This is a genomic window from Buttiauxella sp. WJP83, assembly GCF_027594725.1.
Classification (GTDB): domain Bacteria; phylum Pseudomonadota; class Gammaproteobacteria; order Enterobacterales; family Enterobacteriaceae; genus Buttiauxella; species Buttiauxella selenatireducens.
The window spans coordinates 4,433,426-4,491,096 of record NZ_CP110080.1; the positions used below are offsets into that span (position 1 = coordinate 4,433,426).

The following is a 57,671-nucleotide window of genomic DNA, read 5'->3' on the forward strand; positions in this document are numbered from 1 at the left end:
ACCAGGGCCTAGGTTATTCAGTGTTGCCGCAACCGAAGCAAAAGCGGAGAAATCATCCACCCCAGTGGCGATAATCGCCAGCATGCTGAGGATAAACACCAGCGCATAGGCCGAGAAGAATCCCCACACAGCTTCAAGGATACGTTCAGGCAGTGCACGGTTCCCAAGTTTAATGCTATACACCGCATTAGGGTGCACCAGCCGTTTCAACTCACGATTACCTTGTTTGAACAACAGCAGGATGCGAATAACTTTCAGACCGCCCCCCGTTGAACCCGCACAGCCGCCTATAAAAGCAGAGCACAGCAATAGCACCGGTAAGAATAGAGGCCAACGCGCGATACTGTCTGTCGTAAACCCGGCGGTCGTCGCCATCGAGACAACCTGGAAGAATGCCTGGTTCACCGTTAGCAATGCCGATTGGTAAGTATTATGGAACCACAGTACAAGAGTACAGATAACCACCAGGGTAAGTTGCACACCAATAAACATGCGGAATTCAGGGTCGCGCCAGTAGACCTTTATATTACGCCCACTTAATAAAGAGAAGTGCAGGCCATAGTTACAACCTGAGATCAGCAGGAAGATGGCAATAATAGTATTAATTGTTGGGCTGTCGAAATAACCAACGCTTGCGTCATGTGTGGAAAAACCACCAATCGCAATAGTCGCAAAACTATGGCCTATCGCGTCAAATGCTGGCATGCCGGCAAACCAAAGCGCCAACGCACACGCCACGGTTAACAAGACATAAATGATCCACAGGGTTTTTGCCGTATCAGCAATACGCGGGCGCATTTTGTTATCTTTAAGCGGCCCTGGCATTTCAGCGCGATATAACTGCATCCCGCCGACACCGAGGATTGGCAGAATGGCGACGGCGAGCACAATGATCCCCATACCGCCAAACCACTGCAACATCTGCCGGTAAAACAGAATGGCATGTGGGAGCGAATCAAGCCCGACAAGGGTCGTTGCACCGGTAGTGGTCAAGCCCGAGAACGATTCGAAGAATGCGTCGGTAATGGTAAGATTCGGCTGTTCAGCGAAGATAAATGGCAACGCCCCCACACTCCCCAGCACCGTCCAAAACAGTACGACAATCAGGAAGCCTTCTCGCGGTTTGAGCTCACTTTTTTGCCGCCGGTTTGGCCACCACAGAAAAGAACCAATGGTCAATGCGACGAAGAAAGTCTGGGTGAAAGCTCGGCCTGCACCATCGCGATAAATTAAAGCTACCAACCCTGGAATAATCATGGTCACGGAAAATAGAATGACTAACAGACCAACGATTCGGGTTATGGCGCGAAAATGCATTTCAGCCGCTTCCTTAACTATCAAAAAATAACGAGAGGGAATTATTGTTCAGCCGGCAATAGATGCAATGCACCGCGGCTAAAATCAGCAAGTCTGACTGAAAACTCAGCCAGTTTCGCGTGTGGTAACGCGATACGTAATGATACAGATGCTTGAAAATCACTTTGCACGAGAACTCCGTTGCACAGTTTGAGCAACGCTTCGATTCCCGCAAGCTGCGCATAGTCACACTGCAAAGTATATTCGGTTAGCGGGACTTTGAGCACTGTAGGCAACTGATTTAATGCCATCTGCACTCCGCCACCGTAGGCTTTTACCAAACCGCCCGTTCCGAGTTTTATACCACCAGAGTAGCGCACTACCACGGCGGTAATTTCCCCGATGCCGCTCCCCATAAGCTGGGCGAGCATTGGCTTTCCAGCGGTTCCTGCCGGCTCACCATCGTCAGAGAAACCTAACTGCTGCGAATCATTGGGAGCACCAGCCACCCAGGCCCAGCAATGATGCCGGGCCGCCGGGTGTTCAGAACGTACTTTTTCAAGAAACTCTTTTGCCGCTATTACGCCGGTCGTATGAGCAACCAGCGTAATAAAGCGGCTTTTCTTGATTTCCTCGCTGACCACGACGGACTCAGCAGGAATCAGCCAACTGTCCATTACGCCAGTTTCAGATCGCGCGTCATATTTTCAACGTTGTTTTCGTGAATCACCACGTTGTCTTCGATGCGAACGCCACCAAATGGTTTCATGGCTTCAATGCGCTGCCAGTCAAAGTGCTTGCTGTACTGCCCTTCGCGCCACGGAGCGAGCAAAGACTCAATAAAGTAAATGCCAGGTTCGATAGTCAGTACCATACGAGGTTCCAGCACGCGAGTGCAACGCAGGTAAGGATATTGCGACGGTGCGGCCAGATGCGTACCGGTGTCATCCTGCATAAAACCAGCGACATCATGCACCTGTAAACCTAACGGGTGACCCAAACCGTGCGGCATAAATGGTCCTGTAATACCGGTTTCAACCATCGCTTCTTCGCTAATCCCTGTTACCAGCTTATGGCGGTTCAACAACTTCGCGATGCGGTGATGGAACTGCAGATGATAATCGGTATAACGCACGCCTGCTTTTAACGTATCAATCAGCGCAAGTTGTTCAGCATTAACGTCTTTCACCAATTGAGCAAAATCGTTGTCGCTTTTAGCCGACCAAGTACGCGTGAGATCAGCGGCGTAACCGTTGTATTCCGCACCCGCATCCAAAAGGAAACTGCGAACGTCGGAAGGTACACGGTTATCAAGTTTGGTGTAATGCAACACTGCCGCGTGTTCGTTGAGTGCCACAATATTGCTATAGGGAACATCAGTATCGCGATGACCCGTTGCGGTCAGATAAGCCTGATTGATATCAAACTCACTCATCCCGGACAAAAATGCTTCGTGTGCTGCCTGGTGACCCACGACCGCCGTTTTCTGCGCTTCACGCATGCAGGCCAGTTCATAATCAGTTTTATAAGAACGATGGTAATGTAGGTAATCAATGACCCCTTTCGGGTTGACGTTCGTGGCTTGAATCTCAAGCTGTAATGCACGCTCAGGCACCGGCCCAATATAGCCGATGTTGCTACGTGCAGTAGGAAGTTGGCTGCCTATGCCATCCGCTTTTGGCAAAGCAATCACATCAATTTCGTCAGTCCAGAAGGATTCAGGCAACGGTTCAACGTTATGCCAGTAATCAACAGGCAAGTAGAACCATAGTTTCGGTTTGTTAACACCATCCACCAGCAACCAGCAATTTGGCACTTGTGTCACAGGAACCCACGCCTTGAACTGTGGGTTCACTTTGAACGGATATGAATGATCATCCAGGAAGACGTTGAAAAGCTCGCCCGAGTGAATCAACAGCGCGTCCAGGTTAAAGCGCGCCAGAACATTGCGGGTGCGTTCCTGCAACGTTGCCACATGATCTTTATAAAGTGAGGCCAGTGAATCCATGATTTACCCTTCTGTTTTTTTAGAAACTGAACGCCACGCATCTTAGCACACCGTAAAGTTCGCGAACTTATTTCCAGTGGCTGTGATCATCTTTGCAAATATTTAAAGAGTCATTTGCATTTCATTAACATCAATTCCAAACTCCTTTCCATCTGGTACGACCAGATCCCATTGCTGGATTCAGGAGACTGACATGCTCTACCAAGGTGAAACCTTACATCTCGACTGGCTGGAAGATGGCATCGCAGAATTGGTATTTGATGCGCCCGGCTCAGTGAATAAACTCGACACCGCAACGGTAGCCAGTCTTGGCTACGCACTCGATGTATTGGAAAAACAGCCATCGCTGAAAGGCCTGATGCTGACCTCCAATAAAGCCGCGTTTATCGTCGGTGCGGATATTACCGAATTCCTGTCGTTGTTCCTGGTTCCTGCGGAACAGCTGACCCACTGGCTACAGTTCGCCAACAGCGTTTTCAATCGCCTGGAAGATCTGCCCGTCCCAACGATTTCTGCAGTGAATGGTTATGCCCTTGGCGGCGGCTGTGAATGTGTGCTGGCAACGGATTATCGCCTGGCAACCCCAGATACCCGCATCGGTCTGCCTGAAACAAAACTTGGCATCATGCCTGGTTTCGGTGGTTCAGTGCGCTTGCCGCGTATGCTGGGTGCCGATAGCGCGCTGGAAATCATCACTGCCGGTAAAGATGTCAGCGCCGCTGAAGCGCAAAAACTCGGTTTAGTGGACGGCATCGTTAAAACTGAAAAACTGCGCGACGGCGCATTGGCGGTACTGCGTCAGGCTATTAATGGCGATCTGGACTGGAAAGCGAAACGTGCACCAAAACTGCAACCTCTGAAGTTGAGTAAAATCGAAGCCACAATGAGCTTCACGATTGCGAAAAGCATGGTGATGCAGATTGCAGGCAAGCACTACCCTGCGCCGATGACGGCGGTAAAAACCATTGAAGCCGCGGCAAGACTAGGCCGTGACGAAGCATTACAACTGGAGACTCAAAGTTTCGTGCCGTTGGCACGTTCTAATGAGGCCCGTGCGCTGGTCGGGATTTTCCTTAACGACCAATACATAAAAGGTCAGGCGAAGAAGCTGACCAAAAATACCGAAACTCCGAAACAGGCTGCCGTTCTTGGCGCCGGGATCATGGGTGGCGGCATTGCTTACCAGTCAGCCTGGAAAGGCGTACCGGTATTAATGAAGGATATTAATGAGAAGTCACTTGAGCTGGGCATGAATGAAGCCAGCAAGCTTCTCAACAAACAGCTGGAACGTGGAAAGATCGACGGGCTGAAACTGGCGGGCGTCATTGCCACCATTCACCCAACACTGGATTACGCCGGTTTTGAGCGTGTCGACGTGGTGGTTGAAGCGGTTGTTGAAAACCCGAAAGTGAAAAAAGCCGTTCTGGCAGAAGTGGAAGATAAAGTACGCCCGGATACCGTTCTGGCGTCAAACACCTCAACCATTCCTATCGGTGAATTAGCAAACAGCCTGAAGCGCCCGGAAAACTTCTGCGGTATGCACTTCTTTAACCCAGTGCATCGTATGCCTTTGGTGGAAGTGATTCGCGGTGAGAAAACGTCTGAGCAAACTATCGCGAAAGTCGTGGCGTGGGCCAGCAAAATGGGCAAAACACCGATCGTGGTGAACGACTGCCCTGGCTTCTTCGTGAACCGTGTTCTGTTCCCTTATTTTGCGGGCTTCAGTCAGTTGATGCGTGACGGTGCTGATTTCCGTCAAATCGACAAAGTCATGGAAAAACAGTTCGGCTGGCCAATGGGCCCGGCGTATCTGCTCGACGTTGTCGGCATTGATACCGCGCATCACGCTCAGGCCGTTATGGCCGCGGGTTTCCCACAGCGTATGCAGAAAGATTATCGCGATGCCGTCGATGCGATGTTTGACGCGGGCCGCTACGGCCAGAAAACCCAACAAGGTTTCTATCGTTACAAACAAGACAGCAAAGGCAAGCCGCGTAAAGAACAAGACGATGCGACCGACAGCCTGCTGGCTGATGTCAGCAAGCCACGCCACAACTTTAGCGACGAAGAAATCATCGCCCGCATGATGATTCCAATGGTCAACGAAGTGGTGCGTTGCCTGGAAGAAGGCATTATTGCAAGCCCAGCGGAAGCGGATATGGCGCTGGTTTACGGTTTAGGTTTCCCTCCGTTCCACGGTGGCGCCTTCCGCTGGTTAGATACCATCGGCAGCGCAAAATATCTCGATATGGCTCAGCAGTATGAACATCTTGGCCCGCTCTACCAGGTGCCGGACGGTCTGCGAGCGAAAACTTCCCGTAACGAGCCGTACTATCCACCGGTCGAGCCTGCGCGCCCAGCCAGTGACCTGAAAAGTGCCTAAGGAGTGATTATGGAAAAGGTTGTAATTGTTGATGCCATCCGCACCCCGATGGGCCGTTCAAAAGGTGGGGCATTTCGTAATCTGCGTGCAGAAGATCTTTCCGCCCATTTGATGCGTGGAATTCTGTCGCGTAACCCAGCGTTAGAAGCTGCCGCACTGGATGATATTTATTGGGGTTGTGTACAACAGACTCTGGAGCAGGGTTTTAATATTGCGCGTAACGCCTCGCTGCTGGCAGAAATCCCGCATTCAGTCCCAGCGGTTACAGTGAACCGCCTGTGTGGTTCTTCTATGCAAGCCTTGCATGACGCAGCGCGTATGATTCAGACCGGTGATGCGCATGCTTGCCTGGTCGGCGGCGTAGAACACATGGGCCATGTGCCAATGAGCCACGGCGTTGATTTCCATCCAGGTTTGAGCCGCAACGTCGCCAAAGCAGCAGGCATGATGGGCTTAACCGCCGAAATGCTGGCGCGTATGCACGGTATCAACCGTGAAATGCAGGATCAGTTTGCGGCTCGTTCGCATCAGCGTGCGTGGGCAGCTACAGAAGCGGGCTATTTCAAATCTGAAATTCTGCCAACCAGCGGCCATGACGCAGATGGCGTACTCAAGCGTTTTGATTACGATGAAGTGATTCGCCCGGAAACCACTGTTGAAGGCCTGGCAGCGCTGAAACCTGCGTTTGATCCGGTCAACGGCACCGTCACGGCGGGCAGTTCTTCTGCTCTGTCAGATGGGGCGTCGGCGATGTTGCTGATGAGCGAATCACGCGCCAAAGAGCTTGGTCTGAAGATCCGCGCTTATGTTCGGTCAATGGCGGTGGTGGGTTGCGACCCATCAATTATGGGTTATGGCCCCGTTCCGGCATCGCAAATGGCGTTGAAAAAAGCGGGCCTGACTGCCGCTGATATCGACCTGTTTGAGATGAACGAAGCCTTCGCCGCGCAGATCCTGCCGTGTATTAAAGATCTGGGTTTGATGGATAAGATCGACGAGAAGATTAACCTGAACGGCGGCGCGATTGCGCTGGGTCACCCGCTCGGTTGTTCCGGCACCCGCATTAGCACCACACTGTTAAATCTGATGGAACGTCGCGATGCGCAATTTGGCCTCGCCACTATGTGCATCGGTTTAGGACAAGGTATTGCCACTGTTATTGAACGTACTTAATAACGTTTTTCAAAGTCATTGATGCTGTAGCGCGGCGGCAAATGAGCGAGTCCCGATGAGCTTACTGAAGTAAGTGATTCGGGTGAGCGAAAGCAGCCAACAAAGCTACGGCATCAAGGACGAAGAAAAAGAGTTTAGTTGCTGTAGTTCCCGCCTGTCAGGGGCGGGTTTTTTCTTTCTATCATTCAAAGTTCTGCTCAAAAACAAAAGCCACCGACGATGCGGTGGCCTGTCTGTTCAGTTTGCTCTTAAATAAACGCGAAAGCATCGCCAAACATACGCTCAGCACTGGCACCACGTTCATTACAGAACAGGTCACGCGCAATCTTCGCCATTTCAAAACGCCCGGCAATATAAATATCGTGTCCGGCCAGCGTTCCATAATCCTGCATAACCGCCGTTAATACGGTACCGGTACGGCCGCGCCAGCCTTCTTCCGGTTGCTCAACGACCGCTTCAACTCGCAGGTTTGGATGAACAACCGACAGCGCTTCCAGCTCAGACAAATCATAAAGATGCTTATCTTCGCGACCGCCCCAGTAAATGGCGATTTCGCGTTGTGGATTACGTGCAAGAGCAGTCAGCAAAATCGAACGTACGTAAGAGAAGCCAGTCCCGCCCGCAATCAAAATTAACGGACGATCTTCGTCTTCACGCAACCAGGCATCGCCGTGCGGTATATCTACGACGATTTCTTTCTCTTTCAGAATACGGTCCATCACCGCCATGGCGTACAGATTGATCTCTGATGCGCCAATGTGCAGTTCAATATACTCATGGTCGCTCGGCGTGGATGCCATGGAGAACGGGCGTTTATCGCGCTCATCCATCACCACCATCAAATACTGCCCGGCCTGAAAGGAGAATTTCGCTTCCGGCAGTAATCGAACGCGATAGACCGTGTCAGTTATCGCTTCTACCGAGGTCACTTTACAGCTTAAGGTTGTCATGCTTCCCCTCTGTCGGGTCAATAATGCAAAGCAGAAAAATCCGCCACTCAGGCGTTTTTACTGTCGTCGAAAATAGCCAGCTCGTCCCAGATTGCATCAATACGCGCACATACTTCTGCATCTTTCTTAATAGGACGACCCCACTCACGTTGGGTTTCCCCTGGCCATTTATTGGTGGCATCCAGTCCCATTTTTGAACCAAGGCCGGAAACCGGCGAGGCAAAATCCAGGTAATCGATTGGTGTATTTTCTACCAAAACGGTATCTCGCGCAGGATCCATTCGTGTCGTGATGGCCCAAATGACATCGTTCCAGTCGCGCGCGTTGACATCGTCATCGCAGACGATGACGAACTTGGTGTACATAAACTGCCGCAGGAAAGACCATACGCCCATCATCACGCGCTTAGCGTGACCTGCGTATTGCTTCTTAATGGTGACAACCGCAAGGCGATAGGAACATCCTTCCGGTGGCAGATAAAAATCAACAATTTCCGGGAATTGCTTCTGCAAAATCGGCACAAACACTTCATTGAGTGCCACACCGAGAACCGCCGGTTCATCCGGTGGCCGCCCTGTATACGTTGAATGGTAAATCGCATTCTGGCGCTGGGTAATATGCGTAACGGTAAATACCGGGAAGTCATCTACTTCATTGTAGTAGCCCGTGTGGTCACCATATGGCCCTTCTGGTGCCATTTCACCCGGCTCGATATATCCTTCCAGCACAATTTCCGCGCTGGCAGGAACTTCAAGATCGTTAGAAATACACTTCACCACTTCGGTTTTAGTGCCACGCAATAAACCGGCAAAAGCATATTCTGACAGGGTGTCTGGCACTGGAGTGACCGCGCCAAGAATGGTTGCAGGGTCGGCACCTAATGCAACCGAAACAGGGAAACGCTCACCAGGATGTTCAGCACACCACTCCTGGAAATCTAGCGCGCCGCCGCGATGAGATAACCAGCGCATGATAAGTTTGTTTTTGCCGATAACCTGTTGGCGATAAATGCCCAGATTCTGGCGATCTTTATGCGGCCCACGCGTTACCGTCAAACCCCAGGTTATCAGTGGCGCTGCATCTTCAGGCCAGCATTGCATGACAGGAATACGCGACAAATCAACTTCACCACCTTCCCAAATGATTTCCTGACAAGGGGCGTTACGCAGCCGTTTGGTCGGCATATTCAGGACTTGTTTAAACTGCGGGAGTTTATCGAATAAATCGCGAAAACCCTTCGGCGGCTCAGGTTCTTTCAGGAAGGCCAGTAACTTGCCGACTTCACGCAATGCAGAAACATCTTCCTGCCCCATTCCCATCGCGACGCGTTTCGGAGTGCCAAACAGGTTACACAGCACTGGCATATCGTACCCTTTCGGGTTCTCAAATAGCAGAGCCGGGCCATTCGCACGCAAAGTACGATCGGCAATTTCCGTCATTTCCAGGTACGGATCGACCGGCATTGCGATACGCTTTAGCTCGCCGCGTTGTTCAAGTAATTCCAGAAAGTCGCGTAGGTCGTGGTATTTCATGCAATTAATCGTAGTCAGGATTTTGCGGTCATTATACGGGCTTCATGCACAGCATGCTGTATTTTTGTTAATAACGCGTAAATGCTTGCCCGTTGACCAATTGATATGGGTTATCTATCCCTGATAACGGCCTTTTGCTATCCTTCGAAGGTTGATTAGGAAAAAGAGAACTTATGGAATCCTGGTATCTGTTGTACTGCAAGCGGGGCCAATTACTGCGGGCGCAAGAGCATCTTGAGCGTCAGGACGTGAATTGCCTCACCCCGATGATCAAAATTGAAAAGATCGTGCGAGGCAAACGCACTGCGGTCGATGAACCACTGTTCCCAAATTATATGTTTGTTCGGTTTGACCCTGAGACCATTCACACCACGACAATTCATTCAACCCGCGGTGTCAGCCATTTCGTGCGTTTCGGCAGTCTTCCTGCCACCGTACCAGGTGATGTCATTGAGCAGCTCGTCAACCACCAGCCAGAAAATATCACCGATCCCGATACACCGTACGCAGGCGATCGCGTGGTAATCACTGAAGGGGCATTCGAAGGTTTGGAAGCTATTTTTAGCGAGCCGGACGGTGAAGCCCGCTCCATGCTGCTGCTGAATCTGTTGAATAAACAAGTGATGCAGAGTGTGAAAAACACTGATTTTAAAAAGACGTAACGCTAATCAGGGCGGATAAGTCTCCGCCCTGGAAGGAAAACCTAGCGCTGCATTTGCTCGTCATGCAACCATTGTGCGACACGCTTCGAGAAGTACGTTAACACGCCATCCGCTCCGGCACGTTTAAAGCACAGCAATGACTCCATGATGGCCGGTTTTTCTGCCAACCAACCGTTCTGAATTGCCGCCATGTGCATCGCATACTCGCCAGAAACCTGGTAGGCAAAGGTCGGCACGCCGAAGGTATCTTTTACACGACGAACTACATCCAGATATGGCATACCCGGTTTCACCATCACCATATCCGCGCCTTCTTGCAGATCCTGCGCAACTTCCTGCAGAGCTTCGTCGCCATTAGCGGGGTCCATCTGATAGGTCTTCTTATTACCCCCTTTCAGATTGCCCGATGAGCCAATCGCATCGCGGAAAGGACCGTAATAGCAAGACGCGTATTTAGCTGCGTAAGACATGATTTGGGTGTTAACAAAACCATCTAGTTCGAGCTGGTCACGAATCGCACCGATACGACCATCCATCATATCGCTAGGCGCTATGATTTCAGCACCGGCTTCCGCATGGGAAAGCGCCTGGCGCACCAGAATCTCACGTGTAATGTCGTTGATAACGTAACCGTCTGCATCAATCACGCCATCCTGCCCATGAGTGGTATACGGGTCGAGTGCTACGTCAGTCAACAAACCCAACTCTGGCACTGCATCTTTCAACGCACGTACCGCACGCTGAACCAGGCCATTCGGGTTATAAGCTTCTTCCGCGTGCAGCGACTTTCCAGCACTTTCAATAACCGGGAACAGTGACAATACCGGCACACCAAGTTTGCCGACAGTTTCCGCTTCTTTGAGCAGCAGATCGATAGTCATGCGGTAAACACCGGGCATCGACGGGACTTCTTCCTGGCGGTTCTGGCCTTCCATCACGAACACAGGATAGATAAGGTCGTTAACCGTTAATTGATTCTCCGCCACAAGACGACGGCTGAAATCGTGGCGACGGACGCGGCGCATACGGCGGCCAGGAAACGTACCGGGAAATGCATAGCTCATTGATTTTCTCCTGATTTAAGCCAGCCGGAAAAGACGGCGGGCATTGTCATCTGTTACTTGCGCAAGCCAGGCGGGATCTTCTCCACGCCATCCAGCTACCTTTTCCAGGATATGAGGCAAGTAACAGGGTTCGTTCCGTCGGGAAGCAGGTTTTGGTTTTAGATCCCGCGGTAACAAGTAGGGGGCATCAGTTTCCAACAACAGCTGATGCGCTGGAATCACAGGTAACAATTCACGTAATTCAAGGCCGCGGCGCTCGTCGCATACCCAGCCAGTGACACCGATAAAAATTCCTCTGGCAAGGCATTCACGAACTTCATTTTCTGTTCCGGTAAAGCAGTGCAAAACCACACCCGGTAACTTATCAAGCCACGGGTCGAGCAAAGCGATAAAGCGCTCGTGCGCTTCGCGGCAGTGCAAAAATACTGGCATCATCAGGTCAGCTGCAAGGGCCAGTTGTGCGGTAAAAGCGCGTTCTTGCTCAGCAGGTGTTGAGAAATTACGGTTGAAATCCAGGCCACACTCACCGATAGCCACCACTTCCGATGCACCGGCAAGTTCGCGAATAGCGTCTGCGGTTTCGTCTTGCCAATGACTGGCATCATGCGGATGAACACCCGCAGTCGACCAGCAGCCCTGGTACTGTTGCGCCAGTAACAGTGCCTGCTGACTTTCGTGAATATTGGTTCCGGTAAGCAACATGCCGCTCACTCCCGCAAGCTGTGCACGCGTAACAACATCAGCATGGTCTTTAGCAAACTGGGAGCTGGTAAGATTTACACCGATATCAAACATAGCGTCTTCCAAACGACGACCGCCCTAAAGGGCGGCCTGATTTTATGACTCTTACTTAGAGTTCCTGTCTTCTTCAACGTCATCTTCGACGTCTTCCATGTCTCTGCGACCTTTGCCGACATAGTAGCGGGAGAAGAACACACCGATTTCAAACAGACAGTACATGGGTATTGCCAGTAGCGTTTGAGAGAAGACATCCGGCGGGGTGAGCAGCATGCCGACAATAAAGGCACCCACAAATATGTAAGGCCGCTTCTTTTTTAACGCGTCTGGCGTTGTTACGCCCATCCAGCAAAGCAGAATAATCGCCACGGGCACTTCAAACGCCACCCCAAATGCCATGAATAATGCCATAACAAAATCGAGGTACTTGGCGATATCGGTGGACACCACCACACCCATCGGTGCGGTTTTTGTCAGAAAACCAAAGGCCAGTGGGAAAACGACAAAGTAAGCAAATGCAATGCCGAGATAGAACAATAACGAACTGGAGATCAGTAACGGCGTGACCAGCTTACGCTCGTGTTTATACAAAGCAGGCGCGATAAACGCCCAAATTTGATAAAGAATGACCGGTGCGGACAAAAACACCGAAACATAAATAGTCAGCTTAATTGGGGTGAAAAACGGTGAAGCCACGTCAGTGGCAATCATCGTTGACCCAACGGGCATCTGCTTAATCAGCGGAGATGAGACAATCTGATAGATGTCATTGGCAAAGTAAACCAGTGCCAGGAAAATCACCAGCACAGCGATAATGCTATTTAACAGTCGCTTGCGCAGCTCTATCAGATGGCTGATAAGCGGTTGGGTATCTTCAACGGCCATGGTTACTGTTTATCACTCGAAGGTTGTGAGGAAACGGGTGTTTTCGCGGGCTCTGCGATGGGTTTAATCTGAGGCTGAGTCAACTCTTCAGAAACTTCTGCTGCCGCTGAGGCAGGAGCTGTTTCAGTTTCAACGACAGGTGCTTCTTCAGGCGCGCTGGCCTGATGTGCAGCCGTTGCAGGAGTCACGCCTTCATGGCTATCCTGAGCGTCTTTCACCAGTGGATTATGGATGGTATGGGCCTCGTCACTCCCCTTTTCAGGTTCATGCGTATACGAGCGCTTCATCGACTCAGCCGCCTGACGCAGTTCATCCATTGATGCTTTTAGTTCTGGAGTGAGATTGTCCATGCTCGCTTTTTCAACCTTCTTCAGGCTGTCTTGCAGCTCCTGGATTTTCAACTCCTGAACCAGTTCGTTTTGCACCGTTGCCGCCAGAGAGCGCAAAGCGCGCACCCAGCCGACAACCGTTTTAACAGCCACAGGCAAACGCTGTGGCCCGAGAACGATCAGACCAATGACAAAAACCAGCAGCAGCTCACTGAAACCAATATCGAACACGGTTTACACCTGCTCTTTATCGTTGCTCTTAGCTTCGTCTTTCTTCACATCGCCTGGTTGCTTATCTGCAAGCGTTTTCGCTGTGAAATCGGCATCCTGAATGGATTTATCTTTCTCTTTGTCTTTATCTTCATCATCGCTCATGGCTTTTTTAAAGCCTTTGATGGATGCGCCCAAATCAGAACCGATAGAACCCAGCTTCTTAGTACCGAAAAGCAGAACCACGATGACGGCAATGATCAACAATTGCCAAATACTGATACCACCCATAATGTTGCCTCAAATCACAGTGATGAATAGATAACGGTCTTTATTGTACCGCACGTTGTCTGTTAAAAACGATTAAAAACAGCTCAGGATGAGCGCCGCCAACCAATCAGCCAGGCAACAATGCCAGCAGCCATAAGCCCTGCAGGCAGGTATTGCCATTCTGGTTTGCTAATCAATAATAACGTGCCGCTTAACAGCAGCGTGGCACCAATGCCAAACAGATAGCGGGATTGGGCCTGACGCACCTGATTGCGTTGCAAATCACGCGTTATTTTATCAACACTCTGCTGTAATTGTTTACCCTGGCGCAAACTGTCGTACATCAGTTCTGGTAGTTCTGGCATTTTTTCTATCCAGAACGGTGCTTTTTCTTTAAAAGAGCGAATAAGCGCAGGAATACCAACCTGATCTTTGATCCAACTTTCCAGGAAAGGTTTGGCTGTTTTCCACAAATCTAGTTGTGGGTAAAGCTGTCTTCCGAGGCCTTCAACATAAAGTAGCGTTTTTTGCAGTAAAACCAACTGCGGCTGCACTTCCATATTAAAACGGCGTGCCGTGTTAAACAGATTGAGCAGCACATGGCCGAAGGAAATTTCTGCCAGTGGTTTCTCAAAGATGGGTTCGCAAACGGTACGAATGGCGAACTCAAACTCTTCTACGTTGGTATCTGGTGGCACCCAGCCTGAATCGACATGCAATTCAGCGACCTTGCGATAGTCTCGATTAAAGAAGGCGATAAAGTTTTCTGCCAGGTAACGCTTATCTTCTTTATTGAGCGAACCAACAATGCCGCAGTCGATACCGATATATTTTGGATCTTCAGGGTGTTCATAGCTGACAAAGATATTCCCCGGATGCATATCGGCATGGAAAAAGCTGTCTCGAAACACCTGTGTGAAGAAGACCTGCACGCCGCGTTCTGCCAACAGTTTCATGTTGGTGCCTTGCTCCTTGAGCATCGCAATATCAGAAACAGGAATACCGTAGATCCGCTCCATGACCATCATGTTCTCGCTGCAGTAGTCAGAGAATACTTCCGGCACGTAGAGCATCGGGCTGTCTTCAAAGTTGCGGCGCAACTGGATAGCGTTGGCGGCTTCACGCAGAAGATTAAGCTCGTCAATCAAGGTCTTTTCATATTCGCGCACCACTTCCAGCGGGCGTAAACGGCGGCCATCTGGCATCAATCGTGGCACCCATCGAGCAAGACGGTAGATGAGTTTCATATCCGCTTTGATAATCGGCAGGATATCCGGGCGAATGACTTTGATAACAACATCGCGCCCATTTTCTTTCAGGCGTGCGGTATGAACCTGGGCAATTGAGGCCGATGCAAGCGGTTGTATTTCGAAATCATCAAACCAGGTTTCGATAGGGATCCCACCCATCGATTGTTCAATTTGCTTTTTAGCTAAAGCGCCATCAAATGGCGCAACGCGGTCTTGCAACATCGCAAGCTGGTCCGCAATTTGTGGGGGGAACAGATCACGACGAGTCGAGAGCATCTGCCCAAACTTGATCCATACCGGACCCAGTTCTTGCAGTGCAAGGCGCAGCCGCTCACCAAGAGGTTTCTCTTTGTGACGATTTGGCATCCAGAACAGCATGCGTCGCCAGATGCGTAACGGCAGCGTAATACGGATCCGAGGGATCAGTTCATCCAAACCGTAGCTAAGAAAAGTGCGGATAATAAAATAGAGGCGGCGAATCTCTCCAGGCGTCATTTTTTCTCCAGTTTGTCCAGTCGCGCAATAAGTGCATCGACCTTACGGTCGACAGCTGCCGTTTCCTCAGCAAACCATGCGACTTCCAACGAGCCTGGTGCCATCTTCCACTCTTCAGTAATAGCTTCTGACAGGTATTGCTGGTTACGGGAAAATCCTTTTTTCAATAACTTACTGCCGCCACTAATAACCTTGCTGATACCTTCAGCAGCAATATCACCGATATAAGGCGCTAACAATTCAGCGGGATCGAACTCAGCAAGATCCATCAGGGCAACCCAATTCTGGACGACCTGAATATCCCCCTGAACTTCTAATTCACCGCTGCGAATAAGTGCCGTAAGCTGTTGCCGGTCACGCAATTTCGGCAGTGTGCTAAACCCAGTCAACACCCGACAATCAGCTTCACCTTCCCACTGGCCTAATACATCGATTTGTTGTTCGCTAAACACCAAAACGATAGGTGATGAGATCTCTTTGAGTTCAACACGTAACACCTTACCCACTAAGCGCTGCCGTGCCGCCTTCAAGCCTCGGTCTTGCCAGAGAAATGTATTGAGCAGATTTTCTATTCCGGCAGTCATTAGCGGTGTAAATGGCATCACGAGTTCCCAATCAGAATTTATAACCACGGTGCAGCGCAACAACGCCAGCCGTCAGATTGAAGTAGGTGGTATTTTCAAAACCGGCATCTTCCATCATCGCTTTCAACGTTTCTTGATCAGGGTGCATACGAATAGATTCAGCCAGATAACGGTAGCTTTCCGCATCTTGTGCAACGATTTCACCTATACGCGGCAGAATATGGAATGAGTACGCATCGTAGGCTTTGCTAAGAGGTTCGATAATCGGTTTAGAGAATTCCAGAACCAGCAGGCGACCGCCCGGTTTTAAAACTCGGTACATGGAACGCAGCGCTTTTTCTTTGTCGGTCACATTGCGCAAGCCGAAAGAGATGGTAATGCAATCAAAGAAGTTGTCAGGGAAAGGCAGAGCTTCGGCGTTAGCCTGAACATAACTCACGTTGCCAACAATACCGATGTTGCGCAGTTTTTCACGCCCCATTTTCAGCATTGAATCGTTGATATCCGCCAGAACCACTTCGCCTGTTTCGCCGACCAGACGGGAGAACTTAGCGGTCAAATCACCGGTGCCTCCCGCTAAATCCAGTACACGCTGACCACGGCGAACACCACTGCAATCAATGGTAAATCGCTTCCAGATACGATGGATGCCGAACGACATCAGGTCATTCATCACGTCGTATTTTGCGGCCACAGAATGGAACACATGGGCTACCATATCGGCCTTCTGTTCCTTCGCTACAGTGCGGAAGCCAAAGTGTGTTGTTTCCTGGGATTCTTCAACCATCTCGATGCCTGCTTGTCCAAAAAATGTTTGTGGAGTGTAACAGAATGAGGCTCAAAGCCCTATGCTTCAAGCCGCAGGGACTAAACCAGCGCTTAACGTTCACCAACGATACGTCGGCTTTCTAAACCATTGTCAGCGCTGTTTTCTCTATCGTTCTCTTCGTCTTCCAGTCTGGCCTGCTCGACTAAATCCGGATTAATCTCGCGTTTAACTTCAACACCCAAACAACGAAATGCCTCAGCTTGAATGAGGATATTCCCACGGCCCGATGCGAGTTTTTTCATCGCCTGCCGATAGTTATCCTGGGCTTTATCCAGGCTTTGGCCAATTGCCGACATGTCGTCAACGAAGAGACGCATTTTGTCATACAGTCGGCTGGCGCGTTCGGCAATTTGTTGCGCATTTCGGCTTTGATGCTCATAACGCCACAAATTGGCAACGGTTCGTAGCGCTACCAGCAAGGTCGTAGGGCTCACCAGCATGATGTTATTTTTGAGTGCTTCGCTGATGAGTTCAGGCTGGCGGTCAATCGCCAGTAAAAACGCGGGCTCGACGGGGATAAACATCAACACATAATCCAGAGAACGCAGCCCCGGCAATTGCTGGTAGTCTTTGCGGCCAAGCATGCGGATATGGTTACGAATGCTGGCAATGTGCTCATTGAGCGCGCTTTCGCGGGTTAGCTCATCTTCACCGTTGTAATAACGCTCATACGCCACCAGCGTCATCTTGGCATCGATGACGACATCTTTGCCTTGCGGCAAACGCACAATGACATCGGGCTGCATCCGGCTGTTATTTTCGAGCTGAATATTGACCTGAGTTTCGTATTCATAACCCTCTCGCAAACCTGATGCCTCCAGCACACGAGTCAGCACAACCTCACCCCAGGTACCCTGAGTTTTGTTATCCCCTTTCAGGGCTTTGGTGAGATTCAGTGCCTCTTGCGCCATTTGGGCATTCAGCTGTTGAAGGCTACGGATTTCATGAGTAAGCGTGTGGCGCTCGCGGGCTTCCTGACCAAAACTCTCTTGCACCTGACGACGGAAACCATCCAGTTGTTCGCGCAATGGTGAGAGTAAGCCATTTAAACTTTGCCGGTTTTGTTCTTCAACTTTGCGGCCACTTTGCTCAAAAATACGGTTGGCGAGGTTTTCAAATTGTTCGCTCAGGCGTTGCTCGCTGTTAAGCATCTGGCGATGCTTGTCGTCGGCATTAAGGCGGGTTTGTTCTAAAAGAGTGGAAAGTTCGCGGATATCCGCTTCCTGCGCACTATTGATCTCAAGCTGAGTACGCAGTTCTCGGTTGAGTTGCTCGCATTCCTCTTTCCAGTGCTGGTTTTGCTGCAACTCCTGGCGGGCGGCAGTCAGTTCGCCGTAGATTTCTCGTTGTTCTTCATACAGTGCGGATTGCCGCGTAGCCGCCCGCAAACTTGCCAGCAACCATCCAGTCAGAACACCAACCAGCGCAATACCGATACCGAATAAAATTGAAATATCCACAGTCACTCCCACAAGCCATGCCAAACCTCAGCAAAATAAAATTCTGCTGTATAAATGTCCAGATGAAAAGGGATTTCCTGCGAGGCGTTACGCAAAGCGTAAAAATTAAGCCGGCTTGCACCGGCTTATTGGGACTAGATTAAGCGACGAGCCGCTTCCACCACGATTTGCACCGCGTGGCTTTCTGTTTTTTTCATGGTTTCAGCATTCGGGATTTCTTGCTGAGTACGGTTCACAATCACGCCAGCCACCATACCGGCACGCAGGCCCTGGCTTGCGCACATGGTCAGAAGAGTCGCGGATTCCATCTCGTAGTTCATCACGCCCATCTGCTGCCACTCTTCCATGGAACCTTTATAGCGGCTCACTACGCGACCTGAGAAGGTGTCGTAACGTTCCTGGCCTGGATAGAAGGTATCAGAAGAAGCCGTCACACCAATGTGCGTGGTCGCACCGATAGATTTCGCCGCTTCAACCAGTGCAGTAGTACAGGCAAAATCAGCAACGGCTGGGAATTCCAGCGGTGCGAAGTGCAGGCTGGCACCGTCAAGACGCACAGACGCAGTGGTCACCAGAACGTCACCAACATTAATATGCGGCTGGATTGCGCCAGTCGTCCCGATACGCAGGAAAGTACGAATGCCCAGTTGCGCCAGTTCTTCTACAGCGATAGAAGTCGACGGGCCGCCGATGCCGGTCGAGCAGACAATGACTGGCTTGCCATCTAGTTCAGCACGCCAGGTAGTAAATTCACGGTGGGCAGCCAATTTTACCGGCTTGTCCATCAGTACTGCGATTTTTTCCACGCGCTCTGGATCGCCCGGGACGATGGCAAGCGTTGCCCCTTGCAGATCATTTTTAGTGAGGCCGAGGTGAAAAACATCAGACTTGGACATAACAGACTCCTGCGTTGAATAGGTTGGCTTATCTATCTAAGGAGGTACTGTACCGAACCTCTGCAAAGAATTACGTGACCGATTTCACTTTGAATGAAACAAATTACATTATTTTCAATTGAGATAGTGATCGTAATCACACGTTAAGGCGCGAATGTTCATTAACCCGCCAACTCGAAGTCTCACGGAGAAAAGCTATAGTTATCGCACTGCGCTAATTTGATAAGGAGAATGCCAATGAAAGAAGAACAACCCACAGCTAAATTACCGGGCGGAAATTTTGCTCCTGCGGCCTCCCCTCTGGCTTCAACCGTGTTACATACACCAGACGACGCAATTTTAGCGGGGGAAACTTCCATTCCTACGCAGGGCGAGAATATGCCCGCATATCACGCCAGGCCAAAAGGTGCGGAAGGTTCTTTGCCCATCGTGATTGTAGTGCAGGAAATTTTCGGCGTGCATGAGCATATTCGCGATATTTGCCGCAGATTAGCACTGGAAGGATACCTGGCCATCGCGCCAGAACTCTATTTCCGCCAGGGTGACCCAAATGATTTTGCAGATATTCAGACGCTTTTAAGTGGACTGGTCTCTAAGGTTCCCGATGCACAGGTGCTGGCTGATCTCGATCACGTCGCCAACTGGGCGGCTAGAAACGGCGGCGATGCTCATCGCCTGATGATTACCGGTTTTTGTTGGGGTGGACGAATGACCTGGTTATACGCCGCACATAATCCACAGTTGAAAGCAGCCGTTGCCTGGTATGGAAAACTGTTGGGCGAGAAATCCCTTAATTCACAACATCATCCAGTCGATATCGCCATTAATCTGAACGCGCCAGTGCTTGGACTTTACGGCGGGCTAGACACCGGGATTTCGCAGGAAAGTGTAGAAACCATGCGCCATGCTCTGCGCGCTGCGAATGCCAACGCAGAAATCATCGTCTACCCGGAAGCGGGCCACGCGTTTAACGCAGATTATCGCCCGAGCTACCATGCCGATTCAGCAAAAGATGGCTGGCAGCGCATGCTGAAGTGGTTTGAACGATATGGCACGAAGAAGTAATACATGCCGCCCTGGTTCAACCCAGGGCTTTATCCTTGATATTAATAAGTGTACTGCATCACATTCCTGAGCCTGCTTTTTTTACTCTTGTCAGCACCCAGCATCAAAAAATTTGCCGCTGGTGTATGGATTATTTATTGAGAGCAGGGGTGAGTGTGTAGTTGGGTGATGGGTGATGGGTGATGGGTGATGGGTGATGGGTGATGGGTGATGGGTGATGGGTGATATTTTTGCAGTTTTCAGTCGGTTTTCATTCCCAACGTGACCCGCCTCGAAGCATTCCATTTCAGCCACAAATCCCTTAGTTTTACTGTTGACTTACCCAGTACCAAAGCAGAGATTGTGGAAGCTTAGAAGCGCCCCAGCAAGGTACTACGCAGGATATTTTCCAGCACTACGTTGATGAATTAATTGAAATTAATAATCACAGCGAATGTATGGCGCTGTGTGGCCGCCTGCTTGCCGGGCTGGTGAAGGTACAGCAAGCGTTCACTAAGCAACAAAGCGGCCTTCGCTCGTCGGAGATATGGCCGTTTCATCACGAACTACACCTTTCTTCCAACGCCCAACCTTTACTTGAAGTTATTGCTTAAAGGCTATAATTTATAAACAGGAAGCTACAGTACATGGATATGTGGGAAGTCATTACTACGGATGTTTTTGATCGCTGGTTTTTAGCGCAAGCCAATGCGCTAAGAGAAGATGTACTGGCGGTAATGGGTATTCTGGAAGAAATGGGGCCACAACTTGGCCGTCCCTATGTGGATACACTCAATGGTTCCGCATTCCCTAATATGAAAGAACTTCGCATCCAGCATGCGGGGGTTCCAGTAAGAGCATTTTTCGCCTTTGATCCTGTCCGCCGAGCCATTGTCTTATGCGCCGGTGATAAAACAGGGCTTAACGAGAAACAATTTTATCGCGACATGATTCGGCTGGCGGAATCTGAATATTGTAAGCACTTGGCCCATCTGGAGAAATAATATGTCTACTTATAAAAAGTTACTCGCCAAACAGAGCCCGGAAAGCCAGCAGGAAATTGCGGATAAGATTCAGGTTTTACGTCAGGAAATTGCTCTTAGCCAGCTTCGAGAGGAACTGAAGATGTCACAGACTGAACTCGCCCAGGCTGTTGGGGTATCCCAACCTACCATAGCTAAAATGGAAAACCCTGAAAACGACCCGCGCTTATCCACATTAAAACGCTACGTCGCAGCTCTTGGGGGTGAATTGAGTATTGATATAACGCTACCAACCGGTAAGCGTGTGGTTTTCCATCTCTGATACCACTGAAGATAGCCCCCTTTCGAGGGCAAAAGAAAACTTAAGCGCTACGCAAGTTCTGCGCCGCCTTCACCATGTTCGCCAGCGCCTGACGCGTTTCTGGCCAGCCGCGAGTTTTCAGGCCGCAGTCAGGGTTAACCCACAAACGCTCAGCCGGAACACTTTCAGCCGCTTTCTTCAGGAGCGCTTCAATCCATTCCACGCTTGGCACGTTCGGCGAGTGAATGTCATACACGCCCGGTCCAATTTCGTTCGGGTATTCGAACTCTTTGAACGACTCCAACAAGTCCATATCGGAACGTGAGGTTTCAATGGTGATCACGTCCGCATCCAGCGCCGCAATGGAATCCATGATGTCGTTGAATTCGCAGTAACACATGTGGGTGTGGATCTGCGTGTCGTCGCGTACCACAGCGGCGTTCAGGCGGAAAGCTTCCACGCCCCATTCCAGATACGCCTGCCAGTCGGACTGACGCAGCGGTAAACCTTCACGCAACGCGGGTTCGTCAATCTGAATGATGCCAATGCCCGCAGCTTCAAGATCCGCCACTTCGTCGCGCAACGCCAGTGCAATTTGCTTCGCGATGGTTTCGCGCGAGACGTCTTCGCGTGGGAATGACCAGCACAGAATTGTCACCGGGCCAGTCAACATGCCTTTTACTGGTTTGTCGGTCAGGGATTGCGCGTACTTCGCCCATTCAACGGTGATGGCTTCCGGGCGGCTGATATCACCAATCACGACCGGCGGTTTTACACAGCGGGAGCCGTAGCTCTGTACCCAGCCGTTTTGGGTGAAGACGAAGCCGTCGAGGTGTTCGCCAAAATATTCCACCATGTCGTTACGCTCGGCCTCACCGTGCACCAGCACATCCAGGCCCAGCCGTTCTTGTTCCGCTACCGCTTGTTTGATGTGTTCAGCGATACCGGTGCGATAGTTGTTGGCATCCAGATTTCCCTTTTTGAAGTCTAGGCGCAAGCCGCGGATTTCGGTGGTTTGCGGGAAAGAACCGATAGTCGTTGTCGGCCACGCTGGCAGGTTAAAACGCTGACGTTGCGCCACGGCACGAGCGGCATAGTCGCTGTGACGTTGGCTGTCTTGCGCGGTAATGGTAGCCAGACGCTGTTCTACTGCGGCATTGTGTACACGGCTTGAATGGCGGCGAGCCTGAATTGGTGCGCTCCATTCCACCAGCTTTTCGGTGTTACCGCTGTTTAGCGCTTCGGTCAGTAGTGAAAGCTCAGCACATTTTTGCAGGGCGAAGGCAAACCAGCTTTTCACTTCCGCATCCAGACGCGTTTCCACGCTGAGATCGATTGGGCTGTGCAGCAATGAGCAAGAGGAGGCCACCCATAGCTCACGTTTGCCGACGATGGCCTGCAATTGCTGATATTTTTCCGTCAGATCGGCACGCCAGACGTTACGTCCGTTAATCACACCGGCAGACAATAGCCAGTCAGCCGGAAGCTGTTGATGCAACGCGTTGATATCATCTTTACCGTGTACGAAATCAACGTGCAGACCCTGGACCGGCAGCGCGGTGATGGTGTTCAGGTTTGGCGTGACGCCTTCGAAATAGGTGGTCAGCAACAGCTTAACGTTACCATTCAGCGCGTCATAAGCAGGCTTGAACGCATCCAGCCACGCCTGCGGCAATTCCAGCACCAGAGCGGGTTCATCGATTTGCACCCATTCGATGCCGCGTTTTGCCAGCTCTGCCAGAACCTGTTGGTAAACCGGCAGAATGTCGTTGAGCAAGCTCAGGCGGTCGAACTGCTCACCCTTCACTTTACCCAGCCACAGATAGGTGACTGGGCCAAGCAGCACAGGTTTCACGTTGTGGCCCAGTGCCAGCGCTTCGTCCACTTCATCCAGAAGTTGTGTCCAGGTCAGTTTGAACTGCTGGCCTAGAGTAAATTCCGGCACCATGTAGTGATAGTTGGTGTTAAACCATTTCGTCATTTCTGCGGCGGCGGCAGGCTTGCCAGTCGGTGCGCGGCCACGGCCCAGACGGAATAATGTGTCGATATCTACACTGCCGTCCGCGTTCTGATGACGAGCCGGTACATTGCCAAGTAACAAGCTGGTGGTCAGAACGTGATCGTACCAGGCGAAATCGCCCACTGGCAGTAATTCAACGCCGGCCTGTTTTTGTTGATCCCAGTGACGAGCACGCAGTTCGCGGCCCACTGTCAGTAATTCTTCCTGGGTAGAGTTACCTGCCCAGTAACTTTCTTGTGCCTTTTTCAGTTCGCGACGCAGGCCAACACGAGGGAAGCCGAGGGTGTGATTTTTGATTGTCATTTTTATGTCCTCATGGTGAATTTTTTGGATTTGGACGTCCAGATGTTTACACCGCCATCTTGCAAAGGTACTGTATATTCCTCAAGCGCAATTTGCTCATGCCGAAGTGAAGGACTTTCATGATCGAGATCAAACACCTGCGGACGCTCCAGGCGTTACGAAATTGTGGCTCTTTAGCCGCTGCCGCTGCCGCGTTGCATCAGACCCAATCGGCGCTCTCTCATCAGTTCAGCGATCTGGAGCAGCGACTTGGGTTCCGCTTGTTTGTCCGTAAAAGTCAGCCACTGCGCTTTACTCCTCAGGGTGAAGTGCTATTGCAACTGGCAGAACAAGTGCTGCCGCAGATTAGCCGTGCGCTTCAGGCCTGCAATGAACCGCATCAGACAACGTTGCGTATCGCCATCGAATGCCATAGCTGTATTCAGTGGCTGACACCCGCATTAGAGAATTTCCACAAAACCTGGCCGCAGGTGGATCTGGATTTCAAATCAGGTGTGACGTTCGACCCGCAGCCCGCGTTACAGCAAAGCGAGCTGGATATCGTTTTGACCTCGGACATTCTGCCGCGCAGCGGTCTGCACTATTCGCCCATGTTTGATTATGAAGTGCGCCTGGTGCTGGCAACGGATCACCCGTTAGCGAACAAAACACGAATTGATCCGGAAGATTTGAGCAGCGAGACATTGTTAATTTACCCGGTGCAGCGCCAACGATTGGATATCTGGCGACATTTCCTGCAACCCGCAGGCGTGAGCCCTATGCTTAAAAGTGTGGATAACACGTTGCTGTTAATTCAGATGGTGTCGGCACGTATGGGCATTGCCGCGCTGCCGCATTGGGTGGTGGAGAATGTGGAGCGCCAGGGTCTGGTGGTAACTAAAACCCTGGGCGAAGGATTGTGGAGCCGGTTGTACGCCGCCGTTCGCGATGGCGAGCAGCGTCAACCGGTGACAGAAGCGTTTATTCGCTCGACGCGTTCACACGCTTGCGAGCATCTGCCGTTTGTGAAGAACGCGGAGCGACCCAACGGCGATGCACCCATAGCGAGGCCATTATCACCGTCCCACCAATGATAAAACTCGGCCAGTGGGGCTGTTCTTGCCAGATGGCGAGGTTAACCAGCAGCCCTGCCGGAACATGCACGTTGTTCATGATGCCGAGCGTTCCTGCATCCACCTGCGTCGCACCATAGTTCCACATGAAATAACCCAGCCCTGACGCCACGACACCCAGCCACACCAGGATGCCCCATTGCAGGTTGGTAGTCGGGAGTTTTTGCGGATTCCCCAGCACAAACCAGGCGCTTACCGCCACAATGAATGCGCCAAGATAAAACCATGAGAATGCGCAATGCTGCGGCATCGGACGCGTTTCCATCAAACGTTTGTAGCCCACCATGCCGATAGCAAAGCAGATGTTGGCCGCCTGCACTAACAGCAGGCCAGTCCAGAAGTGATCGCTCACTTTGTCATAGCGAATAATCGCCGCGCCAACCACCGCCAGCCCTGCACTGAGTGCATAACCCCAGCGCAGCGGCCTGCGGCTGAGCAAATCGTAAATCAGCGTGATATACAACGGTGTCAGCACGGTGAACAACAGGAATTCTGAAACCGTCAGGTAGAGATAAGCCTGGAAGCTAAACAGGTACATCACACCGAGTTGCAGCGCGCCTACCAGCATATACAACAGCAACGTTTTCGCGCTGTAACCTTTAAAACGCAGGAACGGCAGGAATACTAGCGCCGCAAGCCCGACGCGCATCAGCACCGAAAAATAGCTGTCGACATGCCCGGCAAGGTATTCGCCAATCAGACTAAATGAGAAGGCCCACAGGATTGTGGTGATGATCAGTAACGGCACGATGAAATCTCTACAACAGGTTATGCCTTATTGTAGCGAAGGGTGTTGGCAGAGGCTTAGCTATTTGGTTGACGAGTGGCGATTAAATCGCCACTCAATATCGGCGAATTAATCTTTACCGAGGAACATCTTACGCAGGTAATGTGGAACGGCGTTATCGGCGTTGGTGCCAATCACTTCCAGCTCTGGCAACAAGTCTTTCAGGCGTTGGTGGGCATTGCCCATGATGCAGCCTTTACCCGCCATGCTGAGCATTTCTGCGTCGTTCATGCCATCACCAAAGGCGATGCACTCTTTCAGGCTGTAACCCATTGCTTTAGATACCGCTTCCAGCGCGTGACCTTTGGATACCCCACCCGCCATTACTTCCAGGCAAGTGAGTGTCGAGAAGCTGACATTGACTCGGTCACCCCAACGGGCAATCAACGCTTGCTCAAGCGGCAGCAATTTTTCGTGTGAATCACAGGTGAAGAACACTTTGCTAATACCATCAGCGTCCAGCAAACCTGGCTCAAACAGGCTGTAATTAAATACGGCCTCTTTAAAATATTTCATCTCTTCAGGGCGATGGCGGTTCATGAACCATTCGTCGCCACGGTAGACGTTGGTCACGATATCTTGATGGGTATGCACGACACCAAACAGATCACGGGCGATGTCCTGATCAAGATCGTGGCTGAATACCAGGTTGCCGTCAGTATCATGCACACGCGCACCGTTGGAGGTGATCATGTAGGCTTTGATTTCGAGGTTATCGCGGATTTGCCCCACATCGATATGGTGACGACCCGTTGCAAAGACGAAATGTACCCCTTCAGCGGTGAGCAATTTCAGCGTTTCTTTGGCGTATGGGGTGAGCAGGTGATCGGGGGACAACAACGTGCCATCTAAGTCAGACGCAACGACATGGTACATAGGATTTGAAACCTCAGGTGTTGAATTCAGATTAATTATGCCTATCAAAAAACGTGATAATGGCATTCAGCGCTTCGGTCCGTATATCGTCCTTTTCGAACAGGATCTCATGATATGCACCGTTTATGACGTAAGGTTTTTCCCCCTCACAAGGGTTGCCCGCCGTGGCTCGAAGTTCACAGAATTGGTCATGCGCGCGATTATCAACGACGCGTTCCTCTTCTGCCTGCAGGATAAAAATCGGCGTGGTAATCGCAGTGGCTCCTGCTAAAACCTGTTCTCCTGCGAGTATCCCTTCTCGTACCCAGTGATTCGTTGGCCCACCTACCCGCAATGCTGGCTCGTCAGCATAAAAACGTAGGTTTCGGCGGTAACGTTCACGGCTATGGGTCAGGACATTAACGCTAAATGGTAATGCGCGCCAGCGGCCTGTTCCGATTGCGTACCCCTCACGAAAACGTTGATGCCCTTCCGCCCAATCAAGAATATGACGAACCATCCAGTCCGGCCAGCGCAAGGCAATGCCAAACATCGGTGCACACAGCGCAACGGCATCAAAGCATTGTGAGTTCTTTTCCAGCCACAGCGTGATAATCGCCCCGCCCATGGAATGCGCTAACGCGTAGCGTTTTCTCCACGGGCCATTCGCGACTTCATGCTGATAAAAGCGATCAAAATCGTCGACATAGTCGCTAAACTTCGCCACATGCCCGCGATGTGAATCCGAGAGCATGCGTCCAGAACGGCCTTGCCCACGATGGTCGATGATTAAAATGTCGAATCCACAATGGAACAGGTCATAAGCCAATTCAGCGTATTTAACATAGCTTTCGATACGCCCAGGGCAAACCACAATCACCCGGTCGTGATCCTGCGAGCGAAACCGTACATAGCGTACCGGCACTTCGTCGACGCCTGAAAATTCACACTCTTCACGACTTCGCCAGAAGTCCATCAGTGGACCCGTGGTGAAAGCGGTAAAGGCATTTTCACGGGTTTTCCATCCATTTCTATGCTGAGTCATTTCGCTTTTTTGTGATTCGTAGCACGCTCATCAACAATAGCGTATTGTGGCATAAAAGTGTTCGATCAGGGAATTTCACATGAGCGTTGAATGGTGGCTTACCTACCTTGTTACCACAATAATTCTGAGTCTTTCACCCGGTTCCGGGGCAATTAATACCATGACGACCGCTATCAGCCACGGCTATCGTGGTGCGGCGGCGTCTATTGCCGGACTGCAAACTGGCCTTGCGATTCATATCGTACTGGTAGGTATTGGCCTGGGAGCCATTTTTTCGCACTCGTTACTGGCGTTTGAAATTTTGAAATGGGCGGGTGCTGCTTACCTTGTCTGGTTGGGTATTCAGCAATGGCGTGCCGCAGGGGCGATAGATTTAAATACGATAGCGGCCAGCCAGCCACGTAGTCGCCTGTTTAAACGTGCGGTTTTTGTGAATCTCACCAATCCAAAGAGCATTGTCTTTCTCGCGGCACTGTTCCCGCAATTTATCGCACCCCATCAGCCACAAGCGGCACAGTATTTAATACTCGGCGTCACCACCGTGGTGGTCGATATTATTGTGATGATTGGCTATGCGACGCTGGCGACACGTATTGCGGGCTGGATTAAAGGGCCACGTCAGATGAAAGCGCTGAACCGAGTGTTTGGTTCACTGTTTATGCTGGTGGGCGCGCTCTTAGCTGGAGCGCGCCAGGCATAACATCAGAGGAAAGGATTAGCGGGAGATGATCAGGTGAATACCGAATCCGGCAAACAATGCGCCCGCGAATCCATCAATCCATTTAGCAAGGCGCTGGTAGCCCCGGCGCATTTTCGGCAGCGCAAATAAACTGGCAACTACCGTGAACCAGGCCAGCGTTTCCAGTGAAATCAAAACAAACAAGCCCCAACGTTCTGCACTACCCACATCATCTCCGACAAACAGTGAGAACACGCTGCCGAAGTAGATAATCGCTTTTGGGTTTGCCAGGTTGGTGAGTAAGCCTTTTACAAAACTGCGCCCGCTACGAGCCAGTTCAACATTCGGTGTTTGCTCGGAAGGCTTCTCTTTCTTCAATGCGCCACGCAGCATCTGGTAGCCCATCCAGCAAAGATACAAACCACCGCCAACCATGATGATGTTGTGCAACCACGCCATTTTTTCCAGAATCAGATGCAAACCCAGCAGCGCTACGCCTGCCCAGATCATGACACCCATGGTAATTCCCAATACACCCATCATCGCTTCTTTACGAGAACGGCTAACTGCAGTCTGGGAAACAAAGAAAAAATCGGGGCCGGGGCTCATCAGCGCAACGATATGCACTAATGCCACCGTGAGGAAGAGCATCAACATAGGAGTTAACTCGCGGGATAATTATTTGGAGAATTACTATACCCTAAATAATTCGAGTTGCAGGAAGGCGGCAAGAAAAAGAGTCCCGATGAGCTTACTTGAGTAAGTGATTCGGGCGACTGAACGTAGCCAACGCACCTACAACTTGAAGTATGACGGGTATAACTGGCTACTACTCATCTTCGCCATCAACATGGCTGCGAATCAGTGCCATGAACTCACGACCAAAGCGTTCCAGCTTACGTGTTCCAACACCATTCACGCCCAGCATTTCACCTGGGGTGATCGGCATCTGCTCGGACATTTCAATTAATGTCGCGTCGTTAAACACGACGTAAGGTGGAATGTTTTCTTCATCGGCAATGGCTTTGCGCAGTTTGCGCAGTTTGGCGAACAGCTTGCGGTCGTAATTGCCGCCGAACGATTTCTGGCTGCTGCTGCGGGATTTAACCGCGACGATACGCGGCACGGCAAGCATTAGAGGTTCTTCGCCGCGCAAGAACGGGCGAGCAGCTTCGGTAAGCTGCAATGCGGAGTGCTGGGCGATGTTTTGTGTCACCACTCCCAGGTGAATCAACTGGCGGATAACACTAACCCAATGCTCATGTGTTTGGTCACGGCCAATTCCGTAGACCGGCAGTTTGTCGTGCTGCAAGTCGCGAATACGCTGATTATTAGCGCCACGCAGCACCTCCACCACATAGCCCATACCAAAGCGCTGGTTGACGCGATAAATGGTGGAAAGCGCTTTTTGCGCGTCCACCAGCCCGTCGTAACGACGCGGCGGATCGAGACAAATATCGCAGTTGCCGCAAGATTGCTGGCGACCTTCGCCAAAGTAATTCAGCAATACCAGGCGGCGACAAGTTTGCGCTTCAGCAAACGCCCCCATTGCATTGAGTTTATGGCGTTCAATGTCCTGCAATTGCCCAACCGGTTTTTCTTCCAGACATTTGCGCAGCCAGGCCATATCAGCCGGATCGTAAAATAACATGGCTTCGGCAGGCAGGCCGTCACGCCCCGCGCGTCCCGTTTCCTGATAGTAGGATTCGATATTGCGTGGGATGTCGAAGTGGGCGACAAAACGGACGTTGGGCTTATTGATACCCATGCCGAAAGCTACGGTCGCGACCACGATTTGCAGATCGTCTCGCTGGAATTTTTCCTGCACTTCAGCGCGAACCTGGTGTTCAAGCCCAGCGTGATAAGCACCGGCGCTGATCCCTTTGCTTTGTAGGCGAGCGGCGGTGTCTTCAACCTTGGCGCGGCTGCCACAATAAATAATGCCGGATTTTCCTTTCTGTTCTTGCACGTAACGCATCAGCTGATCGAGAGGTTTAAACTTCTCCATCAGCATGTAGCGAATATTCGGTCGGTCAAAACTGCTGATTTCAATAAACGGATCGTGCAGGCCTAAAAGGCGAACAATATCAGCACGAGTGGTGTCGTCAGCGGTGGCGGTGAGGGCAATAAATGGCACCGTGGGCAGGCGCTCACGCAACTGGCCCAATGCGGCATATTCTGGTCGGAAATCGTGACCCCATTGCGAAATACAATGCGCTTCGTCGACCGCCACCATCGAGAGATGCCATTGGCTGAGTTGATCGATGAAGTTGTCCATCATCAATCGTTCTGGGGCGATATACAGCAGGCGAATTTGCCCGGTACGACAACCCGCAAGCACTTCTTGCTGCTGCTCGCGAGTTTGCGTTGAGTTAAGACAGGCCGCCGCAACGCCGTTTGCCAGCAGTTGATCAACCTGGTCTTTCATCAAAGAAATCAGCGGCGAAACCACGACGGTCAGCCCACCGAACACCAGTGCCGGGATTTGATAACACAGTGATTTGCCACCACCAGTCGGCATAACAACCAGGCAATCACGCCCTTCCAGCACCGTTTCGATGATGGTTTCCTGACCCGGGCGGAACTGTTGGTAGCCAAAGGTATCTTGCAAAACCTGCCTGGCCAGCACTGCCTGATTAATGACTTCCGCCTGTGTCACGCTTTCCCCACCACAAATACCGCCAGTTTTTAAAACAAATCGTTTAGAAAAGATCGTTAAGCATAACGCCGACACCAAAGCGTGTCTGGTTAAAGTTGTAATCAATTAATGATTCGCCATAGCCACTGTACAGTTGGCTATAAAGGCGCACGTGTTTAGTGACCGGATAACTAAAACCTAATTCTGCGCCGCCGTAACCGGTATTCCAGTTGTACTGGCCTTTCATGCTCAGAATTGCATCACCAAACTGGTAGCCGACTCGCAACTGGTAGTAGCCCATATATTTGGTGATATCAGGGTTATCGTCGGTGCTGCCAATGACATACCACGGCTTCACTTCCACCATCCAGTTGCCATTTTCAGCCATCAAACGCGTGTATAAACGGTTCCAGCTGCGGGACGTTGGGTCTGAACGGCCATTGGAATCGTGATTATAACCAAATTCGACATCACGTAATGTCCAACCCGCAAAGGATTCATCGGTCGCAAAACCAAGGAAAACTTGCGGTTCGTAGTTGGTTTCACGGAAAGGTGCAGACTCTTCACTGTTTGATAACTGCCACCAGGATTTCTGTGTGTAGGACGCGCCCAGTACCGAGTTTGATCCGAAAATGCCACGCCAGATTGGGAACGCGAGGCTAAGCTGGAATTTCACTTCATCTTTCTTGGCATTTTCAGACCAGTTGTAGGTTTTGATCGCTTCTTTATTGAGGTCGTCTGTCACCGTATAAATTAAATAGTTGGTTTCATACGGATAAAGTGTGAATGGATTATCGTGTTCCAGAAGCATATTGGCGATGATGCTGCCGCGTACAGCAGGCGTATCGTGCACTCTTTTAATCGTTGCTTCCTGTGCGTAAGCAGTCAGCGGTAGAAGGCTCGCCGCCACTAACCATCCCAGAAACTTGCGCATTGGCAATATTCTCCTGAACAAAAAGGTTTCAAATTATTTTCTCCGACACATTTTACATAGATATGCATGCTCAAGCTCTGTCTACCTTTCTTAAAGTGGAAATCAACGATTTGGAAGCATAAAATAAACAATTAATTAACATTGTGCCGTTATTCTTATTGAGGAAGGATCCATGTCCACCCCATTTCTAAGCCCTGAGGCCGCCCTGCAACTGGTCGGTGAGATTTTTGTTTATCACATGCCATTCAACCGCGCGCTGGGACTGGAACTTATCCGGTATGAAAAAAACTACGCTGAACTGAGCTTTAATAACCAGCCGATGATGGTGGGGAACTGGGCGCAAAGTATTTTGCATGGTGGCGTCATTGCTTCTTCTTTGGATGTCGCAGCAGGCCTGGTTTGTGTCGGCAGTACGCTGACCCGCCACGACAGTATTAGCGAAGAAGAACTGCGTCAGCGTCTGTCAAAAATGGGCACTATCGACTTACGTGTCGACTACCTGCGTCCGGGTCGTGGGCAACGATTTACCGCCAGTAGCAGCCTGCTACGTGCCGGGAATAAAGTGGCGGTTGCACGCGTGGAATTACACAACGAAGAACTGGTGCATATCGCCAGCGCAACCGCCACCTACATGGTGGGGTGAAAAGGTAATTCCTGTTACTATTTGCTTACTATTCATCAACGAGTTCCTTTCATGGATGCGAAACAAACCCGCCAGGGCGTGTTACTTGCGCTGGCGGCGTATTTTATTTGGGGCATTGCGCCTGCTTATTTCAAATTAATCCACTACGTCCCAGCAGATGAAATCCTGACGCATCGCGTGATTTGGTCGTTCTTCTTTATGGTGGTGTTGATTAGCTTGAGCCGCCAGTGGCCGCAGGTGAAAAAATCCTGTCAAAACCGTAAGAAGGTTTTTGCAATGGCGCTGTCTGCGGTGCTGATCGGCGGGAACTGGCTGCTGTTCATTTGGGCGGTGAATAACAATCACATGCTGGAAGCGAGCCTCGGTTATTTCATCAACCCGTTGGTTAACGTGGTACTGGGGATGATCTTCCTCGGTGAGCGGTTCCGCAGAATGCAGTGGATCGCCGTGGCACTCGCAGCCTGTGGCGTTCTGGTTCAGCTTTGGACATTCGGCTCGCTTCCGATTATCGCTCTTGGCCTCGCGTTCAGCTTTGCGTTTTACGGGCTGGTGCGTAAGAAAATCGCCGTCGATGCACAAACGGGCATGTTGGTGGAAACACTGTGGCTATTGCCGATTGCCGCAATCTATTTGTTTGGCATAGCAGACAGCTCAACCAGCCATATGGGGCAAAACCCAATGTCGCTGAATTTATTGCTGATCGCAGCAGGTGTCGTCACGACGATTCCGCTACTGTGTTTCACCGCAGCGGCAACACGCTTGCGCCTCTCGACGCTGGGTTTCTTCCAGTATCTTGGCCCTACGCTAATGTTCCTGCTGGCCGTGACGTTCTACGGTGAAGTGGTAGGCAAAGATAAGATGCTGACCTTCGGGTTTATCTGGGCAGCACTGGCGTTGTTTATTCTTGATGCGGTTTATACGCAACGAAATTCGCGTATTGCGTCCCGAACGGTGGCTGATAAGTAACAAAAAGGGAGCCAATTGGCTCCCTTCTCAGTTAAGTCTCACAACCAATTCTTGCGCTTGAAGTAGAGATACGGTGCAAGCCCCGCCAAAATCATGACGATAATCGCCGCAGGATAACCGAAGCTCAGTTTCAACTCTGGCATAAACTCGAAGTTCATCCCATAGCTGGACGCCACAAGCGTTGGCGGCAGGAACACGACCGATACCACCGAGAAGATCTTGATGATGCGGTTCTGCTCGATGTTGATAAAGCCCATCGCCGCCTGCATCAGGAAGTTAACTTTCTGGAACAGGGATTCGTTGTGCGGCAACAGGGATTCGATATCTCGCAGGATTTCACGCGCCTGCTCCAGTTGCCCACTCGGCAAACGCGCTTTACGCACCAGGAAGTTGAGGGCGCGTTGGGTATCCATCAGACACAAACGGACTTTCCAGCCGATATCTTCCAGTTCAGCAAGTGTTGAAAGCGCAGCGTCGTACTCATCGCCTTGATGCCCTTCCATGATCACGCGGCTGAGTTTCTCGAGGTCGCTATAAATATTTTCGATTTCATCTGCCAGCTGTTCGATTTTGGTTTCAAACAGGTCGAGCAGTAATTCGTAAGCGTTGCCGTCCACCATCGCGTTACTGCGGGCGCGCATACGGTAAAGGCGAAATGCAGGTAATTCACGTTCACGAAGCGTAAACAGGCGGCCTTCACGAATGGTGAATGCCACGGTGCTGTTGCCCGCATGATCGTCTGCATCTTCAAAAAAGAAAAATGAGTGGATGTGCAAGCCGTCTTCGTCTTCAAAGAAACGCGCGGATGCTTCGATGTCTTCCAATTCCGGGCGTGTTGCCAGGCTTTGACCAAGTTCCGTTTGCACGCGCTGCCGCTCGTTCTCTTCAGGCTCGACCAAATCAACCCAGACGGAATTGCTCAGGTTGTCGGCCTCGTCTAATTCGAGACGGCACAGACGATTGTTTTCCAGTTGAAATGCGCTCAGCATGACCGGTACTCCCAATGCAAAAAATAACAGGGACAGTTCGGTTGGCACACAGACAGAAACGATATAGGTTTCAGACCATTAAAAAGTCTGACTCATTGCGACGGGATATACGAGATATGAGGTCGCCGACAACCACTAAGGCTATCAGCATAAGAGGATAGCCTTAGAAGTTGTACCTGGATGACAGGTTATTGAGCCAGTATTTACTGGGTGTGTCCAAGGCGAGTGTCCTCTTAGCGTAATCGTGCGCGCATGTTACGCCACCACAAATATGGCGTCAACACGCAACAAGATACCCTTCGTCTTTCAAGTTGCAGGTGCGTTAGCTACGTTCACTCACCCGAATCACTTACTTATGTAAGCTCATCGGGATTCGTTCTCTTGCCGCCTTCCTGGAACTTGAAATCCATTGGGTATATAAAAGATTACACCGCTTCCAGGCGGGCATAAGCTGCCACCAACCACTTGATTCCCTGACCCGGGAATGCCACTTGAATTCGGCTATGTTCGCCGCTTCCTTCAAGATTAACGACGGTACCTTCACCAAACTTCGAATGGCGTACGCGCTGCCCAAGTTTGAAGCCAGAATCATTCTCTGATATTGGCGTTCCCATACGCTGATGGCTGACCGGACGGCTAATGCTTGCACGCAGGCGCACTTCTTCCACGCAGTTTTCCGGCAACTCACCGATGAAGCGTGACGGCCGGTGATAGACTTCTTTGCCATACAAACGGCGCGTTTCGGCATAGGTTAACGTGAGTTTTTGCATCGCACGCGTCACACCGACATAAGCCAGGCGTCGCTCTTCTTCCAGGCGTCCACCTTCATCCAGTGACATTTGGCTCGGGAACATGCCCTCTTCCATGCCGACTATAAAGACTTGTGGGAACTCCAGACCTTTCGCGGAGTGCAACGTCATCAATTGCACCGCGTCTTGCCAGGTATCAGCTTGCCCTTCACCGGCTTCAAGCGCCGCATGGGACAAGAACGCCTGCAAAGGCATCAGGTCTTCGTCTTCATCCTGGTAGCTGAACTGGCGTGTTGCTGTGACCAGTTCTTCTAAGTTTTCGATACGCGTCTGGCCTTTCTCGCCCTTTTCTTGCTCGTACATCATCATCAGACCGGAATCTTTGATCACACGGTCTGTTTGTACGTGCAGTGGCATATCAATGGTTTCATGGGCCAGCGCGTCGATAAGTTCCATAAAACGCTGCAGTGCCGAGGCCGCACGCCCCGCCAGCACTTTTTCTTGCAGCAACAAACGGCAGGCTTGCCACATTGTCAGTTGCTTATCGCGGGAAGTCTGGCGAACAACGTCCAGCGTGCGATCGCCGATGCCACGCGTTGGCGTGTTTACCACACGTTCAAATGCAGCATCGTCGTTGCGGTTGGCGATCAGGCGCAAATAAGAGAGCGCATCTTTGATTTCCTGGCGTTCGAAGAAGCGCATGCCGCCATAAATGCGGTACGGCATCCCGACCTGCAATAACGCTTCTTCAAGGACACGTGACTGGGCGTTGCTGCGGTAAAGAATCGCGCATTGCTCCAGTGCCCCGCCGCTTTCCTGCCACGTCTTGATGCGGTTAACGACGAAACGCGCTTCGTCCAGTTCGTTGAAAGCGCAATACAGTGAAATCGGTTCGCCGTCGGCTCCGTCTGTCCACAGCTCTTTGCCCAGGCGGCCTGAGTTATTCGCAATCAAGGCGTTGGCGGCATTCAGAATGTTATTGGTGGAACGGTAGTTTTGCTCAAGGCGAATGGTTTGTGCGCCAGGGAAATCCGTCAGGAAGCGCTGGATGTTCTCGACCTGCGCACCGCGCCAGCCATAAATGGACTGGTCATCATCGCCAACGATCATCACTTTGCCGGTGTCGCCCGCCAGCATACGAATCCACGCGTACTGGATGCTGTTGGTATCCTGGAATTCGTCCACCAGAATGTTGGTGAAGCGTTCGCGATAGTGATTGAGGATGTGCGGTTTGTTCAGCCAAAGCTCATGCGCACGCAGCAGCAGCTCGGCGAAATCCAGCAAGCCCGCACGGTCACACGCTTCCTGATAGGCCTGATAAATTTTTTGCCAGGTTTGTTCTACCGGATTGCCATAGCTTTCAATGTGATGAGGACGTAACCCTTCGTCTTTCTTACCGTTGATAAACCACATCGCCTGGCGTGCAGGCCACTGTTTATCATCCAGATTCATGGCTTTAATCAGGCGTTTTAACAAGCGGAGTTGATCTTCGCTGTCGAGGATTTGGAAATCCTGCGGCAAATTCGCGTCCATGTGATGCGCGCGCAGTAAACGATGTGCAAGGCCGTGGAAAGTACCGACCCACATTCCGCCCTGGCTGGTCCCCATCAACTGGCCGATACGATGGCGCATTTCCGCCGCCGCTTTGTTGGTGAACGTCACGGCCATAATGGAATATGGCGAGCAATTTTCGACGCTGATCAGCCACGCAATGCGGTGAACCAATACGCGTGTCTTACCACTGCCCGCTCCCGCCAGCACCAACATATTGCTACGCGTGGCTGCGACGGCTTCGCGCTGTTTGTCATTGAGGCTGTCGAGCAGGTAAGAAACGTCCATTGGCACCGCCACGTAAGAGAAGTGGCGGTTAGCCACCCCTGGAATTTTATACAGAGTTGTTGATGATTATATCAGCGCGGTGAGGGATGCCAACTGCGAAATTTCCAGATGTGGCAATAAACGGCTGTCATCAATCTGCATCAAGTCGCCATCACGCAAGTTTATCCAGCACGCCTGTAACCCACTGCGAATCGCCCCTGCGACATCCGTCGTCAGGTCATCGCCAACATGCAGGATATGGCCGAGCGGAACATTTAGCTTTTCTGCAGCCAAATGATACATGTCGTTGAAGGGCTTGGAACGCCCGTGAGGACCCGCTCGCAAGACAAACTTAAAGTATTGATCGAGGCCAAAAAGATGGGGCTCGGCGTTACCGTTGGTAATCGCCACCAGCGGCCACTTTTTAGCAAGTGCAGCCAGCGTGTCGTGAGTTTCTTGCGGCACGTCGATTTGACTACGCCAGTGGGCAAAGTTCTCCATCGATGCCTGTGCGCCTGCGGAGGCTTCCTCTGCCGAAAGGCCCGCGTTTAACATCGCTTGTTCTACCGCACGGCGACGCCATTCGGTGACATCGTGATAAATTTCTGGCTCTGCGAGGCGCAGCGCATGTCGAATACGCAAAAAATCGGGACGCTGAAGATGGTTTAGCTTCGGATGGTAATTCTGCACGAAGCTCATTGATTCCCGCTCGGTACGCTCAATCACCGCACGGTTGTCGTACAGCGTATCGTCGAGATCAAAAGTGAGCGCGGCAATAGTCCCTAATGGGCGGTAAAAATGCATTACGATTTCCCTCGTTTAGCGCGTGGATGGGCAGCATCATACACTGAGGCTAAGTGTTGGAAGTCGAGATGGGTATAGATTTGCGTCGTGGAAAGATTGGCGTGGCCTAATAACTCCTGCACGCCGCGCAAATCACCGCTGGATTCCAGCATATGCGTGGCGAAAGAGTGACGCAGTTTGTGTGGATGTACATGGCTGTTCAGCCCCTGTTTTATCCCCCACTCGCTAAAACGTTTCTGGACGTTGCGCGTCGAAATACGCTTCCCTTGTTTTGAGAGAAACAGCGCGTCGTCATCCGGACCAAAAAGCTCGCGTAAATCCAGCCAGTGTTCAACCCAGATAACCGCAGATTTCCCCACCGGAACCCGACGCTCTTTGCTGCCTTTCCCCATCACCCAAACTTCACCCGTCGTCAGGTCGATATGACGACAATCCATATTCACCAGTTCAGAAAGACGCAGCCCTGCGCCGTACATGACTTCCAGCATTGCCCGGTCGCGTACCGCAAGCGGATCGTTAATGTCGATATCCAGCAGACGGCTAACGTCATCGACATCAATATTTTTGGGCAGATGACGGCCAGCTTTCGGCGTCGTTATGCCTTTTGCGGGATTGGCCTTGAGTTCGCCCTGGCTGACACACCAGTCAAAGAAACTGCGAAGCGCGGAAAGACGTAATGCCAGGCTTGACGGCCCAAGACCTGCCTTGCGGCTGCGAACGGCCAGGGAACGAACCACAGCTGCATCGCACTGCTGCCAGGAGCTTAACTTCATCTCAGCGGCAAGGCCGATAATCGCCGCCAACTGACGACCATAATTGAGCAAGGTCAACGGGCTTAGCTGGCGCTCGACTTTCAGGTAGCGCAGAAAGCCATCAACAGAGGATTGCAGCGGGGAGACGGTCATACTCGCTCGATCCAACGCTCCAGAAGATCGGGCAGCATCAGCGCCAGTTCGTGCAGTAATTGCGTGCCTTGCCCTTCCTGGTAATGCTGAGGATCGCGGCTACTGAACACCAGCACCCCTAAATCCGCATCACTTCCTAACAGCGACAGTGCCACAGAACCAATAGCTTTTGCCTGGGGCAAAACCACCAGCAATTCAGGGCCGTTCAGCGATCCGAGATAATGCTGTCGGTCGCCCAGGCGTTGAATGCGAAGCGGCTCGAAAGCCTGCCGATTGAGTGCCAAATGAGTAAAATCAGAAGGAGCACCAATCCGCCAACGGTCTGCAAAAAGACGCACATTCGCGCCAGCCAGACCCATTTCACGCGCCCAACGATGCAGACGGTTGAGCATTTCCTGCAAGCTGGTTGCAGACGCCAGGCGGCCCTGCAATTTCAGTAAGCGATAGAAAAGCCCTTCGTTGGCATTCGCTTGTTCCATCAACAGGGTCATGTTTTCTTCAAGAAAATTGATATGGTTACGGCTGCGCGCCATGTGCCACTCAACCAACGATACAGTACCGCGCACCGGATGCGGGACTTGCATCTGTTCTACATGCTGGGCGTTACGAATAAAGAAATCGGGATGACGTAGCAGATACTCCGCTACAACACGGTCATCCAGTTCCAGTACGGCTTCTTGCTGTTCCTCGGCGTTCTTCATAGATGTATAAATCCATCATAGACATGGGCCGCCGGACCGGTCATAAATAGCGGATTTCCCGGCCCTTTCCAGGCGATATCAAGGCGGCCACCAGGCAGCTCTACGCGAACCTGTTCCGCAAGTATTCCTTGCAAGATGCCCACGGCAACGGCGCCGCAAGCTCCACTACCACAAGCTTGAGTTTCCCCCGCGCCGCGCTCATAGACACGCAGGCGGATATGCTCTTTCGTCACGACCTGCATAAAGCCGATATTCGCACGCTCCGGGAAACGCTCATGGTTTTCCATCACTGGCCCCAATGTTTCCACAGCAGCCGTCGTCACATCATCGACCTGGATAACGCAATGCGGGTTACCCATCGAGACGACGCCACACATAATGGTTTGTTCGGCGGCCCGCATAATATAGGTCTTTTCCGCTTTGTTTGCGCGGAACGGCACGGCGGATGGCTCGAAATTCGGCTCACCCATATTCACGCACACCAGCTCATCTTCGGTCACACTAAGGACCATGCGACCATTGGCGGTACTGACGCGAATATCACGTTTGTTCGTCAGCCCTTTCAGGCGCACAAAACGTGCGAAACAGCGCGCACCATTGCCGCATTGAGAAACTTCGCTGCCATCGGCGTTGAAAATACGGTAATGGAAATCCAGGTCAGGATCGTAAGGTGGCTCAACCACCAGCAACTGATCGAAACCCACTCCCAGATGTCTGTCGGCCAGTCGGCGAATCAGCTCAGGGGAGAAATAGACGTTTTGAGTCACCGCGTCGACGACCATAAAGTCATTACCAAGGCCATGCATCTTCGAAAACTGCATCTTCTGCTCCATATACGCGGCTACTTATCGATAATTAGCTAGTAGACAACCTGAGTCGGTGCGTTATCCGTACCACGATTATTGCGGTCTGGCGACGCCGATTGGGTCTTTTTCTCAGGGCTTACCTGAGTCGCGGGTTTGGTTTTACCATCGGCAGGCGGAAAGTACAGAGGCCCTTTAAGACCGCAGCCAGAAAGACTGAAAAGTGCCAGCATAAATGCCAGTGGGCAGAAAATTTTCTTCATTATTGAGATGCCTGTAATCCAATATTCTGTCTTCTATCATCGCAGGTGATCCCTGAAAAGCAATACTCTTTTCTATTCGCGGGTGTTGCTTTTATACTGCCCTGAAGACGAACAACTGAGAAAAAGATATGAACGACAGTGAATTTCATCGCCTGGCTGATGGCCTGTGGTCAACAATCGAAGAACGCCTGGATGACTGGGATGGGGACAGCGACATTGACTGCGAAATCAATGGTGGCGTACTGAGCCTGAGTTTTGAGAACCGCAGCAAAATTATTATCAATCGCCAGGAGCCTCTGCATCAGGTCTGGCTTGCGACCAAAAGTGGCGGCTACCATTTTGACCTGAAAGGGGATCAATGGATTTGCGATCGCAGCGGCGCTGAATTTTGGGCGTTGCTGGAAGAGGCTTGCACACAGCAAGCCGGAGAGCCGGTTAGCTTTAGCTAATTTTAGCTATTGCTGTACTGTTGAAGCAGCGGTGTTGAGCTATCGTCATGATTAGCTGGCGTCGCTGCTGTGATGGCCTGGTTGCGGAACGGAATGACCTGAGAGCGTCCATCCACTTTCACAATCTGATAAAACTGCGGCAGGTTGAAGTTGATAAAGCTTGAGCCGTAGGTAAAGCGATCGTGCGACGATGAGTAGAAACGGCTAACGTCACGCACTAAATCTTCTTTGCTCCCTTCACAGTGGTGATAGACCTCTGCCCGGTTGCTCTCATCAAGAATGTAGATATTGAATCCTTGATCCTCATTCGCTTCTTCAAAGAAGAATTGAATAATCCCTTCGCTGGCAAACCCATCGACCACCGACGGCAGTTGAACCTGGTTGGTTTCAACTTGCACTGACAAGCCATGCAGTTTGTTATGCGAAATCGCGCCGTAGAACTCGACCGCATTTTCCAGTTTTTGCACCGATACGCTAAGACGTTCGAAGAACAGCCCCCACGTTTGGCCAGAGATCCGCAACGCTTTAAAGCGACCAGGCTCCTGGCGAGTGCTCGACAAACGGAAGTCGATACATTCAGAAACCAGTTGCTGTACTCGAGTGCGAATTAGCCCACGCAGATGCTGGCTATAGCAGAAAACTTCAACGCTATCAGGTGGCGCGGCGTCCTGGTGCATTTTGCCCAGAATCGTTTTCAGGGCTTCAATCATGGACTGCTCACCATTGAAGTGCAGCGTACGCACTTCATTCCATGAGTTGCGGTAAAGCAAATCAACGCTTCCCACCAGGCACTGCTGTTGCTGCCCGAAACTGAATACATCCAGCTTACGGAAATCGAAATGAACAACCTGATTGCGGAATGCCGCTGTCGGGTCGTATTCGAGGTTAACGATAATCGCCAGATGGCGAATTTCACATGGGCTATACAACGCTTTCGCTGTTGGTGCAGGCAAACGCAGCGGGAAATGGTGCGACACATCGGCAACCATTTCCTGCAGTTTTGGCAAATCACAAATACCGTTGCCCTTAATAAACAGACGGGTGCGCGAAGTCAGCAGGCCATTGAAGTAGGCCCATGCCACCAGCTTATTAAGATAACGGTTATATTCCAGCGGTTGATGGCTGATGATGGAATCCATGTTCGGTGCGCGGTTGTACAGATACCAGCCTGAACGGTTGGCACGGCCCGGCGGCACATGGATAAAGGTCAGATTGGGTTCTGACAGATCAGGGGAAATCTGCGGGTTAACCAGTGTCACTTTGCCTGGCAACGCTTCAAACGCCGCATACAATTTACGGGTTAAAACCCCAATATCTTGCGGGCTTGCGCTGACACTCAGATTATTACGGCGCGCGAAACGAATCAGGTTGCGATAGCTTTGCATCATCGCATCCAGAAGCTCGTTATGTGCATCACGAACCTGGTCAATTTTCCAGTTGGCGCGGTTATCCAGCATCGCCAGGCGTGCTTCGTCCCATCCCCAATGTTTGACCAGTTGGCTTAATACTTCACGACGCCAGCCAACGCACGCACGTTCACGGGAAAGTTTTTCGCACACTTTGAGATAGAAGCAACGGCGCACTAAATCCAGACGCGCATTGTCTTCGATTTGCGAAAGATAGTGGGTTACTCGTTCCAACATCATGCAATACGGATCGAGGCCAAAAGAGACTATCTCACCATCATGCAAACGTTGTTTGATGTCTTTTGCCAGCAAACGCGTGTTCGGATATTCCCAGGAGTAAGCTTCCAGCAGCAACGTTTTCAGCACCGCTTTATAGGGGGAGTCGATACTTTTATAGAGCTGCCAAAGGCTGGCACCAAAGTACTCTTCAGCCGAAAGGGAACTTAAACCGCCGAGATCCAGCCACTCGTTTGGTGTGAGCACACCCTGCGAGTAAAGACTCATCACGTAATCGTCGTAATGATCTTCTTCATCTCCCGGAACCATACTCCAGAGAATACGTTTCCCGGCCAGGCGCACAGCAGTGCGATAAAATTCATCCAGCAGCAAGATGTGTTGGGTAGAACCACAGTCTTCGCCGCCCAGGCTCCCACTTTCGTTGTGGCGGAAGCGGTTTTCGTCAATCAGGAAGAAGCTGACTTCTACACCTAAGGACGCAGCCCAGCTTTCCAGCACGCTACATTTACGTTGCAGTAACTGGCGCTCGTCGTTATCGAGCCAGGACTGATGACACACCCAGATATCCAAATCGGATGAACAGCTCTGCCCAACGGACGAGGTGCTGCCCATTGAATAAAGACCTGTGATAGGTAATTCACCCGGATCGGTTTTCTGCGGTGGCATGCCACGCATCAATTCGAGTTCGTTCAGGTAGTGGCGTTGGGTTTCATCAGGCGTGTAGATGCAAATGCCATGTGGAACGTTACCCTCAAGGTAACCTGGCATCAGCGGGTGATGATAATGTAGCAATGTTGGCAGAAGACTGTAGACCTGTTGGAAAGCAGGCCCCATGGCAGCAAGTGCGCGATCTACACGCAGTTGGTTAATGGCATCCAGTCTCTGTTTAAGAGTCTCAATATAGAGGTACAAGACATATCGCCTGATGGTTTCAGTATTTCGAAAAAACCCGTTTCCCGGTTGTTGCCTCTATTATAAACGACAAGGCAAAGAATTGCTGGAAACGTGATCAATTTAACACCTTGCTGGTTGACCGTAAAGAAAGATGCGCTACACGCCAAGTTCCTCTCCGGCTCCCTGCTTTATATTCCATAATACGAAAGACATCCCTCTTTTCCGAAAAACCGTTGAAACTGACAGCCTTCCGTGAAGAGTGGTAGGATGGTCAGGGACGATAATTACGGTAACTAGCAATGTTAGACAATGTATTAAGAATTGCCACTCGCCAAAGCCCATTAGCACTTTGGCAAGCACATTATGTCAAACAACGCCTGATGGCGAACCATCCCCAGCTCACGGTTGAACTGGTGCCTATGGTGACGCGTGGCGACATCATTCTTGATACACCGCTGGCGAAAGTCGGCGGCAAGGGATTGTTTGTCAAAGAGTTAGAACTTGCACTGCTTGAAGGGCGCGCAGATATCGCCGTGCATTCAATGAAAGATGTGCCAGTAGAATTTCCTGAAGGCCTGGGCCTGGTGACGATATGCGAGCGCGATGATCCGCGTGATGCCTTTGTTTCCAACAATTTCGCCAACCTCGATGATTTGCCGGCTGGCAGCGTAGTTGGTACATCAAGCCTCCGCCGCCAATGCCAAATTGCCGAGTGTCGCCCGGACCTGGTCATTCGTTCATTACGCGGGAACGTCGGCACTCGTTTGGGTAAACTCGATAACGGTGATTACGATGCGATTATTCTTGCTGTCGCCGGTCTTAACCGCCTTGAATTGCAATCCCGCATTCGTTACGCCTTGCCAGCTGAAGTTTCTCTCCCCGCCGTGGGCCAGGGAGCTGTCGGCATCGAGTGTCGCCTTGACGATATACGTACTCAGGACTTGATTGAGTCGCTAAATCACGAAGAAACGGCGATTCGCGTCAGCGCAGAGCGCGCCATGAACATGCGTCTTGAAGGCGGATGTCAGGTGCCAATCGGCAGTTATGCCGAATTGATCAATGGCGAGTTGTGGCTGCGGGCATTAGTGGGTGCGCCCGATGGTTCAGTCCTGGTGCGCGGTGAACGTCGTGGTAAACCAGAAGATGCCGAAGCCATGGGTGTTTCCCTTGCTGAAGAACTCCTTGATAAAGGCGCCCGCGAAATTCTGGCCGCTGTTTATGACGGAGATGCTCCGGCATGACGATCCTTGTCACCCGCCCTTCGCCCGCAGGGGACGAGTTAGTGAGCAGACTGCGCGCACTGGGGCAGGTGGCCTATAGCTTCCCTCTCATCGAGTTTTCCCCAGGCCGACAGTTGGACAAACTGCCGGCGATGCTCGCGGGCCTTTCCGCAGGCGATCTGGTTTTCGTACTGTCGCAGCACGTCATACATTATGCTCAGCCACAATTAAGCCAAAATGCAATGTCATGGCCTGCCAATCTTGCCTGGTTTGCGATTGGACGTACGACTGCATTAGCGTTTCATACAGTCAGCCATTTGCCGGTTCGTTATCCACAAGATCGGGAAACGTCGGAAGTCTTGCTACAATTACCTGAATTACAGAATGTTGCCGGGAAGCGAGCGCTCATTTTGCGCGGCAACGGTGGCCGTGAATTGTTAGGTGAAACACTGACAGAGCGCGGTGCAGAAGTGACTTTCTGCGAATGTTACCAAAGAAGTGCCAGAATTTATGATGGAACAGAAGAGGCCTTTCGTTGGCGCGAGCGTGGGGTTTCAACGCTGGTCGTGACGAGCGGTGAAATGCTACAGCAGCTTTATGCGCTCATTCCCGAATGGTATCGAAAAAACTGGTTACTCCACTGCCAACTCTTAGTTGTCAGTGAGCGTCTGGCAGACCTTGCCCGGGATCTGGGCTGGAAAGATATTCGGGTCGCCGATAACGCAGACAATGACGCGCTGCTTCGCGCGTTACAATAAACCTAAAATCAAATGGGACGCTACAATGACGGAACAAAAGAATACCTCCGCCATGATTGAAGAGACCACACCTGCGGTGGAAAGCGCACCGCTTCCAGAACAACCACCAAAAAAAAATCGTAATGGTATTGCCGGGATTGCACTGGGTGCGATTGCTATTGCTATTGCCCTGGCGCTAGGTGGCGGTCTTTACAGTTATGGTAAGCATCAGTCGGCGGCACAAACTGCCAACACTGATGCCCTGGCGACACAGTTAATCGCCTTACAAAAGCAGCAAGAACAGCAGCAATCAGCGCTGGAAACGACTATCAAGCAGCAAGCGTCGGCTCTCGAAGAGTCGAATCGTCAGCAGGCGAATCTGGCGCGTGAGCTCGATGAAGTACAGCAAAAGGTAGCGACCATTTCCGGAAGTGATGCGAAAACCTGGCTGTTGGCGCAGTCCGATTTCCTGGTGAAACTGGCCGGTCGAAAACTGTGGAGCGATCAGGATGTCACTACCGCCGCAGCACTTTTGAAAAGTGCTGATGCCAGCCTGGCAGACATGAATGATCCAAGTCTGCTTGTTGCTCGTCGTGCGCTGACGGATGACATTGCTGCACTGTCTTCTATTACTCAGGTCGATTACGACGGGATTATCCTCAAGCTAAATCAGCTTTCTAATCAAGTCGATAACTTGCGCCTTGCAGACAATAATACCGATGACACGCCGATGGACTCTGATGGGAGCGAGCTTTCAAGCACCGTCACGGAATGGCGTCAAAACCTGGCAAAAAGCTGGCACAACTTTATGGATAGTTTCATTACTATTCGTCGTCGTGATGAAACGGCGGTTCCGCTTCTGGCACCCAACCAGGATGTTTATCTGCGTGAGAATATCCGCTCGCGTCTGCTGGTTGCAGCGCAAGCCGTTCCACGCCATCAGGATGAAACCTATAAGCAGTCACTGGAGAATGTCTCCACCTGGGTTCGTGCTTATTACGATACCAACGACAGTGTGACCAAATCGTTCCTCGATGAACTGGACTCTCTGAGCCAGCAAAGCATCAATATGGATGTGCCGCAAACGCTGGAAAGCCAACCTCTGCTGGAAAAACTGATGCAGACTCGGGTGCGCAATTTACTCGCTCAGCCCGCGGCAAATACGGCAGCACCAGTGCCAGCGCCAACCGAATCTGCCCCAGCCTCAGCACCAGCTCCGGTGCCTGCACCCACTGAAGGAGAATAAGCATGATTAAAGTCTTATTACTCTTTCTGTTGTTGATCGCCGGGATCGTCCTCGGGCCGATGCTCGCGGGTCATCAGGGCTATGTGCTGATCCAGACTGACAATTACAACGTGGAAACCAGCGTTACGGGCCTGGTGATCATTCTTATCCTGAGCATGGTTGTGCTGTTCGCCATCGAGTGGGTACTGCGTCGTGTTTTCCGCACCGGTGCTCGTACACGTGGTTGGTTTGTGGGACGTAAAAGCAGCCGTGCACGTAAGCAAACTAAAGCTGCATTGCTGAAGCTGGCAGAAGGTGATTATCAGCAAGTTGAAAAACTCATGCTGAAAAATGCCGATCATGCGGAACAGCCAGTGGTGAACTATTTGCTGGCCGCCGAAGCTGCACAACAGCGCGGCGATGAAATCCGGGCAAACCAACATCTCGAACGTGCGGCAGAACTGGCCGACCACGATCAGTTACCCGTAGAGATTACTCGTGTACGCCTGCAACTGGCTCGCAATGAAAATCACGCAGCGCGTCATGGTGTGGATAAATTACTGGAAACGGCTCCGCGTCATCCAGAAGTTCTACGTCTGGCTGAAATGGCTTATGTTCGTACCGGTGCGTGGGGATCGCTGCTTGATATTTTGCCAGCAATGGACAAAGTACAGGTTAGTGATGAAGCCCATCGTGCAGAGCTTCAGCGCCAGGCCTGGATTGGTTTGATGGATCAGGCGATGGCTGATCAAGGTAACGATGGCCTGAAAACCTGGTGGAAAAACCAAAGCCGTAAAACACGCCACGAGACGGCGTTGCAGGTCGCGATGGCGGAGCATCTCATTGAATGTGACGATCATGACGCTGCGCAGGAAATTATCCTTGATGGTCTAAAACGCCAGTTTGATGAACGCCTGGTATTACTGATGCCGCGTTTGAAATCAGGAAACCCAGAGCAACTCGAAAAAGCCCTTCGTCAGCAGATCAAAACTCAGAGCGATCGTCCTTTGCTGTACAGTACACTGGGACAGTTGCTGATGAAGCACGGTGAATGGCAACCCGCATGCGAAGCATTCCGCGAAGCCATCAAACAGCGCCCTGATGCGTTTGATTACGCCTGGCTGGCAGACTGTCTGGATCGTCTGCACCAACCTGAAGAAGCGGCGACCATGCGTCGTGACGGTCTGTTGTTAACGCTGCAAAATAATCCTAATCAGTAGTCACTAAGGGCGAAATTTTTCGCCCTTTTCCTCTCTCGCTTTCCTTTCCTGAATGCAAAAAAAAACACCTGCCAAAAGGCAGGTGTTAAAACAGGTCTGTATGACAACTAAGTGGTGCTTCACTCAACGTTATGTCCATGGTGTTGGATGAGGTCTGAAAGACGACATCTGTCGGTGGACGATAAGCACCGTAAATCGGCTCTGCGTCATTCCTGGGTTTATGAAGCCTAAGCAAACATAAGAAGTGGAATGAGCATCTACAGATATATTATTGCACGATACGTGCCAGGGTTGTATTCAAAATTAATATGAACATGCAATAGCTTTGCATTCAGCAAGTTAACAGTAGACGCCCCACTGTCAGATCCATTGATCTCACGCTTTAACTCCATCGTAATAGTGTCTCTTCCTGGCGACACCAATATGATTTAATAAAATTTATATTAATTATCAAATGGTTATAAGTCACCAAACGACGACAAATAAAACGACAATGTCGTGAAATTGAGACTGACTAAAGCACAGACGCAAAAAAGCCAACCCGAAGGTTGGCTTTTTCGAAATTTGGTCGGCGAGAGAGGATTACTCGCCACTGCGTGACTCGCCCTGCGGGCCGTTGCTAAAGCAACGTTGTCTCGCTTCGCTCGGCTCAAACCTCCTTCGGAGGTTCTCATCCTCTGTAAACTATAGACGTAAAAAAACCCAACCTTGCGGTTGGGTTTTCTTGAATTTGGTCGGCGAGAGAGGATTCGAACCTCCGACCCACTGGTCCCAAACCAGTTGCGCTACCAAGCTGCGCTACTCGCCGAAATACTGCTTTTACTTCGTACTACTTAACTTAGAGATGGTGCGAAGAGAGGGACTTGAACCCTCACGTCCGTAAGAACACTAACACCTGAAGCTAGCGCGTCTACCAATTCCGCCACCTTCGCAATATCACTAAATTAATGGGGTGGCTAATGGGACTCGAACCCACGACAACTGGAATCACAATCCAGGGCTCTACCAACTGAGCTATAGCCACCACTGAAAACTTTATTTGCACGGCCAACTTTCTTAGAAAGAAGTGCCGCCGCAGCTCCAACGCCCTTCTTAATAAAGATGGTGCGCCCGACAGGATTCGAACCTGAGACCTCTGCCTCCGGAGGGCAGCGCTCTATCCAGCTGAGCTACGGGCGCATAGCGCCGTTGCGGGGTCGGATATTACGGCCTTCATGCTCGGCTGTCTAGTGCTTATTTAAATAAAATGCGCATTTGGTCATGCTTTGCACATTCTGATGATTATCCAGCCAATTTCACCCTTCAAACTCACTTTATCTGCACACAAAGGGATATTTTAAAGGCGACCGGTATAATGCCAGGCCAGATAACGCAGCAGTTTAATTTGGCGCGTGATACGGCTCGGTTGCGATAACAAACGGTAAAGCCATTCCAGACCCAGTCTCTGCCATACCTTTGGTGCGCGCTTCACATGTCCGGTAAACACATCATAGGTACCGCCAACACCCATATACAAGGCATCAGGATGCACCTTACGGCAATCCCGCATAAAGATCTCCTGACGTGGCGATCCCATCGCAACCGTGACAATCGCAGCACCACTGTCGCGAATACGCTCAAACAAAGCAGGCTGCTGCTCTGCCTTGAAATACCCATTCTGGCTACCAACAATATTGACCTGCCATTGCTTGCGCAGTTTGGCTTCTGTTTGCGCCAGTATTTCTGGTTTGCCACCGATGAGGAAAACCGGTGTGCCTTCTTGCCCAGCTCGTTGCATCAGCGCTTCCCAAAGGTCAGCGCCAGGCACTCGCGACACGACCGCACCGGGGAATTTTTTACGGATAGAACGAACCACGCTTATGCCGTCAGCGTATTTGTATTCCGCCTCCTGGATTAGCGTTCGCACTTCTTGCTCACGCTCTGCGGCAAGTATTTTCTCAGCGTTAATCGCCACCAAAGTGCCGCAGCGCAGCGAACCACCTGCGTAGAGGTAATCCAGAGCGTGCTGCATATCGCGCCAGCCAAGAAGATCCAGGCCGCGAATAGCGTATGAAGGAGCTGTAGTCAGTGGACTCATGATATTCCTTGTGATGCATTTTGGGTGCCGGAGGTAATTTTCGGTGAACGCCGTAACCGTTGATGCACCAGCCCTGCACTATCAAATAACCAGTAAAGCAACTTCGCAAGCATCAAACAGACGCCAAATACCATCAGGAAAAACACCACGCGTGAAACGAAGGAGTCCAGTCCCTCTCGCGCCAGAACAATCATGTTGAAGATCGCCCCGAAGCAGAAGCTATGCAAAATGGCCGCTTTGTATTTATTGGTTTCCCGATTGCCCAATTCATACAACCAGTCGAACCATTTGATGATGAGTCCCACCACAACCGCGCCCAGCGGGATAAACCACACTCCACCCATCACCACCAGCGAGCCAATTAAGGTAGGTGAAATCGCCAGCCCAGAATGGTTGTTGAGAATTTCCCAAGTGAAGTAGTTTGCACTGTTCAGAACAATGCTCGGCCTGCCAGGCCATAACCAGGTTGGGATAAAGACATAAAAATCACGCAAGATCGGGGCCAGCCCCTGGAACTCAATTTTGTCGTAATTTTGCAGCAGTAATCCCAGGTTTTCCCACGGAGAGAAGGTATCGCGCGTCAGGTACAAGAAGGTATAAAACGCTTCATCGCCGCTGACGTTCAGACCGTAGCGTTTCAAGGCCAGCCAGAACATCCCAACAATGCCAAAGACGCCCGCAGCCGCCAGCATCCATAGCGAAATCCAGCCACGGATAATGCCGATGAACAAGAAGATGGCGAATGCGATGATGATATTGGCGCGTGTACCGCCAACAATCATGTAGGTCAACAGACCAAAGGCTACCGTGCTGACCAGAAAGAACAGCCAGGCTCGCCCATCTTGTTTCAGGAAATAGACCACCAGCATCGCGGGAATAAAGAAGTAGAAGAAACGCTTTAACGCAACGCCCGACACTTCGCTAGAGAATATTTGGCTATAAGAATGCAGCTTAAATAACAAAAATCCGTTATGCATAAAGAAGATGCCGACGCTGACCAGCGCCACCACCATCAACATCACCCACGTGAGATGAGTCTCGACCCGGTTCATGGTAAAGACAGGACGCCGAACTGATGCGGTTCGTTTCTCACGCAGTCGCGTTTTGTAAGCGACATAATAGATACCGTAGAAACACACGGCAGCGAGTTGCGCCTGGAGCAACACATCTGCTGGCACGACTGCCACACCGAAGCGAAACACCAAGGTGCAGGTAAATGGGAAACCAAAGAAAAAAGTCAGCAAATAGAGCAGTGAGAAGAACACATTAAAATTGAAACGCACCCGGCGGAATTCCTGGTACGTTAAAATGCCAATGAACATCACTGAGACAAACCAGACCACAAACAAACCGCCAAATTGCAGCAAACTCATGCGGTTTCTCCTGATGCCATTTCCAGTGCCCGTTTCCAGCCATCGATGTAATTTGGATTAAAGAAGGCGATTTGTTGTTTATCCAGTAAGCGTAGTTGACGCTGTGCTTCGCGCACGATCGACTCATCCAACGGATCGCCCGTAAACAACACCGGGATATGCTGCTCGGTCATGTCCTGCCAGAAAGGATTTTTGCGGCTGAGGACACAAGGGATCCCCGCCTGGATAAGTAAGCAGAGCGTGCCGATGCCTTGCTGACGGTCAAAAATGAAATACCCCAAATCGCATTGGCACAACAGAGTCACATACTCGTTGAAGTCCATTTTTTCCGTCAGGATTTGCAGGTTTTCTTCGCTAAAGAGGGCGCTACCCGCTTGCTGCACTTCATGAATATAGGCGTCATTATTGCCAGGATACCCCATCGGGACCACGACGCGTACCGTGTCACCAAACTGGGCATGAATCGCTTTTAACGCTGCAATATGTTGGTTGCTGAGATCACCGGAATTCCCGACCAACAATGTCATTTTCCCCGTTTTGACGTCTTCGCAAGCGTTACTCTCAGGCAATAAGTCCATTCGTGTTGGGAAATAAATCAGCTCACCCGGTACGCGTGGGTGACGTTCATGGAAATAGTTCAGATCACCCCTGGTGGCAAAGACGCGCCCGACACGGCCCTGCGCGATGCGACGCAGCAGGTAAAAAGCCCGAAATTTTAAGCTCTTCGAGGCCTCGTAAAGATCAGCGCCCCAAATATGCCAATACATCTGGGCGGGTTTCAAACCTCCGGTCAACAGAGCTATCCACAACGCACTGTTAAAGTTTCCGTGGAAGAAAAAGCGTTGTTGACGGTTAGCTCGAGCTTTTTCCACAACAGCCTGCGCCAGCGCTTTTTTGGTGGGATAAAGCGTTATAGCAAGCGCAGGAAAAGCGGAAAGCAAAGCGTCGTCCTTTGACACCACCATAAACTGGCGTGCATGCGGATTTGAGACAGCCAGTGCGTCATTGAAGAAACGCAGTACCGTTTGATTATGATGCGGGATATCCGATCCCAAAACGTGAATCAGTGTCGTCATGCTCGTCTACGATAAATGAGAAAAACGCTGCAACAGAGCGTGAAGTAAATGATGTACGTTGCCATATAGGCCTGTGCGGCACCCAGAGCACCATGCGCAGGTATAAGCCAATGTGAAAAACCGGTCAATAATGCGAACTGGCTGATTTCCGTCAAGATATAGAAGCGAAGCGAGGCTTTCGCTATCACCAAATACCCAAATACGTACGAACCCACTTTCAGCACATCCCCTACCAACTGCCAGGCAAACAGATCGCGCATCGCAATGAATTTATGTGAAAAAAGCAGCCAGATAGCAAAGTCGCGCAACAACCAGACGGTGAAACTTGCCAGAGCCACCGCGGGCAGCACGAATTTCAGCGAACGAACAATCTCGCGGCTAATATCAGATTTGTTGGTTAAGCGTGAAAGCGTTGGCAACAGATAGACGCTAAACGAAGCAGTGATAAATTGCAGATAGGCATCTGAAATACTACTCACCCCCTGCCAGATACCAACATCATCCCAACTGTAATGAGCGGCAAGCAAGTTACGCATCATGACGTAGGCCACGGGTAACGTCACGGACGTAATCAACGCCATGATCGTGAACTTACCCAGGCTGCTGGCGTACACTTTGTCCCACTGCGGTTTCAGATAGCTGAGCGGAACATGTTCGCGCCGGACCAGCATGATTCCCGCAGGAATCAGCACCAGTGCAGGAACTAACGCAAGGCCCAGCAGCGCCCCTTCATAACCACCGAGTCGGTAACAAAGGTAATAAGCTGCCACACCAATAATACTGCCGCCAATCAGCGCCAGCGCATTACCCGCCGCATCACGAAAACCTTTCATGATAGCCAGAGACAAGTTCGCCCAGGCGATCCCCATCTGCACGAACGCTACCAGGCGCACTAACCCCTGGTGATTTTCATGCCCAAATAACCCAAGGCTAATGGGCCTCGCCGCCACAACAAAAATAATGGCTAAAAGCGTCGAGAAGCCAAGCACCATCGCCGACGACGTGCCAATGACCTTGCGTAATTGCTCAGGTTGATCGTGATATTGCGCGACGTATTTGGTCACGCCGTTGAAGATCCCCGCCCCGGCGAGTACCCCTAACACGGTGACCATTTGACGGAAATTTCCTGCCTGGCCGACCCCACTTGGGCCAAACGCCACAGCAAGCAGCTTCACCACCAGCAAACCGGCAGCAATTTTTACCAGTGTGGACCCTGCGGTCCACACTGAAGCTTTCGCGAGTGACATATCAGGAGAAGAAGCTTAACAACGTATTGATAACAGTACGTTGATTCACAGGAGACAGGTTGTAGAACAGCGGCAGGCGCAACAAACGTTCGCTTTCTTGAGTCGTGAAACGGTCTTCACCGTGGAAGTAACCAAACTTCTCGCCAGCAGGGCAGGCATGCAATGGGATGTAATGGAACACCGCCATAATTTCAGCCTCTTTCAGCCAGGAAATTAATGCACTGCGATCGTCGATATCACGTAATTTGATATAAAACATGTGCGCATTTTGCACACAGTCTTTTGGAATGGATGGCAGTTCAATACGCCCGGCATTCACCAACGGCGCCAGTGCATCATAGTAGGCATGCCACAGCTTCAGTCGCTGCTGGTTAATCTTTTCAGCCGCTTCGAGCTGTGCCCACAGATAAGCGGCCTGCAAGTCGGCCATCAAGTAGCTTGAGCCAATATCCCGCCAGGTATATTTATCCACCTGCCCACGGAAGAACTGGCTGCGGTTGGTACCTTTTTCACGAATAATTTCCGCACGCTCAATAAGCGATGGGTCATTAATCAGCGTCGCACCACCTTCGCCACCCGCCGTATAGTTTTTGGTTTCATGGAAGCTGAAGCAACCAATATGGCCAATGGATCCCAGCGCGCGGCCTTTGTAGGTCGACATCACGCCCTGCGCCGCATCTTCCACAACAAACAGATTATGCTTGCTGGCAATCGCCATGATGGTATCCATTTCACAGGCAACACCGGCGTAATGCACTGGGACAATCGCACGAGTTTTCTCGGTGATTGCCGCTTCAATCAGCTTTTCGTCAATGTTCATGGTGTCCGGGCGCACATCAACAAAGACGATTTTAGCACCGCGCAACACAAAAGCATTCGCAGTAGAAACAAAGGTATAGCTCGGCATAATGACTTCATCGCCGGGCTGAATATTCAACAACAGCGCAGCCATTTCCAGCGACGCGGTGCAGGACGGTGTCAGCAGTACTTTTTTGCTGCCAAAGCGTTGCTCCATCCATTGCTGACAACGACGAGTGAAACCACCATCGCCACAAAGCTTGCCGCTACCCATCGCAGCCTGCATGTATTCGATTTCCGTACCTACTACTGGAGGAGCATTAAATGGGATCATTTTTTCACCTGTATAACCAGAAGGCGGTGCTTTCTATAGTGGCACCACTTTGAATATAGCGTCGCAGAGCTGCGGTATTACTGATTTGCGTAGCCACGCGCAGTGTCTGGAGGCCACGTTGCTGACACCAAAAACAGGCTGCATCCATCAGTTGAGCGCCAACACCACGACCTGCCAGCAAGCCAATACGAGCCTCATCATCATTTAGCTGACGCATGCTCACAAAGCCTTGTATCGTAATGCCGTTTTTCAATAACAGGCACTCATGGTCAAAGGTGCCCAGCACGGCATTTTCAACCCATTGCGCGTAGAAACGACCACTATCCGTTGCCTGATACCAGGGCGTACGGAAACGGCTTTGTGTGAAGATTTTGGCGGCTAAATCCCGCAACACAGGAATATCGGCACTTGTGGCAAGCTCTACAGAAGATGAAGCATGTTGCGTGCCAACTTTCAGTACAAAATCGACTTCCCCTTCAACCAGTTTAAAACCGAGTTGCTGCAAACCATCAAGCAGGACAGTTTCATGGGTGGAGATTTTCGCCTGTACGCGAGCATAGGCATCAAGGTGTTGCGGGGTCAGCAAAGGCGCGTCATCTTCAAAGCGAAGAATTCCGCTGTTCACCGCAAAGAATTGATTCTCCCAGTCGAGAGATTCAATTCTTGCTTGAACGGGCACAGAGCAAAACGTCATCAGCTTCATTTTCGCCTGGCGAAAACTAGCGCCAGACCCCTTTGGTATCAACAACCCAGCGCTGCTGGACTTGTGTACCTGGGATAGCTTTGAATACCTGGTGATCAACCAACATAACCAGGACATCGGCCTGCGCAAGGGCTTCATCAGTCGTTGCTAATTCACAGTGTCCAACGAGCGTTTTTGGTAGTTGGTGGATATTTGGCTCAACAACCCATGTTTTGCCGCTATGCCACGAACTGAGAATTTCAGCGATTTCCATCGCCGGGCTTTCACGCAGGTCGTCAATATTCGGTTTAAAGGCCAGTCCAAAGCAGGCAATAGTGATTTCACTGGCGCGCTGACCTGTCTGCGATAAGCAGTCTGCAATGGCAGCTTTCACCTGGTTTACAACCCAGTGTGGCTTGCCGTCGTTGACTTCACGCGCGGTGCGGATCAACTGTGCATGTTCAGGGTTCTGCGCGACGATAAACCACGGATCAACCGCGATACAGTGCCCACCCACGCCAGGACCTGGCTGCAAAATATTGACGCGCGGATGGCGGTTAGCAAGGCGGATTAATTCCCAGACATTGATCCCCTGATCAGCACAAATCAGCGAAAGCTCGTTAGCGAAGGCGATGTTCACATCACGGAAACTGTTTTCTGTTAGCTTGCACATTTCAGCGGTGCGGGAGTTCGTTACGATGCACTCACCTTCGAGGAAAATCTTGTACAGTTCGCTGGCTCGCTCGGAACAAAGCGGTGTCATACCGCCAATCACCCGATCATTTTTGATGAGTTCTACCATCACCTGGCCTGGCAATACGCGTTCCGGGCAGTAAGCAACATTTACATCTGCGGCTTCACCTGCCTGTTGTGGGAAAGTCAGGTCAGGGCGAAGTTCGGCGAGCCATTCCGCCATTTGCTCGGTTGAACCGACAGGCGAAGTTGACTCCAGGATAACCAAAGCCCCTTTCTTGAGAACGGGCGCTATGGAGTCAGCGGCACTTTTGACAAAAACCATATCCGGCTCGTGATCGCCTTTGAACGGCGTAGGTACCGCAATCAAAAAAGCATCCGCTTCAACTGGCTGTGTGCTGGCGCGTAAGAAACCGCCTTCCACAGCAGTTTTAACCACCTTATCGAGGTCAGGCTCAACAATATGAATAGCACCACGATTTATGGTATCTACCGCATGTTGGTTGATATCAATCCCTACGACGTGTCGCTGTTTAGAAGCAAATGCCGCCGCAGTGGGTAATCCGATATAGCCAAGACCAATCACAGAGATGGTTGCAAAACTCATTGTTGTGTCACCTGATTTTTCTTTAATGCAGCCAAAATTTGTTCACAGGCCTTACCGTTGCCGTAAGGATTATGTGCCCGACTCATCACTTCATATTCGTTTTCGTCTATCAACAAACGCGTTACCTGGCGGACGATCTCTTGAGTATCCGTCCCCACCAAACGAACAGTACCTGCATCTACAGCTTCAGGGCGTTCAGTGGTATCACGCATCACCAATACAGGCTTACCCAACGATGGCGCTTCTTCCTGAATACCGCCTGAGTCAGTCAGAATCAGATACGCATGGTTCATTAAATAGACAAATGGCAAATACTCCTGCGGGTCGATCAACACTATGTTTTTGACGTCCCCAAGAATGCGCGTAACAGGCTCGCTAACATTCGGATTCAGGTGTACAGGATAAACAATCTGAACATCGCTGTTTTGTTTGGCAATTTCAGCCAACGCGTGACAAATACGCTCAAAACCACCACCAAAGCTTTCGCGACGGTGCCCCGTGACCAGAATCAGTTTTTTACTGTTATCCAGGAATGGGTGACACTGCGCCAAAGAGCTACGCAGATTGTCATCGGCAAGTACACGATCGCGGACAGAAATCAGCGCATCAATCACCGTATTGCCGGTGACGAAGATATGATTGTCGCTGATATTTTCACGTATCAGGTTTTGTCGGGAATTTTCTGTCGGAGCAAAGTGATATGTCGCCAGATGCCCGGTAATTGTTCTGTTCGCTTCTTCTGGCCACGGAGAAAACAGATCGCCAGTACGCAGACCCGCTTCAACATGTCCGACCGGAATACGCTGATAAAATGCAGCCAGGCTAGTGGCAAGCGTCGTCGTCGTATCGCCATGCACCAGCACCACATCTGGCTTAAAGGACTCAAGAATCGGCTTTAATCCTTCGAGAATTCGGCAGGTAATTTCCGTCAGCCCTTGCCCCGGCTTCATGATGTTTAAATCATAATCCGGCTCGATAGAAAATAAATTCAACACTTGATCCAGCATCTCGCGATGCTGTGCAGTCACGCAGACTTTTGC

54 protein-coding genes, 4 tRNA genes and 1 other RNA gene (2 of these 59 running past the window's edge) are annotated in these 57,671 nt (G+C 51.0%); 15 read left to right on the forward strand and 44 right to left on the reverse strand.

Features of this window, described 5'->3' with window-relative positions:
* The 3 genes in view from trkH to pepQ are tightly spaced (at most 41 nt apart) and all read right to left on the reverse strand, a layout consistent with a single transcriptional unit that may run on beyond the window.
* On the reverse strand, positions 1-1,317 hold the 5' portion of the coding sequence (trkH, locus tag OH773_RS20465) for a Trk system potassium transporter TrkH (RefSeq protein WP_183273147.1). Its footprint begins 135 nt before the window's first position; the window shows 1,317 of its 1,452 coding nt (coding positions 1-1,317); its start codon is at positions 1,315-1,317; the stop codon falls past the left edge of the window.
* A 41-nt stretch (positions 1,318-1,358) separates the two neighbouring features.
* The gene (locus OH773_RS20470) at positions 1,359-1,973 is read right to left on the reverse strand and encodes an IMPACT family protein (RefSeq protein WP_270141444.1); all 615 of its coding nucleotides are present in this window, start codon (positions 1,971-1,973) and stop codon (positions 1,359-1,361) included.
* Positions 1,973-3,304, reverse strand: coding sequence for a Xaa-Pro dipeptidase (gene pepQ, locus OH773_RS20475; protein ID WP_270141446.1), 1,332 nt, complete (start codon positions 3,302-3,304; stop codon positions 1,973-1,975). Before pepQ ends, OH773_RS20470 begins: the two co-directional genes overlap by 1 nt.
* Before the next feature lie 193 nt (positions 3,305-3,497).
* On the opposite strand from pepQ, the gene fadB reads away from it, so the two are divergent.
* Both fadB and fadA read left to right on the forward strand, forming a co-directional pair.
* Complete coding sequence (fadB, locus tag OH773_RS20480) at positions 3,498-5,687, forward strand: fatty acid oxidation complex subunit alpha FadB (protein WP_270141448.1); 2,190 nt, start codon at positions 3,498-3,500, stop codon at positions 5,685-5,687.
* 9 nt (positions 5,688-5,696) lie between these two features.
* Positions 5,697-6,860, forward strand: a complete 1,164-nt coding sequence (gene fadA / locus OH773_RS20485; RefSeq protein ID WP_270141450.1) for an acetyl-CoA C-acyltransferase FadA — start codon at positions 5,697-5,699, stop codon at positions 6,858-6,860.
* A gap of 248 nt (positions 6,861-7,108) precedes the next feature.
* Here the strand turns inward: fadA and fre are convergent, their stop codons facing one another.
* Both fre and ubiD read right to left on the reverse strand, forming a co-directional pair.
* Positions 7,109-7,810: an NAD(P)H-flavin reductase gene (fre, locus tag OH773_RS20490; RefSeq protein WP_183273142.1), complete on the reverse strand. Its 702-nt coding sequence runs from the start codon at positions 7,808-7,810 to the stop codon at positions 7,109-7,111.
* A 47-nt stretch (positions 7,811-7,857) separates the two neighbouring features.
* Entirely contained in the window at positions 7,858-9,342 is a 1,485-nt protein-coding gene (gene ubiD / locus OH773_RS20495; protein ID WP_270141453.1) for a 4-hydroxy-3-polyprenylbenzoate decarboxylase, read from the reverse strand.
* A 173-nt stretch (positions 9,343-9,515) separates the two neighbouring features.
* Here ubiD and rfaH point away from each other — a divergent pair, with 173 nt between their 5' ends.
* A complete protein-coding gene (rfaH, locus tag OH773_RS20500) occupies positions 9,516-10,004 on the forward strand; it encodes a transcription/translation regulatory transformer protein RfaH (protein WP_270141455.1) in 489 nt (162 codons plus the stop codon).
* A gap of 41 nt (positions 10,005-10,045) precedes the next feature.
* Here rfaH and hemB read toward each other — a convergent pair whose 3' ends face one another.
* From hemB to udp, 10 genes are all read right to left on the reverse strand, one after another.
* Positions 10,046-11,068, reverse strand: coding sequence for a porphobilinogen synthase (hemB, locus tag OH773_RS20505; RefSeq protein ID WP_270141457.1), 1,023 nt, complete (start codon positions 11,066-11,068; stop codon positions 10,046-10,048).
* Between the two features lie 15 nt (positions 11,069-11,083).
* On the reverse strand, positions 11,084-11,863 hold the full coding sequence (gene tatD / locus OH773_RS20510) for a 3'-5' ssDNA/RNA exonuclease TatD (protein WP_270141459.1): 780 nt from the start codon (positions 11,861-11,863) through the stop codon (positions 11,084-11,086).
* Positions 11,864-11,914: 51 nt separating this feature from the next.
* Positions 11,915-12,691 (reverse strand): Sec-independent protein translocase subunit TatC, encoded by a 777-nt coding sequence (tatC, locus tag OH773_RS20515; RefSeq protein WP_270141461.1) that lies wholly within the window; start codon positions 12,689-12,691, stop codon positions 11,915-11,917.
* A 2-nt stretch (positions 12,692-12,693) separates the two neighbouring features.
* Complete coding sequence (gene tatB / locus OH773_RS20520; RefSeq protein ID WP_183273136.1) at positions 12,694-13,251, reverse strand: Sec-independent protein translocase protein TatB; 558 nt, start codon at positions 13,249-13,251, stop codon at positions 12,694-12,696.
* Between the two features lie 3 nt (positions 13,252-13,254).
* The gene (gene tatA / locus OH773_RS20525) at positions 13,255-13,521 is read right to left on the reverse strand and encodes a Sec-independent protein translocase subunit TatA (RefSeq protein ID WP_270141464.1); all 267 of its coding nucleotides are present in this window, start codon (positions 13,519-13,521) and stop codon (positions 13,255-13,257) included.
* A gap of 83 nt (positions 13,522-13,604) precedes the next feature.
* Positions 13,605-15,245 (reverse strand): ubiquinone biosynthesis regulatory protein kinase UbiB, encoded by a 1,641-nt coding sequence (gene ubiB, locus OH773_RS20530; RefSeq protein ID WP_270141466.1) that lies wholly within the window; start codon positions 15,243-15,245, stop codon positions 13,605-13,607.
* Positions 15,242-15,847 carry a ubiquinone biosynthesis protein UbiJ gene (gene ubiJ, locus OH773_RS20535; RefSeq protein WP_270141468.1) on the reverse strand — a complete coding sequence of 202 codons (606 nt, stop codon included), beginning with the start codon at positions 15,845-15,847 and terminating at the stop codon, positions 15,242-15,244. The genes ubiB and ubiJ overlap by 4 nt, the downstream gene beginning before the upstream one ends.
* 13 nt (positions 15,848-15,860) lie before the next feature.
* The gene (gene ubiE / locus OH773_RS20540) at positions 15,861-16,616 is read right to left on the reverse strand and encodes a bifunctional demethylmenaquinone methyltransferase/2-methoxy-6-polyprenyl-1,4-benzoquinol methylase UbiE (RefSeq protein ID WP_183273132.1); all 756 of its coding nucleotides are present in this window, start codon (positions 16,614-16,616) and stop codon (positions 15,861-15,863) included.
* Positions 16,617-16,708: 92 nt separating this feature from the next.
* Positions 16,709-18,118, reverse strand: coding sequence for a DNA recombination protein RmuC (gene rmuC / locus OH773_RS20545; protein ID WP_270141471.1), 1,410 nt, complete (start codon positions 18,116-18,118; stop codon positions 16,709-16,711).
* Between the two features lie 134 nt (positions 18,119-18,252).
* Entirely contained in the window at positions 18,253-19,014 is a 762-nt protein-coding gene (gene udp / locus OH773_RS20550) for a uridine phosphorylase (protein WP_183273130.1), read from the reverse strand.
* A gap of 237 nt (positions 19,015-19,251) precedes the next feature.
* Here udp and OH773_RS20555 point away from each other — a divergent pair, with 237 nt between their 5' ends.
* From OH773_RS20555 to OH773_RS20565, 3 genes are all read left to right on the forward strand, one after another.
* Positions 19,252-20,079: a dienelactone hydrolase family protein gene (locus OH773_RS20555; RefSeq protein ID WP_270141473.1), complete on the forward strand. Its 828-nt coding sequence runs from the start codon at positions 19,252-19,254 to the stop codon at positions 20,077-20,079.
* Between the two features lie 632 nt (positions 20,080-20,711).
* Positions 20,712-21,062, forward strand: a complete 351-nt coding sequence (locus tag OH773_RS20560) for a type II toxin-antitoxin system RelE/ParE family toxin (protein ID WP_270145988.1) — start codon at positions 20,712-20,714, stop codon at positions 21,060-21,062.
* Between the two features lies 1 nt (position 21,063).
* The gene (locus OH773_RS20565) at positions 21,064-21,363 is read left to right on the forward strand and encodes a helix-turn-helix domain-containing protein (RefSeq protein ID WP_270141475.1); all 300 of its coding nucleotides are present in this window, start codon (positions 21,064-21,066) and stop codon (positions 21,361-21,363) included.
* A gap of 40 nt (positions 21,364-21,403) precedes the next feature.
* On the opposite strand, the gene metE is transcribed toward OH773_RS20565, so the two are convergent.
* The gene (gene metE, locus OH773_RS20570) at positions 21,404-23,665 is read right to left on the reverse strand and encodes a 5-methyltetrahydropteroyltriglutamate--homocysteine S-methyltransferase (protein WP_270141477.1); all 2,262 of its coding nucleotides are present in this window, start codon (positions 23,663-23,665) and stop codon (positions 21,404-21,406) included.
* Between the two features lie 119 nt (positions 23,666-23,784).
* Here metE and metR point away from each other — a divergent pair, with 119 nt between their 5' ends.
* Positions 23,785-24,738, forward strand: a complete 954-nt coding sequence (gene metR / locus OH773_RS20575; RefSeq protein WP_270141479.1) for an HTH-type transcriptional regulator MetR — start codon at positions 23,785-23,787, stop codon at positions 24,736-24,738.
* Here the strand turns inward: metR and OH773_RS20580 are convergent.
* The 3 genes from OH773_RS20580 to pldB all read right to left on the reverse strand — a co-directional run bounded on the left by OH773_RS20580 (position 24,626) and on the right by pldB (position 27,464).
* Positions 24,626-25,525: a carboxylate/amino acid/amine transporter gene (locus OH773_RS20580; protein ID WP_270141482.1), complete on the reverse strand. Its 900-nt coding sequence runs from the start codon at positions 25,523-25,525 to the stop codon at positions 24,626-24,628. The genes metR and OH773_RS20580 overlap by 113 nt on opposite strands.
* 108 nt (positions 25,526-25,633) lie before the next feature.
* Positions 25,634-26,440 carry a sugar/pyridoxal phosphate phosphatase YigL gene (gene yigL / locus OH773_RS20585; protein ID WP_183273118.1) on the reverse strand — a complete coding sequence of 269 codons (807 nt, stop codon included), beginning with the start codon at positions 26,438-26,440 and terminating at the stop codon, positions 25,634-25,636.
* Positions 26,441-26,471: 31 nt separating this feature from the next.
* Positions 26,472-27,464, reverse strand: a complete 993-nt coding sequence (pldB, locus tag OH773_RS20590; protein ID WP_270141484.1) for a lysophospholipase L2 — start codon at positions 27,462-27,464, stop codon at positions 26,472-26,474.
* Positions 27,465-27,543: 79 nt separating this feature from the next.
* Between pldB and rhtB the strand changes: the two genes are divergently transcribed.
* Positions 27,544-28,164, forward strand: coding sequence for a homoserine/homoserine lactone efflux protein (gene rhtB / locus OH773_RS20595; RefSeq protein WP_270141486.1), 621 nt, complete (start codon positions 27,544-27,546; stop codon positions 28,162-28,164).
* A gap of 15 nt (positions 28,165-28,179) precedes the next feature.
* On the opposite strand, the gene rhtC is transcribed toward rhtB, so the two are convergent.
* The 3 genes from rhtC to pldA all read right to left on the reverse strand — a co-directional run bounded on the left by rhtC (position 28,180) and on the right by pldA (position 31,715).
* Positions 28,180-28,800: a threonine export protein RhtC gene (gene rhtC, locus OH773_RS20600; RefSeq protein ID WP_270141488.1), complete on the reverse strand. Its 621-nt coding sequence runs from the start codon at positions 28,798-28,800 to the stop codon at positions 28,180-28,182.
* A gap of 172 nt (positions 28,801-28,972) precedes the next feature.
* On the reverse strand, positions 28,973-30,802 hold the full coding sequence (gene recQ / locus OH773_RS20605) for an ATP-dependent DNA helicase RecQ (RefSeq protein ID WP_270141489.1): 1,830 nt from the start codon (positions 30,800-30,802) through the stop codon (positions 28,973-28,975).
* A gap of 43 nt (positions 30,803-30,845) precedes the next feature.
* Positions 30,846-31,715 (reverse strand): phospholipase A, encoded by an 870-nt coding sequence (gene pldA / locus OH773_RS20610; protein WP_183273113.1) that lies wholly within the window; start codon positions 31,713-31,715, stop codon positions 30,846-30,848.
* Between the two features lie 172 nt (positions 31,716-31,887).
* Between pldA and OH773_RS20615 the strand changes: the two genes are divergently transcribed.
* Both OH773_RS20615 and rarD read left to right on the forward strand, forming a co-directional pair.
* Complete coding sequence (locus tag OH773_RS20615) at positions 31,888-32,358, forward strand: thioesterase family protein (RefSeq protein WP_183273112.1); 471 nt, start codon at positions 31,888-31,890, stop codon at positions 32,356-32,358.
* A 51-nt stretch (positions 32,359-32,409) separates the two neighbouring features.
* On the forward strand, positions 32,410-33,324 hold the full coding sequence (gene rarD, locus OH773_RS20620; protein ID WP_270141493.1) for an EamA family transporter RarD: 915 nt from the start codon (positions 32,410-32,412) through the stop codon (positions 33,322-33,324).
* 38 nt (positions 33,325-33,362) lie between these two features.
* On the opposite strand, the gene corA is transcribed toward rarD, so the two are convergent.
* The 8 genes from corA to lptM all read right to left on the reverse strand — a co-directional run bounded on the left by corA (position 33,363) and on the right by lptM (position 40,356).
* The gene (gene corA / locus OH773_RS20625) at positions 33,363-34,313 is read right to left on the reverse strand and encodes a magnesium/cobalt transporter CorA (RefSeq protein WP_183273110.1); all 951 of its coding nucleotides are present in this window, start codon (positions 34,311-34,313) and stop codon (positions 33,363-33,365) included.
* A 163-nt stretch (positions 34,314-34,476) separates the two neighbouring features.
* The gene (ysgD, locus tag OH773_RS22475; protein ID WP_367597360.1) at positions 34,477-34,533 is read right to left on the reverse strand and encodes a YsgD/CorL family protein; all 57 of its coding nucleotides are present in this window, start codon (positions 34,531-34,533) and stop codon (positions 34,477-34,479) included.
* A 205-nt stretch (positions 34,534-34,738) separates the two neighbouring features.
* Positions 34,739-36,901 carry a DNA helicase II gene (uvrD, locus tag OH773_RS20630; RefSeq protein ID WP_270141495.1) on the reverse strand — a complete coding sequence of 721 codons (2,163 nt, stop codon included), beginning with the start codon at positions 36,899-36,901 and terminating at the stop codon, positions 34,739-34,741.
* Positions 36,902-36,967: 66 nt separating this feature from the next.
* On the reverse strand, positions 36,968-37,684 hold the full coding sequence (yigB, locus tag OH773_RS20635) for a 5-amino-6-(5-phospho-D-ribitylamino)uracil phosphatase YigB (RefSeq protein ID WP_270141497.1): 717 nt from the start codon (positions 37,682-37,684) through the stop codon (positions 36,968-36,970).
* The gene (gene xerC, locus OH773_RS20640; RefSeq protein WP_270141499.1) at positions 37,684-38,589 is read right to left on the reverse strand and encodes a tyrosine recombinase XerC; all 906 of its coding nucleotides are present in this window, start codon (positions 38,587-38,589) and stop codon (positions 37,684-37,686) included. The genes yigB and xerC overlap by 1 nt, the downstream gene beginning before the upstream one ends.
* Positions 38,586-39,290 carry a DUF484 domain-containing protein gene (locus OH773_RS20645; RefSeq protein WP_270141501.1) on the reverse strand — a complete coding sequence of 235 codons (705 nt, stop codon included), beginning with the start codon at positions 39,288-39,290 and terminating at the stop codon, positions 38,586-38,588. Before OH773_RS20645 ends, xerC begins: the two co-directional genes overlap by 4 nt.
* Positions 39,287-40,111 carry a diaminopimelate epimerase gene (dapF, locus tag OH773_RS20650; RefSeq protein WP_183273103.1) on the reverse strand — a complete coding sequence of 275 codons (825 nt, stop codon included), beginning with the start codon at positions 40,109-40,111 and terminating at the stop codon, positions 39,287-39,289. The genes OH773_RS20645 and dapF overlap by 4 nt, the downstream gene beginning before the upstream one ends.
* A 38-nt stretch (positions 40,112-40,149) precedes the next feature.
* Positions 40,150-40,356 (reverse strand): LPS translocon maturation chaperone LptM, encoded by a 207-nt coding sequence (gene lptM, locus OH773_RS20655; protein WP_270141504.1) that lies wholly within the window; start codon positions 40,354-40,356, stop codon positions 40,150-40,152.
* Positions 40,357-40,484: 128 nt separating this feature from the next.
* Between lptM and cyaY the strand changes: the two genes are divergently transcribed.
* On the forward strand, positions 40,485-40,805 hold the full coding sequence (gene cyaY, locus OH773_RS20660) for an iron donor protein CyaY (protein ID WP_270141507.1): 321 nt from the start codon (positions 40,485-40,487) through the stop codon (positions 40,803-40,805).
* 2 nt (positions 40,806-40,807) lie between these two features.
* Here the strand turns inward: cyaY and cyaA are convergent, their stop codons facing one another.
* Positions 40,808-43,360 (reverse strand): class I adenylate cyclase, encoded by a 2,553-nt coding sequence (gene cyaA / locus OH773_RS20665; RefSeq protein ID WP_270141509.1) that lies wholly within the window; start codon positions 43,358-43,360, stop codon positions 40,808-40,810.
* Positions 43,361-43,641: 281 nt separating this feature from the next.
* Here cyaA and hemC point away from each other — a divergent pair, with 281 nt between their 5' ends.
* The 4 genes from hemC to hemY are packed head-to-tail and all read left to right on the forward strand — an operon-like array spanning position 43,642 to position 47,744.
* A complete protein-coding gene (gene hemC / locus OH773_RS20670) occupies positions 43,642-44,583 on the forward strand; it encodes a hydroxymethylbilane synthase (RefSeq protein WP_270141511.1) in 942 nt (313 codons plus the stop codon).
* Positions 44,580-45,320: a uroporphyrinogen-III synthase gene (gene hemD / locus OH773_RS20675; protein WP_270141513.1), complete on the forward strand. Its 741-nt coding sequence runs from the start codon at positions 44,580-44,582 to the stop codon at positions 45,318-45,320. The genes hemC and hemD overlap by 4 nt, the downstream gene beginning before the upstream one ends.
* 25 nt (positions 45,321-45,345) lie before the next feature.
* A complete protein-coding gene (gene hemX / locus OH773_RS20680) occupies positions 45,346-46,545 on the forward strand; it encodes a uroporphyrinogen-III C-methyltransferase (protein ID WP_270141515.1) in 1,200 nt (399 codons plus the stop codon).
* A 2-nt stretch (positions 46,546-46,547) separates the two neighbouring features.
* Positions 46,548-47,744 carry a protoheme IX biogenesis protein HemY gene (gene hemY, locus OH773_RS20685; protein ID WP_270141518.1) on the forward strand — a complete coding sequence of 399 codons (1,197 nt, stop codon included), beginning with the start codon at positions 46,548-46,550 and terminating at the stop codon, positions 47,742-47,744.
* A 565-nt stretch (positions 47,745-48,309) separates the two neighbouring features.
* On the opposite strand, the gene OH773_RS20690 is transcribed toward hemY, so the two are convergent.
* The 13 genes from OH773_RS20690 to wecB all read right to left on the reverse strand — a co-directional run.
* A non-coding RNA gene (locus tag OH773_RS20690) (RtT sRNA) lies at positions 48,310-48,439 on the reverse strand.
* A 36-nt stretch (positions 48,440-48,475) separates the two neighbouring features.
* Positions 48,476-48,552 (reverse strand) — tRNA-Pro (locus tag OH773_RS20695).
* A gap of 37 nt (positions 48,553-48,589) precedes the next feature.
* A tRNA-Leu gene (locus OH773_RS20700) sits at positions 48,590-48,676 on the reverse strand.
* Positions 48,677-48,692: 16 nt separating this feature from the next.
* Positions 48,693-48,768, reverse strand: a tRNA-His gene (locus tag OH773_RS20705).
* A 78-nt stretch (positions 48,769-48,846) separates the two neighbouring features.
* Positions 48,847-48,923 (reverse strand) — tRNA-Arg (locus tag OH773_RS20710).
* Between the two features lie 157 nt (positions 48,924-49,080).
* Entirely contained in the window at positions 49,081-49,821 is a 741-nt protein-coding gene (gene wecG, locus OH773_RS20715; protein WP_270141520.1) for a lipopolysaccharide N-acetylmannosaminouronosyltransferase, read from the reverse strand.
* Positions 49,818-51,194, reverse strand: a complete 1,377-nt coding sequence (gene wzyE, locus OH773_RS20720; RefSeq protein WP_270141522.1) for an ECA oligosaccharide polymerase — start codon at positions 51,192-51,194, stop codon at positions 49,818-49,820. Before wzyE ends, wecG begins: the two co-directional genes overlap by 4 nt.
* Positions 51,191-52,270: a TDP-N-acetylfucosamine:lipid II N-acetylfucosaminyltransferase gene (locus OH773_RS20725; RefSeq protein ID WP_270141524.1), complete on the reverse strand. Its 1,080-nt coding sequence runs from the start codon at positions 52,268-52,270 to the stop codon at positions 51,191-51,193. Before OH773_RS20725 ends, wzyE begins: the two co-directional genes overlap by 4 nt.
* Positions 52,267-53,517 carry a lipid III flippase WzxE gene (wzxE, locus tag OH773_RS20730; protein WP_270141526.1) on the reverse strand — a complete coding sequence of 417 codons (1,251 nt, stop codon included), beginning with the start codon at positions 53,515-53,517 and terminating at the stop codon, positions 52,267-52,269. Before wzxE ends, OH773_RS20725 begins: the two co-directional genes overlap by 4 nt.
* 1 nt (position 53,518) lies before the next feature.
* On the reverse strand, positions 53,519-54,649 hold the full coding sequence (gene rffA, locus OH773_RS20735; RefSeq protein WP_270141528.1) for a dTDP-4-amino-4,6-dideoxygalactose transaminase: 1,131 nt from the start codon (positions 54,647-54,649) through the stop codon (positions 53,519-53,521).
* Positions 54,650-54,653: 4 nt separating this feature from the next.
* Positions 54,654-55,328, reverse strand: a complete 675-nt coding sequence (rffC, locus tag OH773_RS20740; RefSeq protein WP_270145990.1) for a dTDP-4-amino-4,6-dideoxy-D-galactose acyltransferase — start codon at positions 55,326-55,328, stop codon at positions 54,654-54,656.
* Positions 55,329-55,368: 40 nt separating this feature from the next.
* Positions 55,369-56,631 (reverse strand): UDP-N-acetyl-D-mannosamine dehydrogenase, encoded by a 1,263-nt coding sequence (wecC, locus tag OH773_RS20745; protein ID WP_270141530.1) that lies wholly within the window; start codon positions 56,629-56,631, stop codon positions 55,369-55,371.
* Positions 56,628-57,671, reverse strand: partial view of a non-hydrolyzing UDP-N-acetylglucosamine 2-epimerase gene (gene wecB, locus OH773_RS20750; RefSeq protein WP_270141532.1) — the 3' portion only. It continues 90 nt past the right edge of the window; 1,044 of the gene's 1,134 nt are visible here — the last part of the coding sequence; the start codon falls outside the window, past its right edge; it ends in the stop codon at positions 56,628-56,630. The genes wecC and wecB overlap by 4 nt, the downstream gene beginning before the upstream one ends.

Excerpts from the sequence above, each read along its gene's own strand:
- OH773_RS20470 (WP_270141444.1), bottom strand. The coding sequence starts at position 1,973 with ATGGACAGTTGGCTGATTCCTGCTGAGTCCGTCGTGGTCAGCGAGGAA.
- pepQ (WP_270141446.1), bottom strand. The coding sequence starts at position 3,304 with ATGGATTCACTGGCCTCACTTTATAAAGATCATGTGGCAACGTTGCAG.
- fadB (WP_270141448.1), top strand. The coding sequence starts at position 3,498 with ATGCTCTACCAAGGTGAAACCTTACATCTCGACTGGCTGGAAGATGGC.
- fadA (WP_270141450.1), top strand. The coding sequence starts at position 5,697 with ATGGAAAAGGTTGTAATTGTTGATGCCATCCGCACCCCGATGGGCCGT.
- fre (WP_183273142.1), bottom strand. The coding sequence starts at position 7,810 with ATGACAACCTTAAGCTGTAAAGTGACCTCGGTAGAAGCGATAACTGAC.
- ubiD (WP_270141453.1), bottom strand. The coding sequence starts at position 9,342 with ATGAAATACCACGACCTACGCGACTTTCTGGAATTACTTGAACAACGC.
- rfaH (WP_270141455.1), top strand. The coding sequence starts at position 9,516 with ATGGAATCCTGGTATCTGTTGTACTGCAAGCGGGGCCAATTACTGCGG.
- hemB (WP_270141457.1), bottom strand. The coding sequence starts at position 11,068 with ATGAGCTATGCATTTCCCGGTACGTTTCCTGGCCGCCGTATGCGCCGC.
- tatD (WP_270141459.1), bottom strand. The coding sequence starts at position 11,863 with ATGTTTGATATCGGTGTAAATCTTACCAGCTCCCAGTTTGCTAAAGAC.
- tatC (WP_270141461.1), bottom strand. The coding sequence starts at position 12,691 with ATGGCCGTTGAAGATACCCAACCGCTTATCAGCCATCTGATAGAGCTG.
- tatA (WP_270141464.1), bottom strand. The coding sequence starts at position 13,521 with ATGGGTGGTATCAGTATTTGGCAATTGTTGATCATTGCCGTCATCGTG.
- ubiB (WP_270141466.1), bottom strand. The coding sequence starts at position 15,245 with ATGACGCCTGGAGAGATTCGCCGCCTCTATTTTATTATCCGCACTTTT.
- ubiJ (WP_270141468.1), bottom strand. The coding sequence starts at position 15,847 with ATGCCATTTACACCGCTAATGACTGCCGGAATAGAAAATCTGCTCAAT.
- ubiE (WP_183273132.1), bottom strand. The coding sequence starts at position 16,616 with ATGGTTGAAGAATCCCAGGAAACAACACACTTTGGCTTCCGCACTGTA.
- udp (WP_183273130.1), bottom strand. The coding sequence starts at position 19,014 with ATGTCCAAGTCTGATGTTTTTCACCTCGGCCTCACTAAAAATGATCTG.
- OH773_RS20555 (WP_270141473.1), top strand. The coding sequence starts at position 19,252 with ATGAAAGAAGAACAACCCACAGCTAAATTACCGGGCGGAAATTTTGCT.
- OH773_RS20560 (WP_270145988.1), top strand. The coding sequence starts at position 20,712 with ATGTGGGAAGTCATTACTACGGATGTTTTTGATCGCTGGTTTTTAGCG.
- OH773_RS20565 (WP_270141475.1), top strand. The coding sequence starts at position 21,064 with ATGTCTACTTATAAAAAGTTACTCGCCAAACAGAGCCCGGAAAGCCAG.
- metE (WP_270141477.1), bottom strand. The coding sequence starts at position 23,665 with ATGACAATCAAAAATCACACCCTCGGCTTCCCTCGTGTTGGCCTGCGT.
- metR (WP_270141479.1), top strand. The coding sequence starts at position 23,785 with ATGATCGAGATCAAACACCTGCGGACGCTCCAGGCGTTACGAAATTGT.
- yigL (WP_183273118.1), bottom strand. The coding sequence starts at position 26,440 with ATGTACCATGTCGTTGCGTCTGACTTAGATGGCACGTTGTTGTCCCCC.
- pldB (WP_270141484.1), bottom strand. The coding sequence starts at position 27,464 with ATGACTCAGCATAGAAATGGATGGAAAACCCGTGAAAATGCCTTTACC.
- rhtB (WP_270141486.1), top strand. The coding sequence starts at position 27,544 with ATGAGCGTTGAATGGTGGCTTACCTACCTTGTTACCACAATAATTCTG.
- rhtC (WP_270141488.1), bottom strand. The coding sequence starts at position 28,800 with ATGTTGATGCTCTTCCTCACGGTGGCATTAGTGCATATCGTTGCGCTG.
- pldA (WP_183273113.1), bottom strand. The coding sequence starts at position 31,715 with ATGCGCAAGTTTCTGGGATGGTTAGTGGCGGCGAGCCTTCTACCGCTG.
- OH773_RS20615 (WP_183273112.1), top strand. The coding sequence starts at position 31,888 with ATGTCCACCCCATTTCTAAGCCCTGAGGCCGCCCTGCAACTGGTCGGT.
- rarD (WP_270141493.1), top strand. The coding sequence starts at position 32,410 with ATGGATGCGAAACAAACCCGCCAGGGCGTGTTACTTGCGCTGGCGGCG.
- corA (WP_183273110.1), bottom strand. The coding sequence starts at position 34,313 with ATGCTGAGCGCATTTCAACTGGAAAACAATCGTCTGTGCCGTCTCGAA.
- uvrD (WP_270141495.1), bottom strand. The coding sequence starts at position 36,901 with ATGGACGTTTCTTACCTGCTCGACAGCCTCAATGACAAACAGCGCGAA.
- yigB (WP_270141497.1), bottom strand. The coding sequence starts at position 37,684 with ATGCATTTTTACCGCCCATTAGGGACTATTGCCGCGCTCACTTTTGAT.
- xerC (WP_270141499.1), bottom strand. The coding sequence starts at position 38,589 with ATGACCGTCTCCCCGCTGCAATCCTCTGTTGATGGCTTTCTGCGCTAC.
- OH773_RS20645 (WP_270141501.1), bottom strand. The coding sequence starts at position 39,290 with ATGAAGAACGCCGAGGAACAGCAAGAAGCCGTACTGGAACTGGATGAC.
- dapF (WP_183273103.1), bottom strand. The coding sequence starts at position 40,111 with ATGCAGTTTTCGAAGATGCATGGCCTTGGTAATGACTTTATGGTCGTC.
- lptM (WP_270141504.1), bottom strand. The coding sequence starts at position 40,356 with ATGAAGAAAATTTTCTGCCCACTGGCATTTATGCTGGCACTTTTCAGT.
- cyaY (WP_270141507.1), top strand. The coding sequence starts at position 40,485 with ATGAACGACAGTGAATTTCATCGCCTGGCTGATGGCCTGTGGTCAACA.
- hemC (WP_270141511.1), top strand. The coding sequence starts at position 43,642 with ATGTTAGACAATGTATTAAGAATTGCCACTCGCCAAAGCCCATTAGCA.
- hemD (WP_270141513.1), top strand. The coding sequence starts at position 44,580 with ATGACGATCCTTGTCACCCGCCCTTCGCCCGCAGGGGACGAGTTAGTG.
- hemX (WP_270141515.1), top strand. The coding sequence starts at position 45,346 with ATGACGGAACAAAAGAATACCTCCGCCATGATTGAAGAGACCACACCT.
- hemY (WP_270141518.1), top strand. The coding sequence starts at position 46,548 with ATGATTAAAGTCTTATTACTCTTTCTGTTGTTGATCGCCGGGATCGTC.
- wecG (WP_270141520.1), bottom strand. The coding sequence starts at position 49,821 with ATGAGTCCACTGACTACAGCTCCTTCATACGCTATTCGCGGCCTGGAT.
- wzyE (WP_270141522.1), bottom strand. The coding sequence starts at position 51,194 with ATGAGTTTGCTGCAATTTGGCGGTTTGTTTGTGGTCTGGTTTGTCTCA.
- OH773_RS20725 (WP_270141524.1), bottom strand. The coding sequence starts at position 52,270 with ATGACGACACTGATTCACGTTTTGGGATCGGATATCCCGCATCATAAT.
- wzxE (WP_270141526.1), bottom strand. The coding sequence starts at position 53,517 with ATGTCACTCGCGAAAGCTTCAGTGTGGACCGCAGGGTCCACACTGGTA.
- rffA (WP_270141528.1), bottom strand. The coding sequence starts at position 54,649 with ATGATCCCATTTAATGCTCCTCCAGTAGTAGGTACGGAAATCGAATAC.
- wecC (WP_270141530.1), bottom strand. The coding sequence starts at position 56,631 with ATGAGTTTTGCAACCATCTCTGTGATTGGTCTTGGCTATATCGGATTA.